Below are 57,671 nucleotides of genomic sequence, written 5' to 3' on the forward strand. Positions count from 1 at the left end.
AATATTTAAGAAAGTAATAAGGGCGTATGGTGGATGCCTAGGCTCTCAGAGGCGAAGAAGGACGTGATAAGCTGCGATAAGCTCCGGGTAGGTGCAAATAACCTTTGATCCGGGGATTTCCGAATGGGGAAACCCATCCCGTTGAAGGCGGGATATTCCGTGTAAGCGGAAGGCGAACGCAGGGAACTGAAACATCTAAGTACCTGCAGGAGAAGAAAACAATAGTGATTCCCCAAGTAGTGGCGAGCGAACGGGGAACAGCCCAAACCATGGTTGTTTCGGCAATCATGGGGTTGTAGGACTACATAAAGGTTGCTTGTTTTAAGTAGAATCATCTGGAAAGGTGTACCACAGAGGGTGACAGTCCCGTACACGTACCGAGCAAGTGACCTGGTAGTATCCTGAGTAGCGCGGGACACGAGAAATCTTGCGTGAATCTGCCAGGACCATCTGGTAAGGCTAAATACTCCTGAGAGACCGATAGTGAACTAGTACCGTGAGGGAAAGGTGAAAAGTACTCCGAACAGGAGAGTGAAAGAGACCCTGAAACCATACGCTTACAAGCTGTAGGAGCCGCGATTTATCGTGGTGACTGCGTGCCTTTTGCATAATGAGCCTACGAGTTACTCCTCACTAGCGAGGTTAAGGGCCACAGGTCCGGAGCCGAAGCGAAAGCGAGTCTGAACAGGGCGCCATAGTTAGTGGGGGTAGACGCGAAACTTTGTGATCTACCCATGGCCAGGTTGAAGTTCCGGTAACACGGAATGGAGGACCGAACCAGTAAGCGTTGAAAAGCTTTTGGATGAGCTGTGGGTAGGGGTGAAAGGCTAATCAAACTGAGAAATAGCTCGTACTCCCCGAAATGCATTTTGGTGCAGCCTCGTGTACGAGTGTCATAGAGGTAGAGCTACTGATAGGGCTAGAGGGCTTCACCGCCTATCAACCCCTGACAAACTCCGAATGCTATGACATGCTTCACGGGAGTGAGGCGTTGGGTGCTAAGGTCCAGCGCCGAGAGGGAAAGAACCCAGACCATCTGCTAAGGTCCCCAAATATATGCTAAGTTGTTTAAACGTTGTGCGACTGCTCTGACAGCTAGGATGTTGGCTTGGAAGCAGCCATTCATTTAAAGAGTGCGTAACAGCTCACTAGTCGAGCGGTTGTGCGTGGATAATAAACGGGCATAAGCATATTACCGAAGCAATGGAAGTAATAATTTATTATTATTTGGTAGGGGAGCATTCCAGTCTGCGTTGAAGGTGAACTGTAAGGTTTGCTGGAGCGTCTGGAAAAGAAAATGTAGGCATAAGTAACGATAAGGCGGGTGAGAAACCCGCCCACCGATAGACTAAGGTTTCCTGATCAACGCTAATCGGATCAGGGTTAGTCGGGGCCTAAGGCGTATCCGAAAGGAGAAGTCGATGGACAACAGGTTAATATTCCTGTACTAGCTGATACTGCGAAGGGGTGACGAAAGAGTGACAGGTCTGCGTACTGACGGAATAGTACGTTGAAGGGTGTAGATATATTTTGGGGTTAATAGCTTCAGAATGTCGAACCTGATAGTACCGAGCGTCTTCGGACAATCGGATAATGGCCGTAATCATATTTCCGAGAAAAACCTCTAAGCATCAGGTATCAGGTACCCGTACCGCAAACCGACACAGGTAGTCAAGGAGAGAATCCTGAGGTGCTCGAGTGATCCATGGCTAAGGAACTAGGCAAAATTGTCCTGTAACTTCGGGAGAAAGGACGCCCCGTGTGAACGGGGCCGCAGTGAAATGGCCCAGGCGACTGTTTATCAAAAACACAAGGCTTTGCAAAATCGAAAGATGAAGTATAAGGCCTGACACCTGCCCGGTGCTGGAAGGTTAAGAGGAGATGTTAGTCGCAAGGCGAAGCATTGAATTGAAGCCCCAGTAAACGGCGGCCGTAACTATAACGGTCCTAAGGTAGCGAAATTCCTTGTCGGGTAAGTTCCGACCTGCACGAATGGTGTAACGATCTGGGCACTGTCTCAGCCATGAGCTCGGTGAAATTGTAATTCCGGTGAAGATGCCGGATACCCGCAACGGGACGGAAAGACCCCGTGCACCTTTACTGCAACTTAACATTGGTTTTGGGTAAGTAATGTGTAGGATAGGTGGGAGACTATGAAGTGGCTTCGCCAGGAGTCGTGGAGTCAACCTTGAAATACCACCCTTTGCTTGCCTGGAATCTAATTCCGGGAACGGAAGACAGTGTTTGGTGGGTAGTTTGACTGGGGTGGTCGCCTCCAAAAGAGTAACGGAGGCTTCTAAAGGTACCCTCAGCATGAATGGTAACCATGCGCAGAGTGCAATGGCACAAGGGTGCTTGACTGTGAGACCTACAAGTCGATCAGGTACGAAAGTAGAGCATAGTGATCCGGTGGTTCCGTATGGAAGGGCCATCGCTCAAAGGATAAAAGGTACGCCGGGGATAACAGGCTGATCTCCCCCAAGAGCTCATATCGACGGGGAGGTTTGGCACCTCGATGTCGGCTCGTCACATCCTGGGGCTGGAGAAGGTCCCAAGGGTTCGGCTGTTCGCCGATTAAAGTGGCACGCGAGCTGGGTTCAGAACGTCGTGAGACAGTTCGGTCCCTATCTGTTGTGGGCGTAGGAAATTTGAGAGGAGCTGACCTTAGTACGAGAGGACCGGGTCGGACGAACCTCTGGTGGATCTGTTGTGGCGCCAGCTGCATCGCAGAGTAGCTAAGTTCGGAAGAGATAAGCGCTGAAAGCATCTAAGCGCGAAGCTCACCTCAAGATGAGATTTCCATGAAGGGTCGTTAAAGACTATGACGTTGATAGGCTGCAGGTGTAAAGGCAGTAATGTCAAAGCCGAGCAGTACTAATTACCCGGTAGCTTTCTTAAGTGTTTACTGTTACTGAATTATTTGCTCATCCGGCATGTCAATCTTATTGAAGCATGAGATAAACAATCATGCGAACTTTTTAAGGTGACTATAGCAATGGGGTTCCACCTCTTCCCATTCCGAACAGAGAAGTTAAGCCCATTAGCGCCGATGGTACTGCGAAAGCGGGAGAGTAGGTCGTTGCCTTTCTTTTATAAATGATCCCGGACCCTTTAAAAGGTGATCCGGGATTTTTTATTGTGACTGCCCTCTAGCGCATGCATTAAAGAGCAACCTGGAGAGCCGGTCGTTGCCTCCGGCGATCAGGGATTTTTTATTGTGACTGCTCTGAGGCGCCGGTGTTACTGTCCGGGCGGGGAAGCTGGTTGCCGCTGAAGGTGATCAGGGATTTTTTTTCTGGTTCCATTTGACTACTTTTGTTGGAATTTTAAATCAGCTACAACTCTTTTGATCTTTCCATGCCAGGGTCCAGAATAAGACTGTCAGTGTTTTTCCTGTTGATAATGCAGACCATTGTACTGCCTGCAAAGCAGCCAGGCCAGTCAGTGCCACCTGAACAGCAGTCAGACCGGCCAGTGCCGCCTGAACAGCCCGAGATCATCCGGTCATGGAGGCTTACAGGCATGTTTACTGAGACCGAGAGGGTTGAGATCGACACGATGGCAACCGCCTTCCAGGTGCACAGCCCTCTTTTCAAAGAGGCTATTGCATACTCTTTCCTGGGGAACATGGGACTGGCAGCGATGCCCGATATCTTTACCAGGCGCGGCCTCATGTCAGATTTCTTTTTTATCGATCCTTTCATCCACTATCTTCCGTCATCATCCGAAACCCGTTACTACAATACCCGCAGGCCGTTTTCGCTGATAGATTTTTCAACCGGCGGACCAAGGGGCAAGAATGAGAAGATCCTCAACATCCTGCACACCCAGAATGTGAATCCCGATTTCAATTTGGGGTTCAGGTATTTCAATATCAACTCAGAGGGCCAGTACCGGAACCAGGATGCGGTTACCAACGCCATTTCGTTGTTCGGCAGCTACGAACTTGAAAACTACCAGCTGTATGCAAGCCTCAATCTCAACTCGGCAAGGGTTTTTGAGAACGGGGGACTTTCTGATCCTTCATCATTGCTCAACCCCGATTTTGAAACTGAAGACCATCTGGTCAGGATAGATGCAAGGAATTATGTGAACAATAACGGCATTCTGATTTCCCAGTCCTGGCAACCTTTTTTTTACACAGAGAATGATACTGTGGAAAACGGTTCTGGTTCATGGCTTGAAGGGCTCCGTCTTTACCATGTTGTAAGGTATGACCGGTACAGGCGTACTTACGATGATAATTTCCCGGGGGCGGGTTTTTATCCTGAAGTTCTGATCAACACTTCACGGACATTCGATTCTGTGGCTTACGCAACCCTTACCAACAAGGTGATGGTCGAACTGCCGCCGTTCAGCAGGGGTATTGTCAGCTTCAATGCAAGAGGCGGTATTAAGAATGAAATTGAAAGGGGCAGCTACAGTGTACCGCCCGACACCATTTTCCATTTTGATCATACTGAACCGCCTGCCTCTTTTCTGCTGGCCGAACCGTCGGACTTTACCATTATTGACAGGAGGGAACACAGGTATGGAAGCAACGCGCTGATAGCTCTTGCACAGGGCGGTATTGGCGATGTTTTCGGAATATGGGGAGAGGGGAGCCTGTTTTTCCAGGGGCGCAGGGCAGGGGAGTATGACCTGAATGCCGGCATCAGTTTTGACCTGTTTGAGGGCAGGAACAGGTCGGTTCTTGAGGCGTCGGTCAGGCAAAGGGAGATCACACCCTCCCTCTTCATGAATTCCTATTATTCAAATCACTTCGCGTGGAACAATGATTTCAGGCGGACCGGCGAAAGCGTTGCCCGGGGCAGGCTGCTCATGCCCGGGCGTGATCTTGAAGCTTCGGTAAGCTTCAGGCTCCTTAACAATTTCATCTATTTTGACAGAACCGCCAATCTGCGCCAGCACGGTGATGTCATACCGGTAATGAATGTAAGCCTGAAAAAGGATTTCAGCCTCTGGCGGTTTCACTTCAGGAATATAACAGAATACCAGGTTTCGGGAAACAAGGAGGTGCTGCCCCTGCCTGACCTCTCAGTATACCAGTCGGCCTGGTACGAGCATTCCTTTATTGACGGTATGCTGACAGTGCAGGCAGGATTTGACATCTGGTACAGCACACGTTACCAGGGATACGCATACCAGCCGGCAATCTCGGCATTTTACCCGCAGGACGAGCGCATGTTCGGCAATTATCCCTATATCGATGCCTTTATCAGTTTCAAGCATAAAAGACTGAGGGGTTTCTTCAAGGTTGAGCACCTGAACGCCGGTTTTATCTACCCCGATTATTTTACTGTTCTGCATTATCCCAGGAACCACAGGATGTTCAAGCTTGGGGTTTCCTGGTCTTTCTATAACTGATACCTGTTTATTAACTTTCCTTTCCGCCGGAAGGCGGATATAAAAAAAATTGTATATTCGTATAGTATATAAAAATATTATCATGGGGAGGAAAAAAGTCAACACTTTTTTTTCTTTTCTTGCGCCTCTGGTCCTGATGACTTTAGCCTGTGACGGTCCTCCCGTAACAGATGAGGAAGCAATTATACCCCATTATACGGAGAGAGGCAGGATCACGGCAATAACAGACTATAACTCGACCAACTATTTTATTTACCGGGGAGAGCCGATGGGATACCAGTATGAGATGCTCAACCTGCTGGCCGACCATCTTGGCGTAAGGCTCGATGTTGTGGTGAACAATAACCTGGATGAAAGTTTCAGCTGCCTGATGGGAGACGAGTGCGACCTTATAGCGATGAACCTCACAGTAACCAGGGAGAGGAGCAGGATGTTCGATTTTACGGTTCCCCACAGCCAGACCAGGCAGGTCCTTGTACAGAGGTTGCCGTCGGACTGGCACTATATGACTGCTGCCGAGCTCGATACCCACATGGTGAGGTCTCCGCTCGAGCTTGCCGGTAAAACCGTGCATGTGCAGAAGAATTCGGCCTATGCTTCAAGGCTCAGGAACCTTATGGATGAAATAGGCGACACCATTTTGATAAAAGAGGTTGATATTGCAGTAGAGCAGCTTATCACCATGGTGGCAGAGGGAGAGATTGACATTACGGTAGGCGATGAGAATGTTGCGAGGGTAAACCAGACATATTATCAGAACCTGGATATAGGCACAGCTATAAGTTTCACCCAGAACCTGGCATGGGCAGTGCGGAAAGGAGATTACACGCTCAGGGATTCTATCAACGAATGGCTAAGGAATTTCAGTTCGACTATAGAGTACCGGCTCCTTTATGCGAAATATTTCAGGAACCAGCGTTCGGCCAGGATAATTCAGAGCGACTTCTATGTGCTTACCAGTGGCAGGATTTCACCATACGACGATCTCATCAGAAAGTACAGCGAGGAGATCGGATGGGACTGGAGGCTGCTTGCTTCCATGATCTATCAGGAGTCCCGTTTCAGGTACGATGCTGAGAGCTGGGCAGGTGCCCGGGGACTGATGCAGCTGATGCCGGGAACGGCAAGGCGGTATGGTGTGAGGAACCTGGATGACCCGGAAGAGAATATCCGCGGGGGCGTGAGGTATATAGCATGGCTTGACGAGATACTGAGTGACCGTATAACCGACAGGGAGGAACGTATCAAGTTCATCCTTGCATCGTATAATGTCGGTCTCGGACATGTTCTTGATGCCAGGGCCCTGGCCCGCAAGTATGACAAAGACCCTGACCGGTGGACAGGCAGCGTGGATTACTATATACTCAACAAGTCAAATCCCGATTACTTCCTCGATCCTGTCGTAAGGCACGGGTATGCCCGCGGCTATGAACCATACAGGTACGTGGGCGAGATACTGAACCGTTACGACCATTACAGGAACATTGTTACTGACCATTTAGCCCAGCAAAACCCGCCAGCTCCATAAACTCGGAAAGGATCATGGCGGTGGCGCCCCAGATAAATTCACCTCCCACACGGTATCCCGGGGCACGGATGGTAATCCCTGAGACATTCAATTTCTCCTCTGTTTTGAGCTTGTTGTCTGCCAGTTCGCCAAGGCTTGCGGGAATAAGGTATTCCACCTCCTGGGGGTCAATAATGAACTGAGGTTGCCGGCTTGCATAACCCACCACCGGAAGTACCTCCAGGTTGCTTACCGGGATAAATAGTGGCGTGAGGGTTCCCATAACGGTAACCATGTCCGGGTCGGTCCCGGTCTCCTCAGCAGCCTCTCTCAATGCAGTGTATATAACCGTTTTATCACCATCTTCCATTTTCCCGCCGGGAAAACTTATCTGTCCGCTATGCGGGCCGGGATATTCGGTTCGCTTTATAAAAAGAATGTGAAGATCCCCCTTTCGGGGAAAAAGAAGCAGCAGCACACCGGCTTTGCCTGCACTTCCAGAGGTTCTGAAAACACGGTGTACCCTTGGTGCCATCTTTCTCTGGGCAGGCTCACCGGGGAGGCTTTTCCCCAGTTCTTTTTCGAGTCTTTTTATGAAGTTATTTCTCATGCAGCCGCCAAGGAATCTCAGGTGTCGAAGATAGTGATTAAAAATTTCCGTCTGCACTCTGATCTTAAGTAAAGCATTTCTTTTTTAAGACGGGCTAAATAACTATTTGCCTTTGCCAGCGTTTATGTTCCCGGCTTGCGGCCTTTTGGTTCAGTATTTTACGGGGGCATCTTGAACCAGTGTCCGGCAGCGGTATCTTTTCGGTCCATCATTAATCGAACCGGATCGTCTTTTCCGGGTCGATCCTGCCGATAATATATGACGGGATTACCAGCATTGCCACTGTAACTGCCATTGTGCCTGCATTAAGCAGCAGGACATGCAATAAGCGCAGGTTTACAGGCACAGTGGGGATGAAGTAAGATGCCTGGTCAAGTTTCAGAAAACCGGTATAGTGCTGTACCAGTATGAGCCCTATCCCGATCAGGTTTCCCCAGAACAGGCCTTTTGCAGTGAGGAAAGCCGACTGGTAGAGGAATATTTTCCGGAGCCGGCTGTTTTCAAGCCCCATGGCCTTCAGTATGCCGATCATACCGGTCCTTTCCAGTATAAGTATCAGCAGTCCCGACACCATATTGAAACCTGCAACAATGACCATAAGCGACAGGATCACCCACACGTTCATATCGAGCAGCTCTAGCCAGTCAAAGAATTGCGGATACTTGTCGTTTATGCTTTCGACACGCAATCGGGTAAGGTCGCCGGTAAACTGGTATCCGGCAAGGTCATCAACCTGCCTGGCAACAAGGTCAATGTTATCGTAGTCATGAAGCAATATCTCGAAACCGCTTACCTGGTCGTCATCCCAGTCGTTCAACCTCTGTATATGCCTGAGATCGGCCAAAACGAACATTTTGTCAAGCTCTTCAAGTCCGGTATCATAGATTCCCGACAGGGTGAACCTTCTTGCACGCGGAGGTTCCTGAACGAAGAACATAGCGAAATCATCACCCACGTCCAGACGCAGCAGCGAGGCGACAGTGCGCGAAAGCACAGCCTCGTTACTTGTAACCGTATCAGTAAGCGTCAATCTTGAACCCTCTACCATGTTCTGCTCGAAGAATGACCAGTCAAAGCTGCCGTCAACACCCTTCAGTATCACCCCCTGGATATCTTCGCCCCGGGTCCGTATAATACCCGGCTTAGTCGCGAATGGTTGAATATGCCTGACTTCAGGTATTTGTGCTATCCCGGGCAGGAAGTCCTGGTCCATCCTGACCGGGGTTGTCTCCCAGGATATGTTGGAGTCGAAATTGGTAATCTGGATATGTGACCCGAAGCCGATCACCTTGTTACGGATCTCCCTCTTGAAGCCGGTAACAACCGCAACTGATATCAGCATTACCGCCATGCCCAGGGCAATGCCGGCGACTGCTATTTTCACTATGGGTCCCGAAATGGTCTTTTTCCCATCCTGGTCTCCGGCAAGGCGTTTTGCTATGTGGAGTTCAATGTTCATGATTGTATTGGCACGCCTGCGAAATTAATACATATTTTAACCGCTTCAAAGACAAAAGCAAGGCTGTGGTGACAAATATCTGTGCTGTGGTGACAATTATCTCTGTGCCGGGGTGAGAAATCTCAGCGAAGCGCCCCGGATAGTGTTAATTGAAACAAAACATTGTCTGTGGTTCTCAACAGGCTTGAGTTTATTATCTTTGCATCTGTGAATGTGCCGGTAATAAGGTAATTTAATAAAAGATATGGATAAGCTGGATCCCTTTATAGACAAACTGTTCGACAAACACCGTTCAGTCAGCGAATTCCTTCCTGATATCAATGAGACCCAGGAGTTTACAGATAGACTTATACGTCTGCTTTTTCCCAATTATCCCTGTGACAGGAAGGAGCAGTACCGGATGAGGTTCAGGGAGCTGGAAGTTAAGCTCGAAAAACTGATGATATTGCTCGACAGCAATATGGAGGGTGATCCGTACGAGCAATCCCGTCGCTTTTTTGAAGAGGTACCGGTAATCTATACACTGCTTGTTAAGGATGCTGAGGCTATTTGCCGGTTCGATCCGGCCGTTACCAGCCTCCAGGAGGTGATCTGTGCCTACCCGGGATTTTATGCAATAGCTGTATACCGTTTTGCCAACCTGCTTTACCGCCGCGGAGTTCCCCTTCTGCCCAGGATAATGACGGAGTATGCCCATGGAAAGACAGGTATTGACATACACCCGGGCGCCACCATCGGCAAAAGTTTTTTCATTGATCATGGAACCGGGGTGGTGATAGGAGAGACAACCATAATTGGCGATAATGTGAAGATATACCAGGGGGTAACCCTGGGGGCGTTGGTCGTGAAAAAAAGTATGGCTGCGAAAAAGAGGCATCCGACCATTGAGGATAACGTTGTTATATATGCAGGAAGCACTGTGCTGGGTGGCGAGACGACAATCGGGCATGACTCTGTTATCGGGGGCAACGTGTGGCTGACAGAGAGCGTCCCCGCGCATTCGGTGGTATATCACACCAGTACCGTTAAAATAAGGAACAGCAAGGATAAAGGCAGTTATGACGATTTTTCAATTTAACTCAAATCCATAATGAGGAGTGAAAATATACTGGGTCTGATAGGCAACACCCCTGTTGTCAGGATCAACAGGTTGTTTGGTGATGACTTTGAGGTTTGGATCAAGCTCGAGAAGAGCAATCCCGGCGCCAGCATAAAGGACCGGATAGCACTGGCAATGGTTGAGGAAGCAGAAAAAAGCGGGGTGCTGAAACCCGGTGGAACTATTATTGAGCCAACTTCGGGGAATACCGGGATCGGTCTTGCCCTGGTGGCTGCTGTAAAGCGATACCCCTTAATACTTGTTATGCCCGAGTCGATGTCGGTCGAACGAAGAAGGATAATGGCTGCATATGGTGCCGGGATTGAGCTTACTCCCCGGGAAACAGGTATGAAGGGTGCAATAGCAAGAGCTAACGAGCTCGCAGGTCAGATAAAGGGAGCATGGATGCCCATGCAGTTTGATAATCCTGCAAATCCCCGTATACATTCAGCAACGACTGCATCGGAAATAATCGCCGATTTTCCTGGGGGGCTCGATTACATGGTGACGGGAGTGGGGACAGGCGGACATATAACCGGCGCCGGAGTTGTGCTTAAATCAGCCTTTCCTGATATTAAGATCTTTGCGGTTGAGCCTGCACTGTCGCCCGTACTCAGTGGTGGTGAGCCCGGGCCGCACCCCATACAGGGTATCGGAGCGGGATTTGTTCCCGCCGTACTTGACAGGGATATGATAGACGGTATTGTTACCGTAGAGAAGGAGGAGGCTTTCGGGTATGCGTTAAAGGCAGCCAGGCAGGAAGGTATTTTTGCGGGAATATCTACCGGGGCATCGCTTGCTGCTGTTGCAAAAGTGCTCACGGACGCTCCGAAAAATTCACGTGTGCTTACATTTTGCTACGATACCGGAGAGCGGTACCTTTCAGTACCCGGTCTGTTCGAATGATGTATCAGTTTGTTACGCCGGGCTGCTTAATGTTGGTGCAGGCAAAGGTTTTTAAAATAATTAATATAAGTTTGTCCTGCCGGAAGAGACCGGATCTCTGACGGTTCGGGATTAATGACGGAAACTATATTACCTTGAAAAATGAGTAAAAAGATTTTACTGATCTTAACATGCATGGTTATCTCGCTTGTCCATGCAGGGTCACAGGTACCCCGTTACCGGGATGTTACCACCGGCGCCGAAAGGGTTGACCAGTACCTCGGTTTACTGGAGGGGAAACGGGTAGGTATTGTTGCAAATCACACAACAATGATAGGCGGCACCCATCTTGTCGACAGCCTGCTGTCTCTGGGTGTGGATATAAGGAAGGTGTTTGTTCCCGAACATGGCTTCAGGGGTACGGCCGATGCCGGTGAAAGGATATCGACAACCAGCGATGAAAAGACCGGGCTGCCACTTGTTTCGCTTTACGGCCAGAGGCTAAAACCCGGGCCGGAGGACATGGAAGACCTCGATATTGTCATATACGACATACAGGATGTCGGCGTAAGGTTCTATACCTATATATCGACCATGCATTATGTGATGGAGGCCTGTGCCGAAAACGGTGTCTCCTTCCTGGTCCTGGATCGCCCCAATCCCAACGGGTTCTATGTTGACGGCCCCGTGCTTGATATGGAGCTGCGGTCATTCGTAGGGATGCATCCTATACCCATTGTTCACGGATTGACCGTGGCTGAACTTGCCCTTATGATAAATGGCGAAGGATGGCTTGATGGCGGCATTACGGCCGACCTGCATTATGTCCTTTGCGAGAATTACGACCACAACACTCTGTACAGGCTTCCGGTCAGGCCTTCGCCTAACCTGCAGACCCAGCTTTCAATTTATCTTTATCCATCTGTCTGCCTGTTTGAGGGGACCGTAATGAGCCTGGGCCGGGGTACTGATTTTCCGTTCATGGTGTTCGGGCATCCTGAGATGCGCAATGCCAGTTTCCAGTTTACACCGCAGAGTACCGAAGGTGCACGAAACCCCCCTCTGAAAGGGCAGTTGTGTAACGGGGTTGACCTCAGGGGGGTGCAGGAGCGGTTGATCCTGGAACGCCGGGAGATATACCTTGAGTGGCTGCTTTTTGCCTACAACAACATGCCCCGCGACATAGAGTTCTTTACAGGCTATTTCAATACTCTTGTCGGCAATACCCTGGTACGTGAAATGATAGAGAAAGGCGCTCATGTGTCGACTATAATGGCTACATGGAAAGACGATGTTGCGGAGTTCAAGAAGCTGAGAAGGCAGTATCTTCTCTACCCCGACTTTGAGTAGCTCTTTTCCGCTACAGTTTGTCAGTCCGCTAGTCCGTCAGTTCACTTCTCTCTGTCAGTCCGCTAACCTCTTCATGATCTCATATGCGCGCGCAGGATTGGCAACCATAAGCTGCTCAATGTCCCCGGCGGTAAACCCTTCTTCCATCAGCCCGGGGATTAGGAACCTGTGGATATCACTGTATCCCCTGAATCCGCCCCCGCCGGGTTCACCTGCATCATACCAGCCGGCATCGTGCGAGATGAGCACCCTGTGCAGCAGTCCCTCCTTTTTCAGCTCTGAAAGCATTGAAATGTAGAGGTCATGGTTTCCGTGCGGGCCCTCTGCCGCGGAGATGTTAACTGCATCGAGCGATATCCAGGCACCCATCCTTGCCGCTTCAACTATTTTGGGCATGGTACCGGACTGGGCGTGTGTCCAGATAAAAGCCCCGGGCGATACTCCCTCTTCCTTCAGCAGGTTAAGCTGGTCAAACGCCGGCATATCGCCCCCGGTATGCGATTTGATCACCAGTCCGGTTCGCCTGTGCGTAATGGCAGCGGCCCTTACCAGTTTCCTGTGCAACTCCGACAGCAGGGTGTCTTCCTTTACCCCGATCTTGATAAAACCAGGCCTTATGTCCGTATTGTCTATCCCGTTCTCAAACTCGTCGATCCATCTTGAGGCCAACTCACCGGCAGTCTCCCGGTAAGCGTGCGGGGGAATGAAGCGGTTATTCACGGCCCCGTAATAACCTGTATTTGTTATTATGTGGATCCCCGATCTGAGCGAAAGCTCTTTTAGAAGCAGGGGGTCCCTTCCCAGGTATGCCGGTGAGCAATCGGCGAACCCGGTGACGCCAAGCTCGCTGATCTCCTGCAGCCAGGGAAGCACTACATCGGTGACTGAATCCCTGTTCCATCTGTGGTAACCTGTCTCACCAGCTCCTGCCCAGTCTACCAGCACATGTTCATGACTGAGGGTCTGGCCCAGTTCGGCCGCCGGAACAGGCCCTCTGACCGTCATTATAACCGTTTCCACCGGTTTCTCCCGGCATGAGCCTGAGAGAATAATTATTACCAAAAATACAAGGGTGAGTGTTCTCATTATCAAAAGGTTTAAAAAAACGGGCAGCGACCATATGTAGGCCGGCCTGCCCGCGATGACATTTCATATTCTTTGTTGCAGGAGAAAGGAACTATTCGGTTTTTGTACCTGATACATTCTTGCTTCTTTCGATGGACTGCAGTGCAAGATAGTTATCTCCGTATTTCTGCAGGTTTTCGGTCTCATCGTCGAACTGGTCCTGGTGCCTTTCCTCATCTTCGACCAGGCTTTCAAAAAGCTTCTTTGAAACCGAATCGGCATTTTTCGCACATTCATTTGCCCAGTTGTTGTAATCGTTGGCGCTTCCCTCTTCCATCTTTGCAGCCATGTCGAGCATTTCCCTTACATCCTGAACCGGCTTGACCGGATGTGAAAGCGCCATTTCAACATCGCCTCCCAGGAAAAGAATCCTTTCCGCCAGCATTTCAACATGAATCATCTCTTCGATAGAAGTCCGTTTGAAAAGGTTTGCCAGCAGGTCAAAACCCTGGTCATCACAATGAAAATGGAAATACATATACTGATGCACTGCACTCAGTTCATCAGCAACAGCCTTGTTCAATAGTTCAATACTTTTTTTCTTCATAAGATGCTTTTTTTATGGATTTATACAAAAATAAAATAACAGGTTAAACAAATCAAATATTTTCAGGATCACCGGGCCGGCCGCCGGAGCCCGCCCCTGTGACCGGGGCACATGCAATGGATCAAATGGTTTTCCCCGGATAGGCCTCAAGCGCCTTTTGGAGGCAGATGATGGCCTTTTCAAGGTCCTCAGTCTTCAGTACATAGGCGATCCTCACCTCATCCCTTCCGAGTCCGGGTGTTGAGTAAAACCCCGATGCAGGTGCCAGCATAACTGTTTCATTGTTGTACTCAAAATCGCTAAGCAGCCACTGAGCGAACCTGTCGGCATCGTCAACAGGCAGCCTGGCCGTTGTATAGAATGCTCCTTTCGGCATGGGACATACAACACCTTTGATATCGTTGAGCATCCTCACCATCAGGTTACGCCTTTCAACATATTCCAGTTGCACCTGTTCAAAATAATCTGCCGTGGTATCAAGGGCTGCCTCTCCCACAATCTGTCCGAATGAAGGGGGACTCAGCCTTGCCTGGGCGAACTTGACCGCCGTTGATACCACCTCCTTGTTTTTTGTGACCATGGCGCCTATCCTCACCCCGCAGGCAGAATATCGTTTTGAAACCGAATCTATCAGAATTACGTTATCTCCGGCATCTTTGATATGCATAGCCGAGAAATGAGTATGGCCGTCATAGCAGAATTCACGGTATACTTCATCAGAGAACAGGTACAGGTCATGTTTCTTTATAAGGTCGCCAAGCTGTTCCATCTCTTCCCTTGAGTAAAGGTAGCCGGTGGGGTTGTTGGGATTGCATATTATTATGCCCTTTGTCCGCTTATTTATGAGTTTTTCAAAATCGGCTACTGGAGGAAGGGCAAAGCCATCTTCAATGGTGGATGTAACCGGAACGATCCTTACCCCGGCTGTAACCGTAAACCCGTTGTAATTGGCATAAAACGGTTCGGGAACTATTACTTCATCTCCTTCGTCCAGGCACGACATGAGCGCGAACAGGATCGCCTCCGATCCTCCTGTAGTAATCAGCATCTGGGTATGGTCAACATCTATGTCGAGAGCCCTGTAATACTCAGCAAGTTTTCTCCGGTACGATTCGTTGCCGGCAGAGTGGCTGTACTCAACAACTTTGAGAGTATTGTTGCGAATGGCGTCAAGCGCAACCTGCGGGGTTGGTATATCGGGCTGGCCAATGTTCAGGTGATAAATCCTGCGCCCTTTTCTTTTTGCCTCTTCTGCGTAGGGAACGAGTTTTCTGATGGGTGAGGCCGGCATCAGCCTGCCTTTTTTAGAAATTTCCGGCATACCTGTATGATTTTGAGATTGCTGAATACAAACAAAAATAGGCTTTATTGACAAATAAAAGTATGATAATTGTTGTCTTATAAATGCTCAGGGCCGGGGAATTTTAACGCGGAATTGATTATTTTTGCCGGGCAGCGCCCCGGATATGATAATTCAGGTTAGAAACGGGCCTTTTGTTTACAACCAAACAAGATATTTTCAGATGGATATTCCTTCAAAGTACAACCCTGCAGTCACTGAAGAGAAGTGGTACAAATACTGGCTTGACAACGGCCTGTTCAGGTCGGTGCCCGATGAGAGGCAGCCGTATACAATAGTTATCCCTCCCCCCAATGTGACCGGGGTCCTGCATATGGGGCATATGCTGAACAACACGATTCAGGACATACTTGTGAGGCGGGCCAGGATGCAGGGAAAGAATGCCTGCTGGGTGCCGGGTACCGATCATGCTTCCATTGCAACGGAAGCAAGGGTTGTTGCCAGGCTTAAAGATAAAGGGATTGATAAATCGAAGCTTTCGCGGAAGGAATTTCTTGAGCATGCATGGGCATGGAAAGAAGAGCATGGGGGCATTATACTGGAACAGCTGAAGAAACTGGGTGCTTCGTGTGACTGGTCGCGGACAGTCTTCACGATGGATGAAGGCTATTCAGAGAGCGTTTTTGATGTTTTTACCGACCTCTATAAGAAGGGGCTGATATACCGTGGTGTAAGAATGGTCAACTGGGACCCGCAGGCGAAGACCGCCGTATCAGACGAGGAGGTAATATACAGGGAGGTCAGTTCAAAGCTTTACCACGTGCGTTACAGGGTAGAGGGCGGGGATGAGTGGGTGGTGATAGCCACCACCAGGCCGGAAACCATCCTGGGAGATACTGCTGTGAGTGTTAACCCGGCTGACGACCGTTTCAGGCATCTGCACGGTAAAAATGTGGTTGTACCAATGGTTAACAGGGTGGTCCCGTTAATAACCGACAGTTACGTTGACATGGAATTCGGTACGGGAGCCCTGAAAATAACCCCTGCCCACGACATTAATGACTATGAGATAGGGATCAGGCATAACCTGCCGGTTATAGATATTTTCAATGACGACGGTACCCTTGGTGAAAAGGCGGAGATATTCATCGGGATGGACAGGTTTGAGGCCAGGGATGCTGCAGTGAAAAAGCTTACCGGTGAGGGGTATATGGTGAAGGTTGAGGACTATGTCAACAAGGTCGGCTATTCCGAGCGAACAGATGCAGCCATTGAACCACGGCTCTCAATGCAGTGGTTCTGCCGGATGGGTGAGCTGGCCGGACCGGCGCTCGAAAACGTTATGAACGATAATATCAGGTTCTACCCTGCCAAATTCAGGAATACCTACAGGCACTGGATGGAGAATATAAAGGACTGGTGCATATCCCGCCAGTTATGGTGGGGACACAGGATCCCTGCCTGGTATATCGCGGGTGGCAATGATTTTGTCGTTGCAAAGACCCCTGATGAGGCGCTCAGGCTTGCCAGGGAAAAGACCGGTAATGACAGTCTGACCTTGCAGGATATCCGTCAGGATGAAGATGTGCTTGACACATGGTTCTCATCCTGGTTATGGCCCGTTGCAGTGTTCGACGGCATCAGAAAACCGGATAACCCGGATTATAAGTATTATTATCCGACCGACGACCTCGTTACGGCACCCGAAATACTGTTCTTCTGGGTTGCCCGCATGATCATGGCCGGGTACGAATACCCGAAAGAAAAGCCCTTCAGAAGTGTTTATCTAACAGGCATAGTGCGTGACAAGCTTGGCAGGAAAATGTCCAAGTCCCTCGGTAACTCACCTGAGCCACTGGAGCTCATAAAGAAATTCGGGGCCGACGGGGTAAGGGTGGGTATGCTGCTCTGTTCTCCTGCAGGAGGCGACCTTTTGTTTGATGAGAGTCTCACCGGGCAGGGAAGGAATTTCTCCAATAAGATATGGAATGCCTTCCGCCTTGTCAAGGGCTGGGAAACAGACGAAAATGCTGCTCAGCCCCTCCATTCGCAACAGGCTGTCGAATGGTTCGATACCAGACTGACAGAGGCTGTGGGCCGCCTTGAGAGACTATATGAAACCTACAGGCTTTCAGAGGCTCTTATGCTTCTGTACAGGCTTTTCTGGGATGATTTTTCTTCATGGTACCTGGAGATAGTAAAACCGGCATACAGGCAGCCGCTGGATGCTGAGACCCGCAAGGCGACCACCCGCTTTTTCGACCGGCTTCTCAGGCTGCTGCATCCGATAATGCCCTTTATTACCGAAGAGCTGTGGCAGAGGCTGGAAAAGAGGAAGGAGGGGGAGAGCATTGTGACAGCACAGATGCCAGGGACAGGTAAAGTGCAGAAGAAATTGCTTTCCGACTTCAGCATTGCCATGGAAGTAGTCAGTTCACTCCGCAATATCAGGGCTGAAAAGAACATCCCCCAAAAAGAGCCACTTTCACTCCAGGTACTGTCCGGAGAGAAGATGGGCATGCCCCCGTTTGAACAGGTGATAGCCCGTCTTGCCAACCTGTCTGAAATCAGCGAAACAGAGTATGAGTCCCCCGGTGCTATTTCATTCATGGTCGGGACCACGGCATTTTTCGTGCCCATGGAAGGAAAGCTTGATCCGGAGGAGGAGATGGCAAAACTGCAAAAAGAGCTGGAGTATGCCCGTGGATTTCTGAATTCGGTTATGAAGAAGCTGGATAATGAGCGTTTTGTGAAAAATGCACCGGATAAGGTCGTCAAGAATGAAATGGCAAAGAAGTCTGATGCCGAAAGCAGGATTACAGCTCTCGAAGAGAGGCTGAATAGCCTGAAGGCCTGATGAAGGCAAAAAATCATGTTTTTTTTGTTGCATTCTGCTTAGTTTAGCATGTTTTAAATGATAAATACAGATCAAGATGCATCAATCAGATATTAAACTGAACCCTAATGAGCTGGTGAGGTTCCTTAAAAAACCGGCCGACCGGTTCACCAGGGATGATATTGTCAGGTATATTGAAGAGAACGGGATTGAGATGCTGAACTTCAGGTACGTGGCAGAAGACGGGAAGCTGAAAACCCTCAATTTTGTGATCTCCGGCAAGGAGCACCTGGAGACGGTCCTTACACAGGGTGAACGTGTTGACGGATCAAGCCTGTTTTCATTCATTGAGGCCGGATCCAGTGATCTTTATGTGGTGCCACGATACCGTACCGCCTTTGTTAACCCGTTTGCCGGTGTCCCGACCCTGGATATCCTTTGCTCTTTTTACAATAGTGAAGGACATCCGCTGGAGAGCGATCCCCGGTACATACTCAGCAAGGCTCACAGTGACTTCACCGCCCGTACGGGATTTAAATTCCTCGCACTGGGGGAACTGGAATACTACGTTAACAGTCCCCGTCACGATTTTTTCCCTCCGGTCGACCAGAAGGGGTATCATGCATCGGAGCCATACGCCAAGTTTGAGAAGCTGCGTTCCGAGGCCCTGCTTTTGATTGCAAAGGCAGGCGGCAGGACCAAATACGGCCATGCCGAGGTTGGAAGCTTTACGAGGGACAATGAGCTGTTTGAACAGCATGAGATAGAGTTTCTTCCCTGCGATGTGGAGGATGCGGCCGACCAGCTTATCATTGCCAAATGGATACTGCGGATGCTTGCATTCAAATACGGCGTTGAGATAAGTTTTGCCCCAAAGATAACTGTAGGCAAAGCAGGCAGCGGCATGCACGTTCACGCGATGCTGGAAAAGGAGGGGGTGAACCTGATGATCCGCAACGGGGTTTTGAGCGATACTGCAAGGAAGATGGTGGCAGGATGGCTTGACTGCGCCTCTGCCCTGACAGCCTTTGGCAATACTATTCCAACGTCATATCTGAGACTGGTTCCGCACCAGGAGGCGCCCACCAGCATCTGCTGGGGCGACAGGAACCGCTCCGTGCTTGTGCGCGTCCCTCTCGGATGGCTGGGGGAGAACAACATGATCAACGATGCCAATCCCGGTGAAAAGATTAATACTGCCGATTATGGTGGGAAACAGACGGTCGAGTTTCGCTCGCCTGACGGGTCGGCCGACATTTACCTGTTGATGGCGGGACTTGTTGTGGCGGCGGGGCACGGACTTGAAATGGACAATGCACTTAAGCTGGCGGAGGATCTGTATGTGGATGTCAATATTTTCAGCGATGAACACAGGGAGAGGCTGGCAGGACTTGAAAAGCTTCCTGCCTCATGCTGGGATTCTGCATCTGCGCTTGAGGCAAAGAAGTCTGTTTTTGAGAAAAACGGAGTCTTCCCGCCGGGAGTTCTTAAAAATGTTGCCGAAAGGCTGAGGGCTTATGACGACAGGAACCTCAGCGAGCGTCTTTATGGCAATAATGAAGCTATCAGAGAGCTGGTACTGAAACACATACACTGCATGTAGCCGTTAATTGCACCGTGGCAGTGATCAGTTACCTCTTTTTGATCGTCAGTTTTTAGTATTCCCTCAATTTAATGTTCCTGAACCATACATCATCACCATGGTCCTGGAGTCCGATCACCCCTTCTATATACTTGCCGAAAAGTCCGGCGTCAAACTTGCTCTCTTCGACCATCTGCTGAAATTCAGGAGTGTCAAGATGGTACTCAAGGACATCCTCGCCATTCTGGCGGTGGAATACTGTTCCGCGGTACACGATTATCTCTGCGTTGTTCCACTCACCTGCAGGCCTGGTATTCTGTGGTACGGCCGGAAGTATGTCGTAGAGTGAAGCAGCTTTCCGGTTCCCGTCAATCCCCTGCTGTGCATCGGGGTGACGTTCATTGTCAAGTACCTGGAATTCGGGGGCCGTATGCCATATGGGCCTTCCGGGTATTTCCTGCCCGAGATAGAAGATGCCGCTGTTGCCGCCTTCAGATATTTTCCAGTCCACTTTAAGGTGAAAATCCAGGAATGTGCCATCATATACAATATCGCCTCCACTGCCGGTGCAACGCAGTGTGCCGTCTTCAACGGCCCAGCCCTCCCCGGGAAAGTCCTCGCCGTTATAGGAGCGCCATCCGGTAGTTGTCTCCCCGTCAAAAAGGAGGATAAATCCTTCCTCTTTTTCCTGCTCTGAAAGAGTGTTTGGTGCAACTTCAGCTTCTGCCGTGCGGTCGGCCGCAGGGCCGCACGACCAGGCCAGGGTAAATACCAGGAGAATAGTTGCGAAAAAGGTTAAATGCATTTTTTCCATGGCATTTCGTTTTATTAGTTCTGATTGAGTTTTAATTGTTGCGTCGTGTTCAGGTAATTCAGGTTGTTGCTGTGTTGATATAACCAAAACGACTGCCCGGGGTGTTTTGGTCACCGTCAGGCAGTCGCTTTTTAATAATGGGATCAAGAACCTCTAGGTGGGCATGGGCACAAGTTTCCAGCCTTCCCTGTAAGGTGTTTTGATAAGATCAGAAGCAAACTGTTTTGCATTAACCGGGTCTGTCATGTCCCTGGCGAATGTCGGGTGGCCATCCTCTATCTTAAATCCGTCACGGATTATAGTGCGGATCGTCTCATCGTCGCCGATGTTGGTGAACCTCATGTTCTCTCCGTCCCACTCAAGCTCCTTGTGGAGCGACTGAAGGCGTACGGCAAGAACACCCATCACGACCATTTCGTTGAAAGGTCCGGCCTCATGGAAGGCTGAAGCTGTTTCAACCCTGTTCTCCGGACTCTCCTTGCAGGCACGCGCCCAGTCCTGGTAATGGTTGGTCGGCACCCTGCGCACGAATTTCGGTGCATCGGGTACGCGGCCTGAAAGCAGCCATGGATCACGGCCATAACAACCTGCTACGAGTATGTCTTTTGTTCCGTAGAAGATTACGCCGCCACCGCCATTGTCCATGTTTCTGCCGGCAGGCCAGCCGTCGGGCATTTCGGGACGTATACCGCCGTCGTACCAGTTAACAACAACTTCGGGAAGGTTGATCTTCAGGTTGCTGCTCGGGGTCCTGGCCGGGTAAACAAACTTTACTTTTTGAGCAACGGGTGCACAGTCAACCAACAGCATTGTTGAAGTACCCTGTACCCTTGTTGGATAGGTCAGTTCAAGACCCATGAAGACGGGATGAAGAATATGGGGTGCCATATCCCCGAGTGCGCCTGTTCCGAAGTCCCACCATCCGCGGAAGTTCCAGGGGGTGTAGATCTCGTTGTAAGGACGCATGGGTGCGGGGCCTATGAAAAGATCCCAGTTCATGGTGTCGGGAATGGGATGAACCTCTTCGGGAGTGTTAAGTCCCTGTGGCCATATCGGCCTGTCGGTAAACGCATCGACCCTGGTAACCTCTCCGATCTCGCCGTTGGCAATCCATTCACGGCACAGGTTTACACCTTCCTGGGAGGCTCCCCAGTTATTCATCTGAGTAGCTACTTTGTACTTCTCAGCAAGTTTTGTAAGAAGGCGTGATTCATAAACAGTATGGGTCAGCGGCTTCTCAACATAAACATGCTTGCCCATGGTCATCGCATCTGCTGCAATGATTGCGTGGGTATGGTCTGATGTGGCGACTGCGACACCATCTATCTCCCCACCCATTTCATCAAACATTTTACGGTAGTCCCAGTATCTTTTAGCATTTGGGTACCGTTCAAAAACAGGTTTACTGTATCTCCAGTCAATATCACAGAGAGCAATGATGTTTTCGCTCTCAAGGTTCCTGAGGATTTGGGAACCCATTCCTCCAATACCGACACAGACGATATTGAGCTTGTCGCTGGGCGCCTTATGTCCCAGTCCGCTCACCACGTTGCTGGGAAGGATGGTAAGCCCCGCAGCTGCCATGGCCGTGTTGCCGATGAACTTTCTTCTTGAGATTTTTTTATCCATTTTAGGTGAATTTAGTTAGTAATTAGAATTGGTATTAAGCGGTTATTATGTAAAATATTTTAAAAAGACCGTGATGCAAAACATTCTGCCAAAATACAAATTTATCTTAATTAGGTCAATATTAATATCAATAATAAACAATTCATTTACCTGTAAGCCGGAGGTAAAAAGAGTAAAAAAACTGCAGATCAGCGATAATCCGGTTGACTTTCCGTGCAGGTTAACCTTTTTTAACATTCGGCCTGAAGAGCTTTTGGTGTATTTTATATTTGGGAATAATTCCACGGTTTTTTAAATTGCACTGGATTTAATTTCCGTAATAACTTAAATCAGCATAAACTAATAACCACAAAAATCAACAGAAATGAACAGAAAAATCAGAATGGGGCTTGTTGGAGGCGGTCCCGGGTCATTCATCGGGCCGGTCCATTTCAGGGCTGCCATGATGGACGGATATATTGAACTGGTTTGCGGTGCTTTTGATGCCGATCCTGAAAAGTCGAAGGCCTCGGCAGGTATATATCATGTATCTTCCGACCGTGCCTACGGCACCTGGAAGGAGATGATGGAAAAAGAGGCTGCGCTGCCCGATGATGTCAGAATGGATATGGTTGCCATAACCACTCCAAACCATCTCCATTTCCCCATTGCAATGGAGGCCCTGGATAAAGGATTCAATGTTGTTTGTGACAAGCCGGTTACAATTTCGCATGATGAGGCGGTCAAACTGGCCAAAAAGGTTGATGAGACCGGCCTGCTTTTTGCCCTCACCCATACCTACACCGGATACCCGATGGTCAAGGAGGCAAGGCACCTTGTCTCCAAAAACCAGATTGGTCCGGTCCGTAAGATCGTGGTAGAATACCCGCAGGGATGGCTCTCTACTCCACTGGAAAAAGAGGGCAACCAGCAGGCTGCATGGCGTTCTGATCCGCGTTACAGCGGCCCGGGAGGCTGCCTTGGCGATATCGGCACCCATGCCGAAAACCTGGCAGAATATATTACCGGTTTGCAGATATCGGAGCTTTGTGCAGATATAAACGCTTTTGTGCCCGGACGTACTCTTGATGATGATATAGCTGTATTGCTGCGTTTTGAAGGAGGTGCCAAAGGTGTTCTGTGGGCCTCGCAAATTGCAGCAGGAGAAGAAAATGATGTGAATATAAGGGTTTATGGAGAGAAAGGCGGACTGGCATGGGGTCAGCAGGAGCCGAATACTCTGCTTCTCAGGATGCATAATGAACCCGCAAAAGTATTGAGGGCCGGAAAGAACCACGAATACCTTTCTGAAATAGCAAGGTGGAACCTCAGGGTCCCGGGTGGTCACCCCGAGGGATACATTGAGGCTTTTGCCAATATCTACAAGAATGTTGCACATGCCCTTCACCAGAGAAGGGAAAACCTGCCTGTCGATCCCGCATACCTTGATTTCCCCACTGTGCACGACGGGGTTCGCGGCATGAGGTTCATCGAGAAAGTCATTGAATCGGCAGGCAGCAAAGAGAAGTGGCTGAAATTTTAATCTTAGCAAGAGTTGTGTTTGACAAACGGGGCCGCTCCCTGCAAAGGGCGGCCCCTGGCTTGAGGCGCGGTAAATTCAAATTATGACCAGTTGTCCCGGTGAGGTGACAACCGGAGGGCAGAATACCGGGGGCGTCACGAAGCCGGGCCGGCAGTGGCAATCTACGACTGCCTCATGTTGAAGTTCCTCAGGTTGTAGGTGAAGGTAAGCATGAAGAACCGGGTAAGCTGGTTGGTGCGCAGGTCCTCTATATAGGAATCTGACACGTTCCTGACTATATTCCTGTTCTGGTCGAGCAGATCGAACACGCTAAGGGTTATCTCTCCCAGGTTGTTGTTGAACAGCTTTCTGCCGACGTTCATGTTCCACAGAAAGAATTCCTGGTTAAAGTCATCACCCAGTCCACGATACATAATGTGGCTTATATCGCTTCGCAGAACCCAGTTGTTGAAAACGATGAAGCTGAACCGTGTTCCGCTGGTCTGCTGGAAATAGTTGTTGTCAAGCTGCGGTTGCAGCGTGTTTTCAACTATGTTGTAGCTTGCGTTGTAGGATACCGAGAAATCGACATTGGGGCTGATGTTGCTCGACAGGATCAGCCCGCCGCTTGCAGAGTATGTGTTTGAGATATTCGTACGATCATTGATCAGGCCTGGCGTACGCACCCATCCAAGTCCGCTGCTCAGGTTGAGGTTGCTCCTTATTGCCCTTACGGGGAACCCGTAGATCAGGTTTGAGCGGATGTTTGCATACCCGTCAAGGTTCACCGGCTGTGAGAACTGCGAGCCTTTCCTGAGCTGGTAACCGTTTGCAAGGGTAGTATCCTGCCTTGCAATGATGGTTGAGTTGCCTATATGGTCGTTGGCGATGTTCCCGAAAAAGAACGCCATGAAATTGGTAGATTTTTCGGTGTTGGTGGCGTTGTAACGGGTCATGAAAAAGTGGCTGTAGCTGTGGTCAAGGTTGGGGTTTCCCGATGAGAGAAGCATTGGGTTGGAGTTGTCGACAACCTCCTGGAGCTGGGTGACTGAAGGGGGACTGGTGCTGGTGCGGTAATTGAACCGCAGGCTTTTGCCTCTTTCAATGTTATATGTGAGCATTACCCTGGGCAGAAAGTTCTGGAAGCTTCTCTGCAGGTCGAATTCATAAGGGAAGACCTGGTCGGCCGTAAGCGATGCATGCTGATAACCCAGCTCGGCCGTAAGGTTGAAATTATCACCCCTGAAAAGAATGCCTGCAGCTCCTCTCTGGGTCAGGTAATTGCTGCTTAGCCTGTTTGACAGCTCAGCTTCAAAGCCGGTGTACGACCCTGTTAACGTATCATAGCTGTTGGTTATCCGGTCAGTCTCGTTTGCCGCTCTTGAAATATTGTAGCTTACCTGCAGCATTGATCTTTCGCCAAGGGGCTCGGTATAATTGATATTTGATGATAGTGTGTTATTTATGGTTTCCGAGTCGGACCGCTGGTTGAGGTAATCGCTCAGCGCGGCCTCTCCCGCTGCCGGATCCCCCTCTCCGGCAAAGTATTCGCTCAGTGCGTCCAGGTAATAGAGGGTCTCGTTATTGTTGAAGTTGGCGCCCATGTTTGCCGATATCGTGCGCCCCGTTTTGTCGAACCGGTACCTGTATACCATTGAGCTTCCGAAATTGTAGCCGCTCAGGTCTGAATCATACCCGGTGAAAGATTCGCTCAGGTTATAGCCCTCGAACAGGTTCCTTGCCTCCAGGTAGCTGTCGGCCGTGTTGCTCTGCATGGTCAGCCTGGGGGTGAAGATTACCGAGTTTTTATCGTCGATGTCGAAGGTCATCCTCAGGTTCATCCTGTGGTTGCTGTTCCTGCTGCTCGATTCACTGTCCTCCAGGTAATACTGGCTGTCATTATCATCAATGAAATACTGCCTGTCGGTAAACTGGTCGGTTATGTTGTCGGCTATGTTGAAAAAGTAACTGCCCGTAAAATTCAGGCGGTTGTCGAGCCATATGTCGCTGTAGTTAAGTCCGAGGGCATGCGTTGTATTATCGCCGTACTGCGTGCCGACCCTGAAATCGGTCACGTGTCCCGTCGGTGCCCCTCCGGGGGCTCCGCCTCCCTGTGCAGTGCGGCCCATTCCGCCTCCCGTACCGCCGCTGCGACCGCCTCTTATTGCCCCTCCGGCAAGGCTGAGAATATCTTCGCGCGAGAAGTTCTGTTCGTTTACGTTGTTGCTCATGCCGATAATAGACAGGCGGCTGTCGTTCATGAATATGTTGGTTGCAATACCCGCCTGGTAACGGTCATCTCCGCCATAGCCCGAATAGAACCGGCCGAACTGGCCGCTCCTGGTATCGAGCCTTGTCACTATGTTGATGGTCTTGCTGCGCTCGCCGTCGTCAAAGCCGGTCAACTCGGACTGGTCGCTCATCCGGTCGTATACCTCGATGCGTTCTATGACCTCGGCAGGAAGGTTCCTGAGCGCTATCGAGGGGTCTTCTCCAAAGAATTCCCGTCCGTCGACCAGCACCCTCCTCACATCTTCACCCTGTGCCTGGACCCGGCCGCCTTCAACGGTGATTCCGGGCATCCGCCTGACAAGGTCCTCGGCGCTGGCATCGGGATTGACCTTGAAAGCCTGGGCGTCGAAATCGAGCGTATCTCCTCTCAGCCTGGCGGCGGACCTGTACCCTGTAACCTCCACCTCGTCAAGATAGGCGCCCTCGGCAAGGTAGATCGTGCCAAGATCATTTACCTCTTCAATTGCCCTGACTGCCTCCTCGCCCTCCAGTACCAACGTCTGGAATCCCACATAGCTTACCTTCAGGGTGTACTGTCCGCGTGCCATCTTGAGGGAAAAGCTTCCGTCATGCTCTGTGGTTGTATGGAAGGTGCGTGTGGTATCCATGATGTGCACGAACGACAGGTGCGCCCCTATAAGCGGGCTGTCATCGGAGGCATCGGCCACTTTACCTGTTACAACCACCTCCTGCTGACCGCCGGCTTGCCGGCCCTGTCCCTGTTGTCCGCCCTGGCCGCGTTGCCCCTGCTGAGCCGATACCATCAGTGGCAAAAGAAAAAATGCTGCTATAATAAATATTATATGTCTCATTTTCTGAATTTTTAAGAAAGTTAAACCCGGTCACATCTCTTTAGATGAAAAAATGCAGAATAGTTTAATGCCCGCGGTTGATTTAACATTTTTTTGGTTTTCAGGCAGAATCGAAAACCGTTCCCGGCAGGGATGAAGGTAGTTCACTTGATAACCAAACATATAAAAATTGAAGTTCTGACTGCAGAAATTATGTAGCAGGCTGAGTTTAAATGTAATGACTGATAAGATTTACAGGGATAGTATCTGGCAGTGCTGCCCGGAGTTCAGGGGGAGAGTCTTTGTATGTTCCAGGAACCTTTCTTCAGCCGGTACTCTATCCTGTCATGCAGCCTGCCGGGCCTTCCCTGCCAGAACTCGGCGAGGTGCGGGACCAGCCTGTAGCCGCCCCAGAACGGGGGACGGGGTATATCCAGGTCCTGATACCGGCTGGTTACGAGCCTGACCTCTTTTTCTAGTGCTTCACGTGACAGGATCATGCTGCTCTGTTTTGAGGCCCATGCTCCTATGCGGCTTTCGCGGGGGCGGGAGGCAAAGTAGCGGTCAGATTCGCTTCCTGGCAGTCTTTCTACTGTTCCCTCAAAACGGGCCTGCCTTTCCAGCTCAGGCCAGAAGAATACCAGTGCTGCCAGACTGTTCTCAGACAGTTGCCGACCTTTCTTACTTTCGTAATTTGTAAAGAAGGACAACCCGTCTGCGGAGATATCCTTGAGGAGGACAGTCCTGGCCGAGGGCTGCCCGCCACTGCCGGCAGTGGCAAGTGTCATGGCAGTCGGTTCGTGCACCCTGGCCGAAATGGCCTCATCGAGCCATATGCCGAACTGTTCCAGTGGGGAGGGGCGGACTGCCGCGGCCGACAGCTCCTTAAGCCTGTATTCCCTGCGTATCGAAGAAATATCCTTTTGCATGCTTTGAGTACCCGGGGCGGGAATTGAACCCGCACGGCCGCAATGGCCACAGGATTTTAAGTCCTGCGTGTCTACCAATTCCACCACCCGGGCAGTATTGAGTGGGTAAAATTAAGAAAATTGCCGGTTATTCTGCAACAAAACCATGCAGGGTATTATAAAAAAAACCCGGAATTGCTTCCGGGAGTGGAGCGGAAAACGGGACTCGAACCCGCGACCCCGACCTTGGCAAGGTCGTGCTCTACCAACTGAGCTATTTCCGCGTTGGTGGTGCAAAGTTAATTCATTTTTCCTTTTTTCAAAAAAACAGATTTGCAAAAATCCAAAAAATATCTGCCGTATGTTCCTGTCTGCGAAAAGCCGGGAGATGGGTATTTCCACCAACCCGGGATATCTGCCGGGTGTTCCCTTCCCCGTAAGGGCGGGAGCAGGGTTCATTTTCACCAACACGGGATATCTGCCGGGCGTTCCCTTCCCCGGAAGGGTGGGAACAGGGTTCATTTTCACCAGCCCGGGATAATTGCCGGGCGTTATCTTGTGCGGGCGTTCCCTGGCGTTATCTTCCCCGGAAGGGTATTAATTATCTTTATCCTTAATGCCTGTTATCTTTTTGATCTCGTTGAGCTTGTTCAGGGCCTCGACAGGGGTGAGGTTATTGATGTCAAGGTTCATGATCTCGTCACGGATCTGTTTAAGCACCGGGTCGTCCATCTGGAAAATGCTGAGCTGCAATCCCTCACGCTGGCCTGCCAGTGATGCCACAGGTTTGGCAAGTGAATGGCGGTTATGCGACTTTTCAAGCTCGGCAAGAATGTCGCCGGCTCTTTTTACAACGCTTTTGGGCATGCCTGCCATGCGGGCAACATGTATGCCGAAGCTGTGTTCGGTTCCGCCGCGAACCAGCTTTCGCAGGAAAATAACCCTGTTCTCCATCTCTTTTATGGAAACGTTGTAGTTCTTTATGCGGCTGAAGGAGTGCTCCATCTCGTTCAGCTCGTGGTAGTGTGTGGCGAAGAGCGTCTTTGCCTTTCCGTGCGGGTATTCGTGAATGAACTCGGCCATGGCCCAGGCAATGGATATGCCGTCGTACGTACTTGTGCCCCTGCCTATTTCATCGAGCAGGATAAGGCTGCGTGAGGAGAGATTGTTAAGGATGCTTGCAGCCTCGTTCATCTCGACCATAAAGGTCGATTCGCCGAGCGAAATGTTGTCTGATGCCCCTACCCGGGTGAATATCTTGTCTACGATCCCGATGGAGGCGGACTGTGCCGGCACAAAAGATCCTGTCTGCGCCAGCAGCACTATCAGGGCGGTCTGCCTGAGCAGCGCCGATTTACCCGACATGTTTGGCCCAGTAACAATTATTATCTGCTGCTCTTTGTCGTCAAGGAACAGGTCGTTGGCGATGTACTCCTCACCCGGGGGGAGGGACTGCTCTATCACCGGATGCCTTCCCTGCCTGATGTCAATTGCCGTGCCATCATTAACTTCGGGTTTGCAGTAGTTGTTCTCTTCTGCCAGCCTGGCGAATGCAAGGAGGCAGTCTGTGCGGGCAACCGATGAAGCAGTCTGCTGCATGGCGGCTATATGCGCAGCAGCATCTTCAACGATCCGGTTGAAAAGCTCCGTTTCCAGTGCAAGTATTTTCTCCTCTGCCCCCAGTATCTTCTCCTCATACTCCTTCAGTTCTGCCGTAATGTATCTCTCGCCGCTGACCAGGGTCTGTTTCCTGTTCCATTCGCCCGGCACCTTGTCCCTGTGGGTGTTCCTAACCTCTATGTAATACCCGAAGACGTTATTGTAGCCAATCTTGAGGGATGTAATGCCGGTTCGTTCAATTTCCCTCTGCTGCATGTTTATCAGGTAATCCTTGCCGGAATGCAGTATGTTGCGCAGCTCGTCAAGTTCAGCCGACACCCCTGAGGCAATTACATTGCCCTTTTGTACGGCATTGGGTGCGTCCTCTTTTATAGTGGCTGCAATGTTCTTTTTCAATTCCTTGCATTCATCGATCGAGGCTGCGATATCAGCAAGCGGCGGGCAGCCTGTCTCACCACATATCTCTTTTATCCTGGCTGTACAATCCAGTGCATTTTTAAGCTGCACCATCTCCCTGGGGTTGATACGCCCCACCGATATCTTTGACGCCAGGCGCTCGAGATCACCGGTTTGCTTTATGGCATCGGCCAGTTGGTCTGAAGTGCCGGTATCGCCTGCAAGGAACTCTACCGCATCAAGCCTTCTGTTAATCTCGCCCGCATCCATCAGGGGCATGCTTATCCACCGCTTCAGCATACGTCCGCCCATGGGTGACAGGGTCCTGTCTATGACCGATATCAGGGTTTTTGCACCTTCGTTATAGGAATAGTACAGTTCAAGGTTCCTGACCGTGAACTTGTCGAGCCACACATAGCGGTCGCCGTCAATCCGCGAAAGCGAGGTTACGTGTCCGAGCCGGTCATGCCGGGTCAATTCAAGGTAGTGCATCACTGCACCGGCTGCCGTGATCCCCAGGGTCAGGGCCTCGACACCGAATCCCTTGAGTGTCGGTGTCCTGAAATGGGAGGTAAGCTTCTCGTATGCCGTGTCATTGTGGAAGGCCCACTCATCAAGTTTGTAGGTATAATACCTGCTTCCGAAAGCTTTTTCAAAACTCTCCTTCTTCCCCTTTTCATAAAGGACCTCCCTGGGCTCGAAGCCGCTCAGCAGCTTGTCGGCATACTCAATGCTGCCCTGCGAGACCATGAACTCGCCGGTTGACAGGTCGAGGAATGCCACGCCTGCGCTGCTCTTTTCAATATGAACACATGCAAGGAAATTGTTCTTCTTGTGCTCCAGCACATTGTCGTTGAGTGATACCCCGGGAGTTACAAGCTCGGTGATCCCCCTTTTGACGATCTTTTTTGCCAGCTTCGGATCTTCAAGCTGCTCGCATATTGCCACACGCTGGCCTGCCCTTACCAGCCTGGGCAGGTAATTGTCAATGGCATGGTGGGGGAACCCGGCCAGCTCTACAAAGGAAGCGGCGCCGTTTGCCCGGCGGGTAAGTGTTATTCCAAGGATCCCGGCAGCTTTTATGGCATCTTCGCCGAAAGTCTCATAGAAATCACCCACCCTGAACAGCAAGATTGCATCGGGATGCCTGGCCTTGATGCTGCTGTATTGCTTCATCAGGGGGGTTTCCGTATATTTTTCCTGTTTGCTCAACCTTCAAGTTTAACTGATTAACGTTTCAGGGCACGTGAATGCACCGGCTGACATTGTCTGCTAAATTAATATTTTCCGGTTAAATGCCCATGTAAGGGCCAGTTATCCGGGAGTGGGCCGGAGGCCTGCGTGTATGGTCCAAAGCCCTGGAGAACAGGGTCTGCCCATGGTTGTCTTCCGGGCTGAAAATCTATAAAGTGATCTGTTTCGAAATGTTTGACATTGATTATCTGATTGATCGTACGTAGAAAAAAACAATAAAAAAAATGATTTATTAACATAAAAGAAAAATTCTTTTAAATTTGCAGGTGGATAATTATGTATTTCTGTTGTTCAGGACCTGCCGGTAATCCTGCTGCCGGCATCCAAGACAATAGTTAACCGTAATCTTTTTGTTAACCTAAAAATTTACCTATGAAAAAAATGATGATGTTTCTGTCACTATTTGTGTTTTGCGGGGCATTTGTACTGCAGGCACAAACCGTGCAGATTACGGGCACTGTGACCAGTGCTGAGGACGGCACCCCGCTGCCTGGGGTTGCTGTTGTGTTACAGGGTACAAGCATTGGTGCTATTACCAATTTTGAAGGTAATTACAGTATCAGTGTGCCTGCTGATGGTCAGGTCCTGGTTTTCAGCTTTGTCGGAATGACAACCCAGGAGGTGCCTATCGAAGGTCGTACCACTATTAATGTTCAGCTTGAGCCGGAGCTTCTTGCTGTTGATGAGGTGATCGTTATCGCTTACGGCACTGCCCGCCGTGAAAGCTATACGGGTTCGGCCTCAACGGTCAGCAGCGAGCGTCTTGAAAGGGTTCAGGTAGCCGATCTTTCAAAGGCACTTGAAGGTATGTCATCGGGTATCCAGGCCACCAGTGGTCTCGGACAGCCGGGTGCGACTGCCGATATCCGTATCCGTGGGTTCGGCTCGGTTAATGCTGACGCCAGCCCGCTTTACGTTGTTGACGGGTTCCCCTACAGCGGGAATATCAACACCATACCCGTGGCAGATATTGAGAGTATCACCATTCTCAAGGATGCTTCGGCAACCGCTCTCTACGGGTCGCGTGGTGCAAACGGTGTAATTCTTATTACCACCAAACGCGGACGTGCGGGCGAGACCAACTTCAACTTCAGGGCCAATGTTGGTTACAGCGAACGCGGAATTCCCGAGTATGACAGGGTATCTGTTCCGCAGTATTATGAGCAGACCTGGAACAGGATCTATAACGAAGCAAGGTGGTCAACACACACTGATGAGGATGAAGCATTCTGGAGCAACCATGCCTCGGCGAACCTTATACCACGCCTTGGCGGTTATAACGCATACAATGTGGATCCCGACCAGGTTGTTATCGATGGCAACATCAACCCTGCTGCCAGCCGGTTGTGGACCGACAACTGGTATGATGAGCTTCACCGTACAGGTATCAGGCAGGACTACCTGCTGAGCGCCAGTGGAGGGGTTGATCAGACCACATACTTTATCTCGGCCAACTACCTCAAGGATGAGGGTATCGTCAGGGCTTCGAACTTTGACCGTTTCGCCATCCGTGCAAACGCAGAGAGCCAGATGCGCGACTGGGTGAGGGTTGGCATAAACCTGGGCGGATCAACATCTGTTCAGAACTTCCCCCAGGCCAGCGGTACAGCCTATGTAAACTCATTTATGTTCTCGAGGATGGTTGCACCAATCTATCCGGTATACAAATATGATCTTGACGGAACACCTGTTCTTGATGCTGACGGAAACAAACTGCCTGATTACGGAGCGACTTTCGGACGTGCCAGGGCATATATCTCCAACAGCAACCCGCTGGGTACCATTACCCTTGACACCCGTGAATACAAGCGTGACGGACTTACCAGCCGCGGTTTTGTTGAGTTCACATTCCTTGAGGATTTCAATTTCCTTATGAATGCCAGCGCCGATTATTACGGGTTCAGCGGATTGACCCACCAGAATGCGCTTTTTGGTGATGCACAGGCATTTTCGGGCAGGTCAACCAGGGAGACACAGCGCACCATGAACTTCTCGGCAAACCAGTTGCTTACCTGGGGCAGGAGCTTCGGCGACCACTCTATCGATGCACTTGTGGGCCACGAGAGTACCCAGTACCAGTTCAACTTTGTCAATGCCGTCCGTACGGGATTTCCGTTCGGTGGACTTGTAGAGCTGGATGCTGCAGCAACAGCTGAGGGATCAAGATCATACGAGCATAACCACAGGCTTGAGAGTTACCTCTCCAGGCTCAACTATGACTATGCAAGCAGGTACTATTTCTCAGCCAGCTACAGGCTTGACGGTTCATCCCGCTTCCACCCTGACTACCGCTGGGGTAACTTCTGGTCGGTAGGCGCGTCATGGCGTCTGAGTGAGGAGAACTTCATGCAGAACCTTGTATGGCTTGACAATATGGTGTTCAGGGCCAGCTATGGTGCACTTGGTAATGAGGCACTGCCGAGTTACTATGCGTATCTGGGACTTTATGCAACGGGCTGGGACAACCTCGGGTTCCCCGGACTTCTTGCATCGCGTCTTCCCACTCCCGATCTTACATGGGAAAGGAACAACACCATGAACGTAGGACTTGATTTCAGGATCTTCAACAGGCTCGGGTTCAACATAGAGTACTATGTTAAGGAGAGTGACGGACTGCTTTTCCAGAGGCCCATACCGCCATCAACAGGTTTCTCATCGATCGATGCCAACATTGGTGCGATACGCAACACCGGTATTGATCTCGAGGTTAATGCCAACCTTGTGTCGACCAGGAATTTTGTATGGAACGTCGATCTGATGTTTTCACACTTCACCAACGAGATAACCGAGCTTCCGCAGCCTGAGATGATAGTCGGCACGAAGCGCTGGGAAGTTGGCAAGTCGATTTACGATTTCTGGATCAGGGAATTTGCAGGTATCAATGAGGAAGGCCGTGTTATGTGGTACATGGACACTTATGAGGAAGACGCCGATGGCAACTGGGTGCTGGATGACGATGGAGAACGTATAGTCTCAGGAAGGGAAACCACCACCAATTTTGGAGCGGCTGACCGCTACTATGTGGGTACTTCAATTCCCGATTTTGAAGGTAGTTTTTCGAGTAACATGAGGGTCGGCAACTTCGACTTCTCATTCATGCTTAACTTTGGTGTGGGCGGACAGGTCCTTGACGGAGTTTACCAGTCGCTGATGCATAACGGCACCTACGGAACACACTGGCACAAGGACATACTTGACAGCTGGACACCTGAGAATACTGACACTGACAATCCCATACTGATAGGCGACCAGAACGCTAACGGTACATCGTCGAGGTTCCTTTTCGACCGTGATTACCTGAGCATAAGGAGCGTGTCACTGGGTTACAATCTCCCGGCTTCATTGCTTCAGAATATCGGAATGTCCAATACCCGCGTATTTGTGACCGGTACCAACCTGTACACGTTCACATCGCTCCAGGGTATGGATCCGACACAGAGTTTCGGAGGTTTGCAGGGACACAACTACACTCCCCTGCGTACAGTTACATTTGGTGTTAGTATGAACTTCTAAAATAAAAAAATATGAAAAGATTTGGTTTAATATTATTAATAATAGTCGGCATTACAGCCGCCTGCTCGGAGGACTTCCTTGAGACGGCGCCGACTAACCAGATCTCTGATGCAGATGTGTTTACAACTGTACAGGGATGTCAGACCGTTATTGACGGAGTGCTGCGCGACATGCGTGCATTCAGGGCGAATCACGACCAGTTCGGAGTTAAAGCCCTCGATCATGCCATGGACCTTATGGGTGAGGATATGGTTCAGACTAATCACCACTGGTTCGGATGGGATTATCGTCTTGATAACAATCAGGCCGGTTACCGCAGGCCGGGGTGGACATGGTCGCAGTTCTACCGTATCATCAACAATGTGAACAATATACTCGTTAACATTGATGATGCCTCTGCCGCCAGCGCTGCCGAGAGGGCCAATGTCAAGGCCCAGGCTTTTGCACTGCGTGGCTATGCCTATCACAACCTGGCCGAGATGTTCCAGCAGACCTATGCTGCCGATCCAGGTGCGCCCGGTGTGCCTATCTACACCGAGCCCACACAGGAGGGCAACCCCAGGGCTCCACTTTCGGAGGTTTACCAGAGGGCTGCTGATGACCTCGATGAGGCCATTGCAATTATGACTGCAACTCCTGTTGGCAGGAGGCATATTTCAGATCTCAACCTCAACGTGGCTCATGGTTTGAGGGCACGCGTAGCTCTATATATGCAGGACTGGGCTGCGGCAAGGGATCATGCCGCCGCTGCCCGCCAGGGGGTTGCCCTTAACACCAGGGCACAGTACGCAGCCGGGTTTGACAGCTACCAGGCGCAAAGCTGGCTGTGGGGACTTGAGATCGATGATGAGCAGTCAACTATTTATGCTTCGCTCTTCTCGCATCTCGACATGACGGTTCCGGGGTATACCGGACTTGCTCTTGCTCCCAAGGTTGTAAGCAGCAGGCTTTATGACAAGATGCAGGACGGTGATATCAGGAAGGAGCTTATACAGACCTATACCATTGCCGCGGGAATTACCATGGATTACATTAACCTGAAGTTCAATGCCGGACGCCCCGGCGGCAAAAACTTTGCTGCCGATTACGTAATGATGAGGCCCGAGGAGATGCTTCTTATCGAGGCTGAGGCAAGGGCTGAACTTGGCGATGACAGCGGATCACAAGCGCTTCTTCAGGAGCTGTGGAATGTAAGGTTTGAAACAGCACCAACAGTTACCGAGACCGGGCAGGCACTTCTTGATGCGATCTATCTGGAGAGAAGGATTGAGCTCTGGGGTGAGGGATTCTCATTGCGCGACATAAGGCGCCTTCAGAGGCCCCTTGACAGGACCGGCAGTAACCACCAGGCTTACGCCAATAGTCCGCTCTACCTCGAACTTCCTGCAAATCATCCCCTGTTTATCTACCAGATACCACAGTCGGAGATTGACAATAATGATATGATCTCAGCAACCGATCAGAATCCTTAGCAGGAAATATATATGATCTGAAAAAAAATCCGGGCATTGTCCCGGATTTTTTTTATTATTGAAACTAAAAGAGGTTCTTTTTCCGTTTGAACATTTTAGCGGGAGTAACTGTTAATGAGAGTTGGAGGATAAGGTCCCGCGGGGTTGCCGGACCGGGTTCCGGCAAATTGAGAACAATGTATATAGCCATTACCGTATTGATCCTTTTATTTTTGCCCGTGCATTCAGCGGCACAGGGTGTGGATATATTGCAGCCTGCTGCACCACAAACACTGGAACAGTTATCGGTCAGGCATAATGCAGAATACCTGGAGCGAAGGGCCGGGGCGCTCGAATGGGCTGCTGCCAATGAGGTGCCGGTACGAAGACTGCTTGATGACGGGAGGGTGGTTGAGCTGCAGTATATTGATGAAAGCGGACTGCCAGTCTTTCACACCACCTTCAATGCAGTTTCTGCAGTTTCTGTTGGGACAGACCTCCTGTATCCGGAAGGGGAACGGGGACTTGATGTGACGGGCCAGGGGTACTTTGCCGGAGTATGGGATGCAGGGATAGCCGACACCTCCCATAAGGAGTTCGCAGGCAGAATCATTCCCAGGGACAGTTTTACCGATCCTGACCACCATGCCACCCATGTGACGGGGACCATTGCTGCTGCGGGACTAAATACCGGTGTCCGGGGAATGGCATGGGAGGCGGAGATATGGAGCTATGACTGGAACAACCAGCTCACTGAGCTTACACGGGCTGCTGCTGAAGGACTCCTGGTATCAAACCATTCATACGGGTTAAAGCTTGGCTGGACCCGGGAAGATGGTGAATGGGTATGGAACGGTTCTCCCGACGCCGATGAAGATTACAGGTTCGGATTCTATACCAGGTCACAGAGCCGTGCCCTCGATGAACTGGCCTACAAGGCGCCGGAGCTTCTGATGGTGTGGTCGGCCGGAAATTCAAGGGGTGGTGACGGAGACGGGACAAGAGAGCCCAACGGGCCGTTTGACTGCATCGGTCCCGAGGCAATTTCGAAAAATGTGCTTGCAGTAGGTGCAGTAGACAAGATCCCCGGCGGATATGAGAAGCCGTCGGATGTCAGGATGACCTCCTTCAGCAGTTGGGGACCATCTGACGACGGGCGGGTCAAACCCGATATCGTGGCACCCGGACAAGCGCTCTATTCAACACTGCCTGAAGACAGGTATGGTTTTTCAAGCGGGACATCGATGTCGGCCCCTGTCGTGTCGGGATCTCTTCTCCTTCTTCAGCAGCTGTATCACAGGAACAACGGCCGTCATATGAGGGCGGCCACACTAAAGGGGCTGGTAATACATACAGCGCACCAAGCCGGAAAAAACAGGGGCCCTGATTACAGTTTCGGGTGGGGTATGCTCAACACTCAGGCGGCAGCAGAATTAGTTGCCAAAGAGGACGGTGTTTCTACGTTTATCCGTGAGCTTACTCTCAATGATGGTGATGTGTACAAATTTGACTTCCATTCAGATGGTGAAGCTGATATAGTTGCAACAATATCATGGACCGATCTGCCTGGAGCCCCCCCGTTTACTGATAAGATCAATCCTCCCGATTTAATGCTTGTACATGACCTGGATATAAGGATAACCGATGAAACTGGTAATGTTTACAAGCCATGGGTTCTTGATCCTGACGATCCGGAAAAACCTGCTGAAAGAGGTGATAATTTCAGGGACAATGTCGAAAAATTGCTGATCGAGAATCCTGAACCAAGAAGATATACAGTGACAGTATCTCACAAAGGAGAGTTCAGGGGAGGAAGGCAGAACTTTTCACTCATATTTTCTGCCTCCCTGGGCCAGCCTGTTGACCAGACAAATCTTTACTGGACCGGAGGTGACGGAAACTGGGGTGATCCGGAAAACTGGTCACTCGTTTCCGGCGGAGAGCCTGCAGGTATTGTTCCCAACGATACAATCAATGTGGTATTTGATGAGAATTCCTTTAAAAGCACCGATCATGTTATCAAGCTGGAAACCGATGTGGCATGCAGGTCATTCTACTGGCTGACAAGGGGAGGGTACAGGATCGATATGGCAGGGAATGACGTTGAGATAAACGGGGATATGGTGATTTCAGGGAATATTGGACTGGCAGGTAATGGCGGTGATTTTATTTTCAGGGGGGATTCAGGCATCATCAATACCGGCAGAAACTTAGGCCAGCCTTTGCCCATGGTTTTTGACAATCCTGCAGGAAACTGGAAACTGCTCAGCGATCTGCGTGCCGAAAGCCTGTTGGTCAGGACGGGCAACCTTGATCTTTCGTTCAAAGAGATTTACGTGGCAAATCTGTCAGCAGCTGGTGAATTTCCGGGGTCGATGGATATTTCCGGTAGCCGGTTGTATTTGACTGAAAGCTTTGTCATTGAAGAAGGTCTTTTCGAGGTTTATCCAGAGGATATAAGCATAATGATCAATCTGGAGGAGGATGACAGCCAGGTTCGCTTATCTGTCCCGGGAGTGGTGCTGGACAACATTGAGGTCCTTAAAGGGATCCTGGCAATTGAAGGAGATAACCGGGCCGGCCGTCTTGTTAACCGGGCAGAGACAAGGTTAACGGGGAGCAACTCTGTAGCTGACATGATCCTTTACCCGGGTTCAGCAACCTATCTGGCAGGTGGCAGTTCCCAGGTGTTTGACGGGTTTGAGGTTGTGTCAACGCCGGAGAATCCGGTTCTGATCCACTCCCTCTCTGAGGAACCGGCTGGTATTATACATGATGAATATGTCAAGTTTTGTTTTGATCACCTTGATATAAGCAATGTAACAGCCGGTGGCCTGGCCGTTTTCGGATCAGGGACCAACAGCCGGCTTTCGGGCGAAACCTCAGGCTGGATTCCGGGACCATGTGAGGATATTCTTTTTGCCCGATTTGATGTGGAGTTCCCCTGTGCACATGCCCAAACACGTTTTGCAGACAGAAGCGACGGAAGTCCGGGGAGCTGGTTCTGGAGCTTCGGCGATGAAGCGGCTTCTGGTGACACCTCAAACTTTATTAATCCGGTCTACACCTATGGGGCACCAGGAACCTACGGGGTAACCATGACCATTTCCGACAATGGTGGTAAGACAACTGCTGAGCGTGAAATATCCATAATCGAGAACACCCTGCCTGAAAATGAGATCGTGATTGACAACCAGATGAAGAGGTTCCTTTCCCGGGAAACTGCACCCAATTACCAGTGGTATAATGACGGACTTCCTATCCCGGGCGCAACCAGGAGATCACTTGACATGGCCGAATACACCGGAGAGATCAGGGTGCTGCTTACTGATGACCAATGTAACAGGTTTTCTGAGACGCTTGTGGTCAAAGTTGAGGAGATCCTTCCCGGCCAGGAGGAGCTTGTTATCTATCCAAATCCGGTGAGTGACTACCTCACTGTCCGGTTCAAAAGTCACTATACAGGTGAGGTCATGGTGGAGGTAATTGATCTTACCGGCAGGATTACTGCTAACTATGGAATGAACAAGGAGAAAGGGGTACTCATCTTCACAATGGGAAGTGAATGGCCTTCCGGCTTATATATGATCAGGATAGTCGCCGGAGAAGAAATATTTGTTGAGAGGGTGGTGAAGAGATAGTCTGCTTCCGGGCGAACGGTGGTTTTCCCTGAGGAACAATGTTGTCAATCACCTATAAATTCACTTTCAGGCAAACCGTACTCCTCTGCCAGGCTAATTCCCATATCCTCCAGGCGGTTAAGTATTGGCTCATATATTTCCGGAATTACAGGAATTTGAACCCCCCTCGCATTTATTGAACCTTCAAGTATCATTTCAACGCCTATTGCTGCGGGCAGCGCAACAGTGCGTGCGACCGAGGTGTCGGTTGCAGGGGAGCCGTAATCAAGCATTGTCGATTTTATAACTTCCTTCTTCCCTCCGTTATATGATGCAAGGAAAATGTGCTGCATGGCAACCATATCCCTTTCATTTTCATCAAGCATCATTCTACCGATCATCATGTCGGAAACGATCCCGAACGGGGAGTCAACAGCTCTTTCCATTGGCTTGTCATCAAACAATCCAAGCCATTGCAATGCAGTCACCGGCAGGCCTTCTGCACCTGTTTTCAGGTAACCGGCAATCGCTTCCCTGATGTTGCCTTCCTGTTCCACCCCCGCCGTAATTGCCAGGAACCGGGCGTATGTCATGCCCGAATAGTCCCGTTTTTCAACCGACAACAACCCCAGTTGCTTCATGGCATCCATGATTTCGCACCATCCCGGGTGGCGGAATGTTCCCCGGAACATCGTTTTTGTTTCCGGTATCCCGTACAGGCCAATATATGGCAGCGAATCCCGGTTAGGATAAACCTCAAGCTGCCCGACACCCGGAAAATCAATTTTCAGCGGGTTCCTGAAAAGCTCTTCGGTTGGCACATTCACAACAGCACCGTTCCTGAGGAAGCATCCGTCGTTGTTGCCGGCCATGACGACACCTTTCGGACTCCAGGAGAATTTATACATAAAGGGATTGTCTGCCGCTTCAGGAGCAGGCAACGCTCCGCATATTGAGTAAAAACCCTCTATCTTGCCTCCGTTGTCATGTACTTTGTCAATTATCCGCATGGCCGACATATGGTCGATGCCCGGATCAAGTCCCAGTTCATTGAGTATGATAATTCCGGCGTTCCTTGCCTCCATGTCAAGGGCCTTCATCTCCGGCTTGACATATGAAGTGGTGACAAGATGTTTGCCGTGCCTGATACAGTAGCGCGCAACCAGCGGATGCCAGGCCCAGGGCAGCAGGCTTACCGTAATATCATGGCCACTGATCATCCTGTCAAGGCCGGCTTCATCATCTACAGTCCAGCCTATTGCCGATCCGCCGGGGTGACTGCCGATCATTGCTTCAGCCTTGGATCTTGTGCGTGTTGCCACGGTGACTTTATAATTTTTGTCGAGCAGGTATTTTACTATTGGCTTTACCACCATCCCTGCTCCCAGTATCAGAACCTTGTCCATGATCTTATGATTTTTCGGGGACTTCAGCCCCGGATGTTATAAAATATCCAATATAGCGTGAATTGGTTATTGCTTTCATGATTAGTGTCATATACGGTCCGTAACAGGTATGTTTTTTAACATCAACCTTGCTTAATGTATGTAATACATTGCCGTCAATGCCGGTGTTACATCAGGAAATACAGATAAAATTCCTCAGTCAGCCTTTTAAATTCATCAGAGTATTGATGCCTTCTGTCCATCTCAAGTGTCAATTCTGACTTCTGGACAGTTCCCTGTTGCCGGGTAAACTCCAGCAACAGCCTTTTTGGCGGTTTGCCGGGATTGGGAAGAACCTCTGTGATCCTTCTGGTGAAAAGGTTGCTTTTAACAGCCTCACCTGTAAACAGCCCTGCTTCGGCAACCGGAAGTATTACGCTGAATATACCTTTGGGCGACAGGAGTTTGGTCACACCGTTTATCAGGTTTGCCGGTGAGAGGGAAAGGGCATGCCTGGCGGTTGTTCGCGAGGGGAGGGGACTGCCCAGGGATTTCAGAAAGAACGGGGGGTTTGACACTATCAGGTCATAAACATGTGTGCAACTTTTGTGAAAATCATTGAAACATGCATTGTGTATTTTTATTCTGTCGTTCCACGGACAGTATGCTGCGTTTTCAGTTGCCTGGCTGAATGAGGGCACGTCAATCTCGACTCCCTCAATGAGACACCCGGGATTTCTCTGCGCCAGCATTATCGCGATCAGTCCGCTTCCTGTTCCGATATCCAATACTCTTCCCGCACCTTCAGCGGTACACCATGCACCCAGAAGGACGCCGTCGGTTCCTACCTTCATTGCGCACCTGTCATGGCTGATGCTAAACTTCTTAAACCGGAAACTATTTTGCTCCATGCCAGTCAGAATTTTTCAAAAACACCAAGTCCGAATAACGCAAAATCATATTTAACCGGGTCGGCAGGGTCAAAATTCCTCAGCACGCCTGTAAGCTCCTCAACAGCCTTCCAGTCATTCTGCTTCCTTTTCAGCAGCGATAGTTTTCTGGATATGTTACCTGTGTGTACATCAAGTGGTATGCGCAGGGCCTTCTGGTCCATATCTTTCCATATCCCGAAATCAACCCCGTTACTGTCTCTTCTGACCATCCACCTCAGGAACATGTTGATCCTTTTTGCCGGCGAACCGGCCTCCGGGTTTGAGATGTGTTTTGAGGTCCTCCGCGGCCCGGGAACGGAAAGGAAAAGGTCCCTGAATCCACAAATCGCATCAAATACCGAACCTCCCTCAGCATATTGTGATGTAAATACCTTTTTAAGTCCCCCATGGTTGCTGTATATGTTATTCAGGGCACGGACAAAGAACACAAGGTCCTCACCATTGAAAGTCCTGTGCCTGAAATTCATCAGTGGTAAAAGATCACTTTCGGAGTAATTCATAATGAAATCGTGGGGTCTGTTGCCCATGAGTTCCATCATCTGCCTTGCGTTCCTGATTATGGTCTTTCGCTGGCCCCAGGCAATTGTGGCGGCGAGCAGGGCCGAAATCTCGATGTCATATTCGCATGTGAAGGAGTGCGGTATGCTTACCGGGTCTGTCTCTATAAAATCAGCCTGATTATATTGCCTGGTTTTCTCTTCGAGGAATTCTTTAAGTTCTCTTTCTTCAGGGCTGGTCATCAACTGTTTCTTTTCTGTTGTGCCGTTTATCTTATTTTCTCATCCACAATCTTCCCGTCATGCATCGTAAGGCACCTGTCAGCCATCCCTGCCAGTTCAGGGTCATGGGTTACAATAACGATGGTCTGTCCGAATTTGTCGCGTAATGAAAAGAATAGCCGGTGCAACTCATTTTTATTTTTGGAATCAAGATTACCTGATGGTTCATCTGCCAGTATCACTGCCGGATCGTTAATAAGCGCCCTTGCAACGGCCACCCTCTGCTGTTCACCTCCTGACAGCTCTTTGGGCTTGTGACCGGTACGGTCATCAAGACCCAGGAATTTGATCAGTTTCATGGCCTTTTCTTCTGCCACGTCAACCGGAAGCCTGGCTATATAAGCCGGTATGCAGATATTTTCAAAAGCCGTGAACTCAGGCAGCAGATGGTGGAACTGAAATACAAACCCGATATTTTTATTTCTGAATCTGGCCAGATCTTTGTCTCCAAGGGTCCTGTAATCGGTCCCGTTAATGATGACCCTTCCGCTGTCGGGCTTACCAAGGGTCCCGGCAATCTGCAGGAATGTTGTTTTTCCTGCACCGCTGGCTCCCACAATTGAAATGACCTCTCCTTTCTTTACGCCCAGGTCAATACCCTTTAAAACTTGTAACGCTCCGTAGCTTTTTGTGATCTTTTCTGCTTTTATCATCAGAAGTGAAATATCCCGGCTCTTTCGAAACCTTTATTTAAAATTTGAAGACGATGTAAATATAGAGAATGTATGTCACTAACAGGCATGTTCCTTTCCACCGGCCGAGGGACGCCCTTCCGTAGGGAAGCATGAATATCAGCAGCAGCAGCGATATTGCCAGCATCCAGATAACATCAAACCTCATTTCGGCACTGACAGGAATTGTTTTTATCATACTGGTAATACCCAGGATGCCCAGGAGGTTGAATATGTTTGATCCGATTATGTTTCCTATTGATATATCGAGTTGTTTCTTTAATGCAGCCATAACTGATGTGGCCAGCTCAGGTACGCTGGTTCCGAATGCAATTATTGTAACGGATATTACCCGTTCGCTGACACCGAAGCGGTGTGCAACTGATTCTGCCCCGTCAACAAGCCACGAGGCTCCGAAATACAATCCTGCCGATGATATTACCAGCAGCAGCAATGACAGCTTTACTGAAAAACCAGCCCTGGAGAATACATGTCCGGTTTTTTCAAGGTCGATACGGGACTGCCTGACCGAAAAGAATATGAACCCTGCAAGAAGCACCAGCGAAACGGCTCCTTCGATAAAGGAGAGCCTTCCGTTCATGACGAACAGCGTAAAGAGAAGACTGGCAAACATCATGTATGGCCAGTCAAACCTTACTGAATTTTTATTTACAGGAATGGAGATAATGATTGCTGTGAGCCCCAGCACAAGTGCGATATTGGAAATGTTTGAGCCGACAACGTTTCCTACGGCTATATCGGGATGGTTTTTAAGGATTGCTCCTATGCTGACAACAAGTTCGGGAGCCGATGTACCCAGCGACACAACGGTGACCCCGATAACCAGTGTTGAGATACGCATGTGCGCTGACAGTGCCACGCCGCTCTTTACAAGCAGGTCGCCGCTTATAAGGAGTACGGTAAAGCCAAGGATCAGGTAAAAATAATCCATCTGGTGTCGGTTAGTAAGCAGCCCGGAGTGCCAGGCTGCCAGTTCCTTCCATCAGTTCCCGGTTTTGCCCTTCTCCTTCCCTGGCCGTCCGCTCTCTGATCCGGGTTTTTTCTTTTCTGCACGGGATTTTCCTGACCCGGATTTTTCAGCTTTTTTCGCGCCGGGGTTTTTAGGTCCGGGTTTTAACTGCCCGGGGTCTTGATCTTCTTTCCCGACTGCTTTTTTTGTCCCGGCTTTCCCTGGTTTTGTTTCTTTTCCAATGGGTTTGCCGGATTTTTCGGCCCCGGGCTCTTTCACTGCACTCTTTTTCGCTTCGGCTTTCTCAGGTCCGGATTCTTTTCCCGGGGACTTCCCGGCCTTTACCGTTCCGGCAGCTTTTGTCCCGGGTTTCACCGATTCTGTTTTTTCAGATCCCGGTTTCAGGGATTCTTTCGCGCCCGTTTTTCCTGCTCCGGCAGCACCGGCTCCGGCCACGCCATCTTTAGCCGTATCGTCTCCGGCAGCACTGTCTTTAACCGCATCGCCTCCGGCCGCACCAGCTCCCGCCACGCTGGTCCCGGCAGCTTCATCCCCGGAGAGGCCATATGGGTCATACGGACTGTAAGGTGTGCCTGAACTTCCGGGTTTGCCGGCACCTTTCTTACCGGAGGTTTCTTCTGCTCCTGATCCGTTTTCTACCTTTTCTTTGACCTGGTCGACATCTTTACGGATCTCCTCTGTGGTTTCACGGATATCAGTTGCCTCCTCTTCAAGCTTGCCTTTCATCTGGTCAAAATCCCTGCGGATTTCACCGGCGGTTTCACGGATGCCGGAAGTACTTTCGTTGATCTCCCGTTTAATGTCCTCGGTGGCCCTTTTGAACTCCCTCATGCCTTTTCCAAGTCCCTTAGCAAGTTCGGGTATCTTCTTGGATCCAAAGAGAAGCAGCACCACAACCAGTACGATGAATACCTCCGAGCCGCTTATGAACAGCATTGTGCCCATTATCATTTTGATTTTTGTTGCTTTTGTTTCATTTTCCCGAGTTTGCCGATAGAGTCATATACAACAGGAGTAGCAATGAACAGAGATGAGTAGGTACCGACTATTACACCTATCAGCAATGCAAAGATAAACCCGCGAATAACCTCTCCTCCGAACAGGAATATTGAAAGCAGCACGAAGAAGGTGCTCAGCGAGGTGCTGAATGTACGGCTCAGTGTGCTGTTCAGTGCGAGATTGTACACCGTGCTCCTTTCACGTTTCGGGTAAAGCTTGAAGAACTCCCTGATACGGTCAAACACGACAACGGTATCATTTATAGAGTATCCCACCACGGTAAGGATGGCCGCTATAAAGGCCTGGTCTATTTCCAGGGAAAATGGCATTATCCCGTGCAGCAGGCTGAATATACTGAGAACTATCATAACATCGTGGCCAACAGCCGCTATTGCACCAAGTCCGAACTGCCAGTTCTTGAAGCGGATGAACATATAAAGGAACATGATCACAAGGGCAAAGACAATGGCGTAAACGGCCTGAACCTTTATATCCTGTGCAACGGCCGGCCCTACCTTTTCGGAGCTTTGCCGGTAGTCGCTCATGAACCTTTCCAGTGAGACGTCCTCATCCAGGAACGGCTGAAGGCCCTGGTAAAGCAACTGCTCTACCTCCTCGTCCACCTCGGGATCAATTTCGTCTATCCTGTAATTTGTGGATACCCTGATCTGGTTCTCCCCTCCGAAAGTGATCACCGATGTTCCCTCGCCGAACACATCAAAGAGGGAGTTCTGTATGTCGAGGGTGCTGACATTTTCCTCGAAACGGACTATATAGGTCCTGCCGCCTGTAAAGTCAATTCCCTGGCTCAGCCCCCTTGTAAACAGCGACCCGATGCCGATGATTATGATAATACCTGAGATGGCATAGAATATCTTGCGCTTTTCTATGAATTTTATATGAACATTCTTAAAGGCATTCTCGGTAAGTTTAGTGGCAAAACTCAAGGTTTTGTTCCTGTCAAGGAACCAAAGGAAGATAAGCCTGGTGATGAATATGGCAGAGAAGAGCGAGGTACAGATACCTATCACGAGGGTAGTGGCAAAGCCCTGTATGGGGCCGGTACCGAAAATGTATAGGATAATTCCGGTTAGCAGCGTTGTGACGTTGGCATCGATTATTGCTGAGTAAGCGTTCTTGTAACCGTCAGATACTGCCAGCCGCAGTCCCTTCCCCGCCTTAATCTCCTCTCTTATCCTTTCAAATATAAGCACGTTGGCATCTACCGACATGCCTATTGTGAGCACAATACCGGCTATGCCAGGCAGCGTTAATGTGGCGCCCAGCGATGCCAGCACACCCATGATGAAGAACACGTTTACGATCAGTGCTATGTCGGCAACAATCCCCGCTTTGCGGCTGTAATAGATTACCATGTATAGCAGTACCACCAGGAATGCGATGATGAATGAGCTAAGTCCCGCCCTGACAGCCTCCTGGCCCAGTGTCGGACCAACGATCGCTTCCTGTATGATCCTTGCAGGCGCAGGCAGAGCCCCTGATCTGAGCACATTGGCAAGGTCCTGGGCTTCGGTAATTGAAAAATCACCTGTAATCTGTGATCTGCCGCCGGTAATTTCCTGGTTAACCCTTGGGGCTGAGTAAACATAGTCATCCAGCACAATAGCTATGCAACGGCCGATATTGTCCCTTGTCAGCCTGGCCCATATCCTGGCGCCCTCGGCGTTCATGGCCATGGTGACTTCGGCCGTTGCCTGGGCCTGGCCGAACTCAACTCTCGCGTCGGTAATTACGTCGCCGTCCAGTGGCGGGCGGCCGTCACGGCTTGTTACCTTGATGGCATGCAGTTCGTAGTATGCTTCGGTAGCGTCCCATCTTGGCGGTTTGACACCCCAGTAGAAACGGACGTCACGGGGGAAAAGCTGCCTTACCTGGGGCATGTTGAGGTAATTATTTACCCTGGTGGTATCACGGTAATCGGCAATACCAATTGACGAACCCGGCATCAGCTGCCCGTCAGGCGTCGTACTCGGATTGAGAATACTGAAAAGTGGAAAATCCACCATCATCTGGTCAACAGAAATGTCACGGTCAGGATCAAGTGTATCCTGATCAAGCAGGTCGAGCAGCGACTCCTCGTCAGTTACGAGCTGATCGGCAGGTGTGAGATCCTGATCGGGGACAAGCAGATCGTCTTCCTCTTCAACAGGATCTTCTTCCTGCTGCGAGAGTGCCCTCCTGGCCTCCTCAATCTCCTTTATCCGTTCGTTTGCCTGCAGCAGGAACGGGTAAATTTCGGAGTTTTCGTAGGTTTCCCAGAATTCAAGGTTGGCTGTTCCCTGGAGCAGTGACCTCACCCTTTCGGGCTCCTTTACACCTGGAAGTTCAACCAGTATGCGGCCGTGTGTCTCCAGTCTCTGGATATTCGGCTGGGCAACACCAAAACGGTCGATACGGCTGCGGAGTATATTGAATGAGTTATCAATGGCCCTTTCAGATTCCCGCCTGATGACGCTCATGACCTCCTGGTTGGTCGAGTTGTAGCTTACCCTGTCGCGCAGTTCAACTGTGCTGAATATTGCAGCAAGCTGGGCATTGGGGTCGACTGTCTCAAATGCACGGCCAAACAGGGTTATGAAATCATCGGTGCTGGTTCTTGACCATTCACGGGCAAGATTTAGTGCTTCGACGAAAGTGGGGTCTGTACTGTAATTTGACAGTGCACGTATGATCTCATAGCTGGATACCTCCAGAGTCACGTTCATGCCACCCCTGAGGTCCAGTCCCAGGTTTATCTCTCTTTCCTTGGCTTCCCTGTATGTGTATTGCCTGATTCCAAGAAAATTGTATACAACCTCCCTCATCATTGAGTCCAGGTATGCCTCTTCCCTGGCGGGATCACCCTGCGCATAAGCTGCGGCCTCCCTCTCAACCTTGTAGGTTATATACGTAAAAGACAACTGGTAAATACTTACCAGAGCCAAAGCAATTGCCAGCAGCTTTACTGCTCCTTTGTTCTGCATTTCTGTATAGGTTTATGAATTATGATAGTTTACAGCTCCTGTAATTCGTGGCGCAAATATATCATTTTTTTTTGTAAACCCTGCAGTTAAACCTTAACCAAATAACCCTTATGGCTAAAACATTACAATTGCTTTTTTATTATTCCGGCAACTGCATTTATTGACGGAATAACCTTCAGGACAGGACGGGGCCCCGGTTCAGAAAAGGTTCATGTCATCAAGTGTCTTCATGAGGTCGCGCACCGCATTTGCGGAATCATTGAGCAGTTTCTTCTCATTCTTGTCCAGCTCTATCTCAATCACCTCCTCAACACCCTTCCTTCCAAGCTTTACAGGCACGCCCAGGTAGATGTCCCTGAAACCATATTCCCCGTTCAGGTATGCACATATGGAAAAGATCCGGTGCTGATCGTGCACTATGGCTTCAACCATCAGGGCAACAGCGGCACCCGGGGCATACCATGCCGATGTGCCTATCAGTTTCACAAGGTCACCGCCTCCCTGCCTTGTCTTCTCAACTATTCTGTCTATCTCATCTTCGTTGAGCAGCTGGGATATGGGTATGCCCGATACCGATGTGTACCTGGGAAGGGGGACCATGGTATCGCCGTGGCCACCCAGAAGAAGCGCCTGGACATCACGGGGGGAAGTGTCAAGAATTTCGGCTACGAACGATTTGTACCTGGCGGCATCGAGTATGCCTGCCATTCCGAAGACCTTGCTGTGATGCTTGTTGGCGGCAAGGTAAGCTGCGTAGGTCATTACATCAAGCGGATTGGAGACGACTATGATTACGGCATCGGGCGAGTACCTGATGGCCTTTTCTGTCACCTCCTTGACAATCTTTGCATTGGTTGCGATGAGGTCGTCCCTGCTCATTCCCGGTTTACGGGGAACTCCCGAGGTGATTATTATGATTTCCGACCCTTTGGTTGCAAGGTAGTCGTTGGTAACGCCTATTATCCTGGTGTCGAAAATATTCACGGGAGCTGTCTGCCACATATCGAGGGCCTTTCCTTCGGCAAACCCGGGTTTTACATCAACCAGAACGATCTGGTTTGCAAGAGCCTTGTGAGCTATTACATTGGCGCATGTAGCGCCCACGTTCCCTGCTCCGATAACTGTTATCTTCATGGTATCTTGTTTATTAGAGTAACACGTTTTCAGCTGTTTGGTTCAATGGGATAAAAATAAAAAAATCCTCCCATAAATTGCAGGGGAGGATTTTTTGCCGACCTGATTTGTTCATCACCTGTTATCAGAGTATAAGATCATCAAAGTCCTCGGTAAGTTTCATGTCGCGCTCAAAGTCATAAAGCGTGAGCCTGCGCAGGTTATAATAGTACCTCCAGTAGTTACGCAGCGCCGATATATATCCCCTTCGCGCGATATCCTGTTCCCTGATGGCATCGTTCAAATCGCGCACATCAATCCGACCTATCAGGAACCTCTCCCGTGTGACGTCAAACCTTTTCTTTGCTATAGTATCTGCCTTGGCTGCAATTTCAAGCTGGTCATACTGCATAGTGAACTGCATTACCTCGAGATATACGTTCTGTTCAAAGTCGATCCTTGCCTGCTCTACCTGTGTCCGTATCACCTCCTGGCTTGATTGTGCCATCCTGTACCTTCCCCGTCCCAGTCCCCAATCCACAATGGGTATTTGCAAACCTACCTGGAGCCTCTGAGAGACCTGCGGGTCTTTATAGGCGTCGGCAAACTCCGGGGCACTGCTCGTTAGTCCGTACACCGCAAACAGGTCGGCATTAAATCCCCTTTCAGACCTTGCCCGGGCCACGTCCCTGTCAGCTTCAATCAACTGCCGCTCAAACTGGATCACATCGGGGTTATTTGTCAGGGCCTCGTTCAGCGCCTTGTTGAGGTCGGGCCTGAATACCGGAACATATGGATCTATCAGTAGCTCTATATCGACTGTCTCGTTATAACCAAGGAATGAACGGAGCCTGAACCTCCTGACCTCCAGGTCAAGTATTGCCTCGTTGAGCGCAGTCCCTGCATTCAGGTAGCTGAGCTCCATCTGCAGAAGCTGGTTCTCGGGAATAGTTCCGATGTTGTACCTTCCCTGTGCTATACGGTAAAGGGTGTCGGTGTTTGAATAATTCAGCTCTGCAATCTCGAGGTTCACCTGAGCCAGCGCAAGGTCAAAGAACAGGTTGACTGCCTGAAAGGATACTCCTTCAATTGCGCTCACATAATTCCTTTTGGCCTCTTCAAAGCGCAATGGCTCAATACGCCTTTGCCACCTGAATGCGTTGTAGCCCGACAGTGATTGCCTGAAGCCGATGTTCACGGGCGTGGTCCTGTACGAACTCGAGTCAATGTCGAGGTTGTCAACTCTCTGCAATTCAGAGGACATGAATATCTGACCGCCGGTAAGCCCTATGTTCTGGTTGAGGGAGAGGCTTGCGAGGGAGTTTATGATGTTCCTCTCAATAAACCTGTCACTCCCGTCTGGTAGTGTATAGGTGGTTATTGACCGGTTGAAGTCAGGAAGTGTTCCCCGGAGGTTCAGGTTTGGCAGGAACTCTGCCTGGTATGTCCTGTGCTGCCAGTAGCTGGCCCTGAACCTGTGCTGCGCCAGTATTGCCTGGGGCGACTGTTCCCTGGCAATCCCTACAACCTCATCAAGGGTGAGGTGCAGAACTCTCTGTTGTCCGTGTACAGAAGTTAAATGAAGGCTTAATGACAGGATTAGGATCAAAATACCTGTGTTGGATAGATTATTCCTTTGCATGTGGATCAGTTATGGTTGAAGATATGGATTTTTAAAGACTATTCATAACGTAGCGATTCAATAGGATCTTTCTCCGCGGCCCTTTTTGCAGGTGAGTACCCGAATATGACCCCCACTGATGCTGAGACGAAGAATGCTATCAGGACTGAACTGAATGATACGATCGTCAGTATATCGGCAAAACGGGTGATAAGGTTGGAGAGGATAATTCCCAGGATAACCCCGATCAGGCCTCCTGACACACTTATCAATACAGCCTCTGAAAGGAACTGCACGATTATATCTATCCTGGTGGCACCAATTGCCTGCCTGGTCCCTATCTCCTTGATCCGTTCCATTACCGATGCGAACATTATATTCATAATGCCTATCCCTCCCACAATAAGTGAGATGCTGGCAATCGCTCCAAGCACAATGTTGAATATTTCCCGTGTCCGCTGCTGTTGTTTCAGAAGCAGTTCGGGAACAGTCACTTCAAAATCCTTCACTTCAGAATGTCTCCTGAGCAGCATTCTGCCAATCAGTTCGGCAGTGGGGGAGAGCTGCTCTGTCTCTTCCACCTGTACCACTATCTTGTCAAGCTGGTGGTAGTTCGATGAGGTGTTCTGCGACGGATTGGTGCTTACCATGCTTCTTATCTGCATGAATCCCCTTCCCCCGCCCATAATGTTTACTCCCGACCTCGCCGCGTCGCGCCTGACAATGCCACGGTTGTTGTACCGCATGAGCATGGTCTTGGTAGGGATGTAGATATTGTCATTGTACACGTTAATACCGACATTCTCAAAGGCTGAAACAGATACGTTGGTGCGTTCTATTACCCCAATCACCTGGAGCCATACATGTCCGAACTTGATGTATTTGCCTATAGGGTTGACATCGGGAAAGAAACGGGTCTTGATATTTGCGCCTATAACTGCAACGGCAAGGCCATTCTCTTCCTGGTGCTCATTGAAAACCGTACCCGATTCCAACGGAAGGTTGAACAGTTCAAAATAGTCGCTGGATACCCCGATAAGCTTGGCCTGCTCTCTTTTACCTCCGTATACGGCATGTGAATTGAGGGCTATTTCCGGACTCATACGGGTTACTGACGGGATTGTAGTCTTAATAGCTTCCGCATCGAGCAATGTAAGTCCCCTGCTGAACCTCCCTCTTTCCCTCTGCCCGTTACCGTTTTCTTCATCCGAATCGCCTGTTTCCTGAACTATGGGTGTTATCATTATGTTGTTTACCCCCACCATCTTGATCTGCTCGAGGATCTCCTGCTGAGCTCCGTTGCCTATTGCCAGCATAGTGATAACCGATGCCACGCCGAAAATTATTCCCAGCGCAGTGAGCACTGACTTCAGCTTGTTGGCCAGGATGGACTCCATGGCAATGACTACATCGTGAAAATATTTCCTCATAACACTGTTTATTTATCAGTTACCTGGTCTGGTCGTCTGCATGCCGGCACCTGCTCCGGCAGCCCCAGCACCCGGCTGGCGCATCTGCCTCATGCGGTTCTCACGTTCGCGCAGTACCCGCTCCTCTTCCTGCCTCCTGGCCTGTTCTTCTTCCCTCTGACGCTCCCTTTTTTCTTGAATCACAGCTATAAGGTCTTCTCCAACCAGTCTGTACCTGTCGGGGTTTTCAGGTATGGTCAGATAAATTCTTTCATTTTCAGTCAGCCCGTGCTCAACGATAACATGGTTTTCGTTTGCGCTTCCCAGTACAACTATCTGTTTTGTGCCGTCCCTCTTATACACGATGGGAATGCTGTCGGACAGGTTTATCGCCTCAAGCGGTATATAATGGACGTCATCAAAAGTCTGCGTTATTATAATATTACTGGTGGTCATTGCCGGCCTCAGTATCGGGTCATATTCATTAATTCTTATAAGTACTTCAAAAACCCTGGCATCGGTATTGGGCAACTGCTCTCCAACATTTGCCACGGAGATAATTTCTCCCGTATATGCCCTTTCGGGGAAGGCGTCGACACCGACCCTGACCCTTTGACCTGCCCTTACCTTGCTTACGTCAATCTCATTAACATATGTTCTTGAGAGCATTGATGAGAGGTCGGGCAGGGTTGCCACTGTAAGGTCCCAGGGACTTATGTTTGACCCCACGGTACGCCGCTGGCCGCTCCATTCGCGGTGATAGATGACCATTCCCGATTTGGGAGCCCGGATCTCAAACTTTTCAAGCACATCAAGCATCTCCTGGTACCTCCTTCTCTGTTGGGCCAGGTTGATAGATGCCTCGTTCATATCTTCCCTTGCCTGCTGTATCCTGAGCTGGTAATTCTGTTTTGCCTGCTCCAGGCCCCTCTCTGCCCTGTCAAGGTTTATCTCCGCCTGCCTGATGGTGGCAGGAGGCTCAAACTTCGACTGCTCAAGCGTAAGTCTTCTTTCCTCAACCGTGTAATGCAGGTTGATCAGTTCGTCTCGCAGGTTGCTCAGGGTGATGGTGGTATCCAGCTGTGTCCTTGTAAACTGGGCCTCGGCCCTCTCAAGGGCATCTTCCATATCCTTGAGGGTATTGTCAGATTCTGACCGGTCAAGAAGTGCAACATAATCGCCCGAATCAACCACGGTTCCCTCAGGGATCAGGTCCTGTATCCTGATATTGCCTATCCGGAGGTTCCGGCTCCTGAGCTCGGGTGGTCCCATTATCTGTTCAGAACGTTCAGCCTGCAGCTCTCCTGTAACGGTAACCAGAACCTCAAACCTGCCCTTCATGACCGGTACTTCCAGCATTGCGATATTTTCCTTGTCCCCTGCTATGGCATATATTATTACACCCAGCACCATCGCGCCTATTATGGAAGTTGTGATTATTACGTTTTTCTTCATTGGAGAATGAATTATATAAAAACTATTGATTATAAGTATTAACGGTTTTTTCAGCTGTGAATTTTAAAATCTACCAAAGAAACAAAAAAACAGCTCCAAAAGTTCGAACTTAACTTTTTTTAACCCCGCACATTATGTACAGAGTATCCATCTGAACATGGAATCTGTCATCTGAACCTGTTGGACCTGCTGAGTCCGCAATGGTTTAATCCGGCCTGAACGGATTATTGTTAAGGAATGTTAATGGTTGCAGACACTATCTGATATGGCCGGCGATCCTGTCAGCCAGCATCACTGCCTTCTCCTCCGTTTCTGCCTCCGAATAGATCCTTATGATCGGTTCTGTATTGGATTTACGCAGGTGTACCCATCCTTCGGGAAAATCTATCCTTACACCGTCGGCATCATTTACGGGGTGATCTGAATAAATTGTCTTAATGTCGGAAAGTATCTTTCCGGTATCGATGTTTTCTGAAAGCTCGATCCGGTTTTTTACCAGGTGGTAATCAGGGTACAATTTTCTTAGTTCGCTGCATGAGCTGCCCGACCTGGCAAGATGGGAGAGGAACAGGGCAATGCCTGCCAGGGCGTCACGCCCGTAATGGAGCGGAGGATAGATAACGCCTCCGTTACCCTCTCCGCCAATTACTGCACGGGTCCGCTTCATCTCCTCCACAACGTTCACCTCACCCACTGCCGAGGCACTGTAAACCCCACCGTGCTTTCCGGTAATATCCTTAAGGGCCATTGTTGAGGAGAGGTTTGATACCGTGTTGCCCGGTGTGTTTTGCAGGACATAGTCAGCCACTGCAACCAGCGTGTATTCCTCTCCGAACATCGTGCCGTCTTCGTTTACAATAGCCAGCCTGTCGACATCAGGGTCAACTGCAAATCCAAGGTCAGCTTTTGCCGCGACTACTTTCTCTGAAAGTTCAATAAGATTCGCAGGCAGGGGCTCCGGATTGTGTGCAAAATTACCGTCCGGCTCACAATGCAGTTTTATGATCTCTTTTACCCCAAGGGTTTCAAGAAGCTGGGGCACTGCAGTTCCGCCGACAGAATTGATGCAGTCAACTGCAACCTTGAAGTTTCCTGCCCTGATCGCTTCCCTGTCCACCAGCGGCAGATTCAGTATCTCTTCAATGTGCCTTCGGGTATATCCGGTTTCAACCCTGTAATTTCCCAGCTCATATACCTCAGCATAGTTAAAAGACCCGGAGCTGGCAATTTCAAGGAGAAGTTCACCATCTGCCGCCGAAAGAAACTCACCGCGGTTGTTAAGAAGCTTCAATGCATTCCAGTGCGCCGGGTTATGGCTCGCAGTGAGTATTATGCCCCCGTCAGCCTCTTCAAACTTCACTGCCATCTCGACTGTCGGTGTGGTTGCCGGCCCCAGATCCGTCACATCAATGCCCATCCCCATGAGGGTTCCGCAAACCAGGTGGTTTACCATCTCTCCCGATATCCTGGCATCCCGCCCAATGACCGCCCTGTACCGCTTTTTCCTTTCCTGTCTCATCAGCCAGCTGCCCCATGCCGAAGTGTACATTACAATATCCTGCGGAGTAAGTCCCTCACCCGGTGAGCCGCCTATAGTGCCCCGGATACCCGATATTGATCTTATCAGTGTCATGGCTGCAATTTTTTAAACATAATGGTTGACCGGCTAATTTAATTCAATTGACTGAAAATACCGCAGCCAGGATTAAAAAATCCGGTGCCTGAAAGGTTGCTTATTCCCGGTCAACCATTTTGCATAATATTATGGGCTTAAAAATATTACCTTTGCATTCCCAAAACAAAACCACGATGGCTGAAAAGAGAGATCAGGGCAGGTCCCGCAAAACCGGCAGGCCCCGCAAAACCGGCAAGTCCGGTACCACCGGCAGGCCCGGCAGGCCCGGCGACACTGACAGGAAAGAGGAGCATCCATTTGAAAAATTCAAAAAGAAGAGGCAGGCCCCCGCAAAAGGAATTGCAGGCAGAGCTGTTCCCAAAAAGGCGGCTGATGCTGAAGGCCGGTCAGGCATGCGAACAGCCGGAAAACATTCTGAGATCAGGCTTAACAGGTTTATAGCCAATTCCGGCATTTGCTCCCGCAGGGAGGCCGATGAATACATAAAAGCCGGCCACATTATTGTCAACAACAAAGTTGTTAAAGAGGTAGGCACCAAGGTGCTGCGGTCTGATGTCGTCAGGTTCAAGGGCAAAAAGCTTGATCCGGAGAATAAGGTGTACCTGCTGCTAAACAAACCCAAGGATTTTATAACCACCGTTGATGATCCGCGTGCCAGGCGCACGGTAATGGATCTTGTGAGAAACGCGTGCAGGGAGCGTATTTACCCTGTTGGCCGGCTGGACAGGCATACGACCGGACTTCTTCTGTTTACCAATGACGGCGACCTGACAAAGAAACTCACTCATCCTTCACACGGTGCAGTAAAGATATACCAGGCCGGGCTTGACCGGCCCCTTGAACCGGCTGATCTGGAAGAGATAGCTAAAGGTGTTGAGCTTGATGACGGGCACATCAAGGTTGATGAGATAAGCTGGGCCGATGAAACCGACCGGTCCAGGGTGGGTATCCGTCTCCATTCCGGTAAAAACCGCATCATAAGGCGTATCTTCGGTCATTTTGATTATAATGTTACACAACTTGACAGGGTCTTTTTTGCGGGTCTTACAAAAAAGAACCTTCCAAGGGGGAAATGGAGGTTTCTTAACGAAAAGGAGGTTAATAAGCTGAAGATGAATATATTTAAGTAAGCCGTTCCAGGTATTCAGGCCACAGGCTATTAACAGGTGATAATTTATGAACAGGGTTTTAATTGTAATCGCAACATTTTTGTTTTTGCCATTCTGGCAGGCTGTTGACGCATCCGCTGATATCAGGCTGAATGGCCGGGTCGTAGATGATGTTACCGGTGAACCCCTCGCCTTTGTCAATATTGTTTATACCGACAGGGGAACGGGAACAACAACTGGCATTGACGGCGGTTTTTCAATTACAACCGGTTCGCTGCCCGGATTTCTGAGGCTAAGCTATGTTGGCTATCAGACCATGACAGTCATTCCCTCCGAAGATGATGTAAGCCGCACAATGGTAATCAGGATGAAGCAGCAGCCCGTTTTACTGGAGGAAGTTACGGTTACTCCCGGAGTTAATCCTGCCCACCGGATAATAAGAAAGGCATATGAGAACAGGAGGATCAACAATCCGGAGATGCTCTCATCATTCTCCTACACATCTTACAACAAGCTTTTCTTCACCCTTGTCGCTGACAGTGTTCTATCAAGGATAAACCTGCCGGGCTCTGCAAATGTATCGATCCGGTTTGCATTCACGGGCGGGTCGGAGTCAGGACAGAACGTGAATGAGGCAGAAGCTGAGGCTGAAAAGGTTGATTCAAGTGAGATCCGGCTGCGCGAGTTCATCGAAAGACAGCATATTTTCCTTATGGAATCGGTAAGCAAACGGGAGTACAGGCGACCCGGCAGGAACAACGAACAGGTGGTGGCATCAAGGGTGAGCGGCTTCAGTGATCCGTCATTTACATTGCTGGCAACCCAGATACAGTCGTTTACGTTTTATGAGGATCACATCTCAATAATGGACAGAAGTTACCTGAACCCTGTCAGCCGTGGAAGTGCATCACGATATTCATTCATATTGGAAGACAGCATGTTTACCGAACTGGATGATACGCTTTTTATAATTTCTTTCAGGCCCTATCCGGGGCGGAATTTTGACGGACTGCAAGGGGTGGTCTATATTAATTCCAACGGATATGCCATTCAGCATGTTATTGCCGAACCATATGAACCGCGAGGTTTTTTTACCGTCCGTATTCAGCA

At 49.9% G+C, this 57,671-nt stretch carries 35 protein-coding genes, 2 tRNA genes, 2 rRNA genes and 1 pseudogene (1 of these 40 running past the window's edge); 16 read left to right on the forward strand and 24 right to left on the reverse strand.

The genetic code is table 11. The features are described 5' to 3' along the window. Positions 1-5: 5 nt before the first annotated feature. From EA408_04895 to EA408_04910, 4 genes are all read left to right on the forward strand, one after another. Positions 6-2,899, forward strand: a 23S ribosomal RNA gene (locus EA408_04895). 80 nt (positions 2,900-2,979) lie between these two features. Then, a 5S ribosomal RNA gene (gene rrf, locus EA408_04900) occupies positions 2,980-3,088 on the forward strand. A gap of 269 nt (positions 3,089-3,357) precedes the next feature. Next, positions 3,358-5,367: a hypothetical protein gene (locus tag EA408_04905; protein TVR73326.1), complete on the forward strand. Its 2,010-nt coding sequence runs from the start codon at positions 3,358-3,360 to the stop codon at positions 5,365-5,367. Positions 5,368-5,449: 82 nt separating this feature from the next. Next, positions 5,450-6,895, forward strand: a complete 1,446-nt coding sequence (locus EA408_04910) for a lytic transglycosylase F (protein TVR73365.1) — start codon at positions 5,450-5,452, stop codon at positions 6,893-6,895. On the opposite strand, the gene EA408_04915 is transcribed toward EA408_04910, so the two are convergent. Next, a complete protein-coding gene (locus EA408_04915) occupies positions 6,855-7,484 on the reverse strand; it encodes a CoA pyrophosphatase (protein ID TVR73327.1) in 630 nt (209 codons plus the stop codon). The two genes, EA408_04910 and EA408_04915, sit on opposite strands and share 41 nt — an antisense overlap. A 211-nt stretch (positions 7,485-7,695) precedes the next feature. Further along, entirely contained in the window at positions 7,696-8,943 is a 1,248-nt protein-coding gene (locus tag EA408_04920) for an ABC transporter permease (GenBank protein TVR73328.1), read from the reverse strand. Between the two features lie 244 nt (positions 8,944-9,187). On the opposite strand from EA408_04920, the gene EA408_04925 reads away from it, so the two are divergent. From EA408_04925 to EA408_04935, 3 genes are all read left to right on the forward strand, one after another. Then, positions 9,188-10,021, forward strand: a complete 834-nt coding sequence (locus EA408_04925) for a serine acetyltransferase (protein ID TVR73329.1) — start codon at positions 9,188-9,190, stop codon at positions 10,019-10,021. 12 nt (positions 10,022-10,033) lie between these two features. Continuing rightward, positions 10,034-10,948 (forward strand): cysteine synthase A, encoded by a 915-nt coding sequence (cysK, locus tag EA408_04930; protein TVR73330.1) that lies wholly within the window; start codon positions 10,034-10,036, stop codon positions 10,946-10,948. 141 nt (positions 10,949-11,089) lie between these two features. Next, on the forward strand, positions 11,090-12,277 hold the full coding sequence (locus tag EA408_04935; GenBank protein ID TVR73331.1) for a DUF1343 domain-containing protein: 1,188 nt from the start codon (positions 11,090-11,092) through the stop codon (positions 12,275-12,277). Positions 12,278-12,331: 54 nt separating this feature from the next. On the opposite strand, the gene EA408_04940 is transcribed toward EA408_04935, so the two are convergent. From EA408_04940 to EA408_04950, 3 genes are all read right to left on the reverse strand, one after another. Beyond that, the gene (locus tag EA408_04940; protein ID TVR73366.1) at positions 12,332-13,363 is read right to left on the reverse strand and encodes a phosphotriesterase; all 1,032 of its coding nucleotides are present in this window, start codon (positions 13,361-13,363) and stop codon (positions 12,332-12,334) included. A 91-nt stretch (positions 13,364-13,454) separates the two neighbouring features. Beyond that, complete coding sequence (locus EA408_04945; GenBank protein TVR73332.1) at positions 13,455-13,949, reverse strand: bacterioferritin; 495 nt, start codon at positions 13,947-13,949, stop codon at positions 13,455-13,457. A gap of 121 nt (positions 13,950-14,070) precedes the next feature. After that, positions 14,071-15,270 carry a pyridoxal phosphate-dependent aminotransferase gene (locus EA408_04950; protein TVR73333.1) on the reverse strand — a complete coding sequence of 400 codons (1,200 nt, stop codon included), beginning with the start codon at positions 15,268-15,270 and terminating at the stop codon, positions 14,071-14,073. Between the two features lie 202 nt (positions 15,271-15,472). Between EA408_04950 and EA408_04955 the strand changes: the two genes are divergently transcribed. Both EA408_04955 and EA408_04960 read left to right on the forward strand, forming a co-directional pair. Continuing rightward, the gene (locus EA408_04955; protein ID TVR73367.1) at positions 15,473-18,106 is read left to right on the forward strand and encodes a valine--tRNA ligase; all 2,634 of its coding nucleotides are present in this window, start codon (positions 15,473-15,475) and stop codon (positions 18,104-18,106) included. Positions 18,107-18,182: 76 nt separating this feature from the next. After that, entirely contained in the window at positions 18,183-19,688 is a 1,506-nt protein-coding gene (locus tag EA408_04960) for a glutamine synthetase (GenBank protein ID TVR73334.1), read from the forward strand. Positions 19,689-19,740: 52 nt separating this feature from the next. Here the strand turns inward: EA408_04960 and EA408_04965 are convergent, their stop codons facing one another. Both EA408_04965 and EA408_04970 read right to left on the reverse strand, forming a co-directional pair. Next, entirely contained in the window at positions 19,741-20,481 is a 741-nt protein-coding gene (locus tag EA408_04965; protein ID TVR73335.1) for a DUF1080 domain-containing protein, read from the reverse strand. A gap of 153 nt (positions 20,482-20,634) precedes the next feature. Beyond that, on the reverse strand, positions 20,635-22,110 hold the full coding sequence (locus tag EA408_04970; GenBank protein TVR73336.1) for a gfo/Idh/MocA family oxidoreductase: 1,476 nt from the start codon (positions 22,108-22,110) through the stop codon (positions 20,635-20,637). Between the two features lie 73 nt (positions 22,111-22,183). Here EA408_04970 and EA408_04975 point away from each other — a divergent pair, with 73 nt between their 5' ends. Next, positions 22,184-22,405, forward strand: coding sequence for a hypothetical protein (locus EA408_04975; protein ID TVR73337.1), 222 nt, complete (start codon positions 22,184-22,186; stop codon positions 22,403-22,405). A gap of 69 nt (positions 22,406-22,474) precedes the next feature. Beyond that, positions 22,475-23,632 carry a gfo/Idh/MocA family oxidoreductase gene (locus EA408_04980; GenBank protein TVR73338.1) on the forward strand — a complete coding sequence of 386 codons (1,158 nt, stop codon included), beginning with the start codon at positions 22,475-22,477 and terminating at the stop codon, positions 23,630-23,632. A gap of 161 nt (positions 23,633-23,793) precedes the next feature. On the opposite strand, the gene EA408_04985 is transcribed toward EA408_04980, so the two are convergent. The 5 genes from EA408_04985 to mutS all read right to left on the reverse strand — a co-directional run bounded on the left by EA408_04985 (position 23,794) and on the right by mutS (position 30,794). Further along, positions 23,794-26,715 carry a TonB-dependent receptor gene (locus tag EA408_04985; GenBank protein ID TVR73339.1) on the reverse strand — a complete coding sequence of 974 codons (2,922 nt, stop codon included), beginning with the start codon at positions 26,713-26,715 and terminating at the stop codon, positions 23,794-23,796. A gap of 266 nt (positions 26,716-26,981) precedes the next feature. Then, positions 26,982-27,623, reverse strand: coding sequence for a pyridoxamine 5'-phosphate oxidase (gene pdxH, locus EA408_04990; protein ID TVR73340.1), 642 nt, complete (start codon positions 27,621-27,623; stop codon positions 26,982-26,984). A gap of 8 nt (positions 27,624-27,631) precedes the next feature. Continuing rightward, positions 27,632-27,716, reverse strand: a tRNA-Leu gene (locus EA408_04995). A 94-nt stretch (positions 27,717-27,810) separates the two neighbouring features. Next, positions 27,811-27,886 (reverse strand) — tRNA-Gly (locus EA408_05000). 313 nt (positions 27,887-28,199) lie between these two features. Then, the gene (gene mutS, locus EA408_05005) at positions 28,200-30,794 is read right to left on the reverse strand and encodes a DNA mismatch repair protein MutS (protein ID TVR73368.1); all 2,595 of its coding nucleotides are present in this window, start codon (positions 30,792-30,794) and stop codon (positions 28,200-28,202) included. A gap of 450 nt (positions 30,795-31,244) precedes the next feature. On the opposite strand from mutS, the gene EA408_05010 reads away from it, so the two are divergent. The 3 genes from EA408_05010 (at position 31,245) to EA408_05020 (ending at position 39,477) form a co-directional block, all read left to right on the forward strand. Beyond that, positions 31,245-34,385, forward strand: coding sequence for a TonB-dependent receptor (locus tag EA408_05010; protein TVR73341.1), 3,141 nt, complete (start codon positions 31,245-31,247; stop codon positions 34,383-34,385). An 11-nt stretch (positions 34,386-34,396) separates the two neighbouring features. Next, entirely contained in the window at positions 34,397-35,857 is a 1,461-nt protein-coding gene (locus EA408_05015) for a RagB/SusD family nutrient uptake outer membrane protein (GenBank protein TVR73342.1), read from the forward strand. A 176-nt stretch (positions 35,858-36,033) separates the two neighbouring features. Further along, positions 36,034-39,477 carry a T9SS C-terminal target domain-containing protein gene (locus EA408_05020; protein TVR73343.1) on the forward strand — a complete coding sequence of 1,148 codons (3,444 nt, stop codon included), beginning with the start codon at positions 36,034-36,036 and terminating at the stop codon, positions 39,475-39,477. Positions 39,478-39,521: 44 nt separating this feature from the next. Here EA408_05020 and EA408_05025 read toward each other — a convergent pair whose 3' ends face one another. The 12 genes and pseudogenes from EA408_05025 to glmM form a co-directional block, all read right to left on the reverse strand. After that, complete coding sequence (locus tag EA408_05025; GenBank protein TVR73344.1) at positions 39,522-40,862, reverse strand: saccharopine dehydrogenase; 1,341 nt, start codon at positions 40,860-40,862, stop codon at positions 39,522-39,524. Positions 40,863-41,029: 167 nt separating this feature from the next. Beyond that, on the reverse strand, positions 41,030-41,752 hold the full coding sequence (locus EA408_05030; GenBank protein ID TVR73345.1) for a methyltransferase domain-containing protein: 723 nt from the start codon (positions 41,750-41,752) through the stop codon (positions 41,030-41,032). 5 nt (positions 41,753-41,757) lie between these two features. Next, the gene (locus EA408_05035) at positions 41,758-42,534 is read right to left on the reverse strand and encodes a TIGR02757 family protein (protein ID TVR73346.1); all 777 of its coding nucleotides are present in this window, start codon (positions 42,532-42,534) and stop codon (positions 41,758-41,760) included. Positions 42,535-42,560: 26 nt separating this feature from the next. Then, positions 42,561-43,226, reverse strand: coding sequence for an ABC transporter ATP-binding protein (locus EA408_05040; GenBank protein TVR73347.1), 666 nt, complete (start codon positions 43,224-43,226; stop codon positions 42,561-42,563). Positions 43,227-43,263: 37 nt separating this feature from the next. Beyond that, positions 43,264-44,196: a sodium:calcium antiporter gene (locus EA408_05045; GenBank protein ID TVR73348.1), complete on the reverse strand. Its 933-nt coding sequence runs from the start codon at positions 44,194-44,196 to the stop codon at positions 43,264-43,266. 747 nt (positions 44,197-44,943) lie between these two features. Further along, positions 44,944-45,180: pseudogene (gene tatA / locus EA408_05050) on the reverse strand (twin-arginine translocase TatA/TatE family subunit). Between the two features lie 2 nt (positions 45,181-45,182). Then, a complete protein-coding gene (locus tag EA408_05055) occupies positions 45,183-48,218 on the reverse strand; it encodes a protein translocase subunit SecDF (GenBank protein TVR73349.1) in 3,036 nt (1,011 codons plus the stop codon). 198 nt (positions 48,219-48,416) lie between these two features. Continuing rightward, entirely contained in the window at positions 48,417-49,352 is a 936-nt protein-coding gene (mdh, locus tag EA408_05060; protein TVR73350.1) for a malate dehydrogenase, read from the reverse strand. Positions 49,353-49,476: 124 nt separating this feature from the next. After that, a complete protein-coding gene (locus EA408_05065) occupies positions 49,477-50,973 on the reverse strand; it encodes a TolC family protein (protein ID TVR73351.1) in 1,497 nt (498 codons plus the stop codon). 38 nt (positions 50,974-51,011) lie between these two features. Next, the gene (locus EA408_05070; protein TVR73369.1) at positions 51,012-52,349 is read right to left on the reverse strand and encodes an FtsX-like permease family protein; all 1,338 of its coding nucleotides are present in this window, start codon (positions 52,347-52,349) and stop codon (positions 51,012-51,014) included. A 48-nt stretch (positions 52,350-52,397) separates the two neighbouring features. Then, positions 52,398-53,816: an HlyD family efflux transporter periplasmic adaptor subunit gene (locus EA408_05075; GenBank protein TVR73352.1), complete on the reverse strand. Its 1,419-nt coding sequence runs from the start codon at positions 53,814-53,816 to the stop codon at positions 52,398-52,400. 256 nt (positions 53,817-54,072) lie between these two features. Continuing rightward, positions 54,073-55,449 (reverse strand): phosphoglucosamine mutase, encoded by a 1,377-nt coding sequence (gene glmM / locus EA408_05080; protein TVR73353.1) that lies wholly within the window; start codon positions 55,447-55,449, stop codon positions 54,073-54,075. 176 nt (positions 55,450-55,625) lie between these two features. Here glmM and EA408_05085 point away from each other — a divergent pair, with 176 nt between their 5' ends. Further along, positions 55,626-56,582, forward strand: a complete 957-nt coding sequence (locus EA408_05085; protein TVR73354.1) for an rRNA pseudouridine synthase — start codon at positions 55,626-55,628, stop codon at positions 56,580-56,582. 46 nt (positions 56,583-56,628) lie between these two features. Further along, on the forward strand, positions 56,629-57,671 hold the 5' end (the start) of the coding sequence (locus EA408_05090; protein TVR73355.1) for a carboxypeptidase-like regulatory domain-containing protein. It continues 1,486 nt past the right edge of the window; 1,043 of the gene's 2,529 nt are visible here — the first part of the coding sequence; its start codon is at positions 56,629-56,631; its stop codon lies off the right edge, out of view.

This window comes from Marinilabiliales bacterium, from assembly GCA_007695015.1.
GTDB lineage: Bacteria > Bacteroidota > Bacteroidia > Bacteroidales > PUMT01 > PXAP01.

Coding starts and splice junctions, on each gene's coding strand:
- cysK (TVR73330.1), top strand. CDS start 10,034: ATGAGGAGTGAAAATATACTGGGTCTGATAGGCAACACCCCTGTTGTC.
- pdxH (TVR73340.1), bottom strand. CDS start 27,623: ATGCAAAAGGATATTTCTTCGATACGCAGGGAATACAGGCTTAAGGAG.
- EA408_05035 (TVR73346.1), bottom strand. CDS start 42,534: ATGACCAGCCCTGAAGAAAGAGAACTTAAAGAATTCCTCGAAGAGAAA.
- EA408_04985 (TVR73339.1), bottom strand. CDS start 26,715: ATGAGACATATAATATTTATTATAGCAGCATTTTTTCTTTTGCCACTG.
- EA408_05040 (TVR73347.1), bottom strand. CDS start 43,226: ATGATAAAAGCAGAAAAGATCACAAAAAGCTACGGAGCGTTACAAGTT.
- EA408_04925 (TVR73329.1), top strand. CDS start 9,188: ATGGATAAGCTGGATCCCTTTATAGACAAACTGTTCGACAAACACCGT.
- EA408_04905 (TVR73326.1), top strand. CDS start 3,358: ATGCCAGGGTCCAGAATAAGACTGTCAGTGTTTTTCCTGTTGATAATG.
- EA408_05085 (TVR73354.1), top strand. CDS start 55,626: ATGGCTGAAAAGAGAGATCAGGGCAGGTCCCGCAAAACCGGCAGGCCC.
- EA408_05030 (TVR73345.1), bottom strand. CDS start 41,752: ATGGAGCAAAATAGTTTCCGGTTTAAGAAGTTTAGCATCAGCCATGAC.
- EA408_05045 (TVR73348.1), bottom strand. CDS start 44,196: ATGGATTATTTTTACCTGATCCTTGGCTTTACCGTACTCCTTATAAGC.
- EA408_05075 (TVR73352.1), bottom strand. CDS start 53,816: ATGAAGAAAAACGTAATAATCACAACTTCCATAATAGGCGCGATGGTG.
- EA408_04940 (TVR73366.1), bottom strand. CDS start 13,363: ATGAGAACACTCACCCTTGTATTTTTGGTAATAATTATTCTCTCAGGC.
- EA408_04970 (TVR73336.1), bottom strand. CDS start 22,110: ATGGATAAAAAAATCTCAAGAAGAAAGTTCATCGGCAACACGGCCATG.
- EA408_05020 (TVR73343.1), top strand. CDS start 36,034: ATGTATATAGCCATTACCGTATTGATCCTTTTATTTTTGCCCGTGCAT.
- EA408_05015 (TVR73342.1), top strand. CDS start 34,397: ATGAAAAGATTTGGTTTAATATTATTAATAATAGTCGGCATTACAGCC.
- EA408_04950 (TVR73333.1), bottom strand. CDS start 15,270: ATGCCGGAAATTTCTAAAAAAGGCAGGCTGATGCCGGCCTCACCCATC.
- EA408_05010 (TVR73341.1), top strand. CDS start 31,245: ATGAAAAAAATGATGATGTTTCTGTCACTATTTGTGTTTTGCGGGGCA.
- mdh (TVR73350.1), bottom strand. CDS start 49,352: ATGAAGATAACAGTTATCGGAGCAGGGAACGTGGGCGCTACATGCGCC.
- EA408_05055 (TVR73349.1), bottom strand. CDS start 48,218: ATGCAGAACAAAGGAGCAGTAAAGCTGCTGGCAATTGCTTTGGCTCTG.
- EA408_04955 (TVR73367.1), top strand. CDS start 15,473: ATGGATATTCCTTCAAAGTACAACCCTGCAGTCACTGAAGAGAAGTGG.
- EA408_04965 (TVR73335.1), bottom strand. CDS start 20,481: ATGGAAAAAATGCATTTAACCTTTTTCGCAACTATTCTCCTGGTATTT.
- glmM (TVR73353.1), bottom strand. CDS start 55,449: ATGACACTGATAAGATCAATATCGGGTATCCGGGGCACTATAGGCGGC.
- EA408_05065 (TVR73351.1), bottom strand. CDS start 50,973: ATGCAAAGGAATAATCTATCCAACACAGGTATTTTGATCCTAATCCTG.
- EA408_04960 (TVR73334.1), top strand. CDS start 18,183: ATGCATCAATCAGATATTAAACTGAACCCTAATGAGCTGGTGAGGTTC.
- EA408_05025 (TVR73344.1), bottom strand. CDS start 40,862: ATGGACAAGGTTCTGATACTGGGAGCAGGGATGGTGGTAAAGCCAATA.
- EA408_04910 (TVR73365.1), top strand. CDS start 5,450: ATGGGGAGGAAAAAAGTCAACACTTTTTTTTCTTTTCTTGCGCCTCTG.
- EA408_04975 (TVR73337.1), top strand. CDS start 22,184: ATGCAAAACATTCTGCCAAAATACAAATTTATCTTAATTAGGTCAATA.
- mutS (TVR73368.1), bottom strand. CDS start 30,794: ATGAAGCAATACAGCAGCATCAAGGCCAGGCATCCCGATGCAATCTTG.
- EA408_04915 (TVR73327.1), bottom strand. CDS start 7,484: ATGAGAAATAACTTCATAAAAAGACTCGAAAAAGAACTGGGGAAAAGC.
- EA408_04920 (TVR73328.1), bottom strand. CDS start 8,943: ATGAACATTGAACTCCACATAGCAAAACGCCTTGCCGGAGACCAGGAT.
- EA408_05070 (TVR73369.1), bottom strand. CDS start 52,349: ATGGAGTCCATCCTGGCCAACAAGCTGAAGTCAGTGCTCACTGCGCTG.
- EA408_04980 (TVR73338.1), top strand. CDS start 22,475: ATGAACAGAAAAATCAGAATGGGGCTTGTTGGAGGCGGTCCCGGGTCA.
- EA408_04935 (TVR73331.1), top strand. CDS start 11,090: ATGAGTAAAAAGATTTTACTGATCTTAACATGCATGGTTATCTCGCTT.
- EA408_04945 (TVR73332.1), bottom strand. CDS start 13,949: ATGAAGAAAAAAAGTATTGAACTATTGAACAAGGCTGTTGCTGATGAA.